Source organism: Chryseobacterium taichungense (assembly GCF_900109935.1).
In the GTDB taxonomy this organism is placed as follows: Bacteria; Bacteroidota; Bacteroidia; order Flavobacteriales; family Weeksellaceae; genus Chryseobacterium; species Chryseobacterium taichungense.
In genome coordinates, this window is the sequence record NZ_FOBV01000001.1 from 115,344 (window position 1) to 173,014 (window position 57,671).

At 38.2% G+C, this 57,671-nt stretch carries 54 protein-coding genes (2 of these 54 cut by a window edge); 29 read left to right on the top strand and 25 right to left on the bottom strand.

What is annotated here, in order from left to right:
- From BMW64_RS00565 to gldB, 3 genes are all read right to left on the bottom strand, one after another.
- Positions 1-190, bottom strand: the beginning of a protein-coding gene (locus tag BMW64_RS00565; RefSeq protein WP_089997916.1) for a thioredoxin-like domain-containing protein. It extends 2,012 nt beyond the left edge of the window; the window shows 190 of its 2,202 coding nt (coding positions 1-190); its start codon is at positions 188-190; its stop codon lies beyond the left edge, outside the window.
- An 11-nt stretch (positions 191-201) separates the two neighbouring features.
- Positions 202-1,104: an ABC transporter ATP-binding protein gene (locus BMW64_RS00570; protein ID WP_089997917.1), complete on the bottom strand. Its 903-nt coding sequence runs from the start codon at positions 1,102-1,104 to the stop codon at positions 202-204.
- A 139-nt stretch (positions 1,105-1,243) separates the two neighbouring features.
- Positions 1,244-2,224 (bottom strand): gliding motility lipoprotein GldB, encoded by a 981-nt coding sequence (gene gldB / locus BMW64_RS00575; RefSeq protein ID WP_089997918.1) that lies wholly within the window; start codon positions 2,222-2,224, stop codon positions 1,244-1,246.
- A 53-nt stretch (positions 2,225-2,277) separates the two neighbouring features.
- Here gldB and BMW64_RS00580 point away from each other — a divergent pair, with 53 nt between their 5' ends.
- The 5 genes from BMW64_RS00580 to BMW64_RS00600 all read left to right on the top strand — a co-directional run bounded on the left by BMW64_RS00580 (position 2,278) and on the right by BMW64_RS00600 (position 5,227).
- Positions 2,278-2,913 (top strand): leucine-rich repeat domain-containing protein, encoded by a 636-nt coding sequence (locus tag BMW64_RS00580; protein WP_228400811.1) that lies wholly within the window; start codon positions 2,278-2,280, stop codon positions 2,911-2,913.
- Positions 2,914-2,917: 4 nt separating this feature from the next.
- Complete coding sequence (locus BMW64_RS00585; protein ID WP_089997920.1) at positions 2,918-3,442, top strand: GNAT family N-acetyltransferase; 525 nt, start codon at positions 2,918-2,920, stop codon at positions 3,440-3,442.
- Positions 3,443-3,506: 64 nt separating this feature from the next.
- Positions 3,507-4,301, top strand: coding sequence for an NAD(+) synthase (nadE, locus tag BMW64_RS00590; protein WP_089997921.1), 795 nt, complete (start codon positions 3,507-3,509; stop codon positions 4,299-4,301).
- 136 nt (positions 4,302-4,437) lie between these two features.
- A complete protein-coding gene (locus tag BMW64_RS00595; protein WP_089997922.1) occupies positions 4,438-4,938 on the top strand; it encodes a ribonuclease domain-containing protein in 501 nt (166 codons plus the stop codon).
- 7 nt (positions 4,939-4,945) lie between these two features.
- Positions 4,946-5,227, top strand: coding sequence for a barstar family protein (locus BMW64_RS00600; RefSeq protein ID WP_089997923.1), 282 nt, complete (start codon positions 4,946-4,948; stop codon positions 5,225-5,227).
- A gap of 726 nt (positions 5,228-5,953) precedes the next feature.
- Here BMW64_RS00600 and BMW64_RS00605 read toward each other — a convergent pair.
- Entirely contained in the window at positions 5,954-6,907 is a 954-nt protein-coding gene (locus BMW64_RS00605; RefSeq protein ID WP_089997924.1) for a C-type lectin-like domain-containing protein, read from the bottom strand.
- Positions 6,908-7,109: 202 nt separating this feature from the next.
- A complete protein-coding gene (locus tag BMW64_RS00610; protein ID WP_143052617.1) occupies positions 7,110-7,592 on the bottom strand; it encodes a hypothetical protein in 483 nt (160 codons plus the stop codon).
- Between the two features lie 431 nt (positions 7,593-8,023).
- Between BMW64_RS00610 and BMW64_RS00615 the strand changes: the two genes are divergently transcribed.
- Positions 8,024-8,620, top strand: coding sequence for a Crp/Fnr family transcriptional regulator (locus BMW64_RS00615; protein WP_089997926.1), 597 nt, complete (start codon positions 8,024-8,026; stop codon positions 8,618-8,620).
- A gap of 37 nt (positions 8,621-8,657) precedes the next feature.
- On the opposite strand, the gene pafA is transcribed toward BMW64_RS00615, so the two are convergent.
- Entirely contained in the window at positions 8,658-10,304 is a 1,647-nt protein-coding gene (pafA, locus tag BMW64_RS00620; RefSeq protein ID WP_089997927.1) for an alkaline phosphatase PafA, read from the bottom strand.
- 242 nt (positions 10,305-10,546) lie between these two features.
- Between pafA and BMW64_RS00625 the strand changes: the two genes are divergently transcribed.
- The 5 genes from BMW64_RS00625 to BMW64_RS00645 all read left to right on the top strand — a co-directional run bounded on the left by BMW64_RS00625 (position 10,547) and on the right by BMW64_RS00645 (position 15,282).
- Positions 10,547-10,879, top strand: a complete 333-nt coding sequence (locus tag BMW64_RS00625; RefSeq protein ID WP_089997928.1) for a hypothetical protein — start codon at positions 10,547-10,549, stop codon at positions 10,877-10,879.
- 25 nt (positions 10,880-10,904) lie between these two features.
- Positions 10,905-11,450 carry a GNAT family N-acetyltransferase gene (locus BMW64_RS00630; RefSeq protein WP_089997929.1) on the top strand — a complete coding sequence of 182 codons (546 nt, stop codon included), beginning with the start codon at positions 10,905-10,907 and terminating at the stop codon, positions 11,448-11,450.
- Between the two features lie 76 nt (positions 11,451-11,526).
- The gene (locus tag BMW64_RS00635) at positions 11,527-13,245 is read left to right on the top strand and encodes a S41 family peptidase (protein WP_089997930.1); all 1,719 of its coding nucleotides are present in this window, start codon (positions 11,527-11,529) and stop codon (positions 13,243-13,245) included.
- Between the two features lie 170 nt (positions 13,246-13,415).
- Positions 13,416-14,399, top strand: a complete 984-nt coding sequence (locus BMW64_RS00640) for an SDR family oxidoreductase (protein ID WP_089997931.1) — start codon at positions 13,416-13,418, stop codon at positions 14,397-14,399.
- A gap of 94 nt (positions 14,400-14,493) precedes the next feature.
- Positions 14,494-15,282: a helix-turn-helix domain-containing protein gene (locus BMW64_RS00645; protein WP_089997932.1), complete on the top strand. Its 789-nt coding sequence runs from the start codon at positions 14,494-14,496 to the stop codon at positions 15,280-15,282.
- 89 nt (positions 15,283-15,371) lie between these two features.
- Here BMW64_RS00645 and BMW64_RS00650 read toward each other — a convergent pair whose 3' ends face one another.
- From BMW64_RS00650 to BMW64_RS00665, 4 genes are all read right to left on the bottom strand, one after another.
- A complete protein-coding gene (locus BMW64_RS00650) occupies positions 15,372-16,298 on the bottom strand; it encodes a malate dehydrogenase (protein ID WP_089997933.1) in 927 nt (308 codons plus the stop codon).
- A gap of 194 nt (positions 16,299-16,492) precedes the next feature.
- Positions 16,493-17,047 (bottom strand): biliverdin-producing heme oxygenase, encoded by a 555-nt coding sequence (locus BMW64_RS00655; protein ID WP_089997934.1) that lies wholly within the window; start codon positions 17,045-17,047, stop codon positions 16,493-16,495.
- A gap of 27 nt (positions 17,048-17,074) precedes the next feature.
- Positions 17,075-19,267, bottom strand: a complete 2,193-nt coding sequence (locus BMW64_RS00660; RefSeq protein WP_089997935.1) for an ATP-binding protein — start codon at positions 19,265-19,267, stop codon at positions 17,075-17,077.
- Positions 19,268-19,581: 314 nt separating this feature from the next.
- Entirely contained in the window at positions 19,582-20,595 is a 1,014-nt protein-coding gene (locus BMW64_RS00665; RefSeq protein ID WP_089997936.1) for a nucleoid-associated protein, read from the bottom strand.
- Positions 20,596-20,808: 213 nt separating this feature from the next.
- Here BMW64_RS00665 and BMW64_RS20535 point away from each other — a divergent pair, with 213 nt between their 5' ends.
- The 4 genes from BMW64_RS20535 to BMW64_RS00675 all read left to right on the top strand — a co-directional run bounded on the left by BMW64_RS20535 (position 20,809) and on the right by BMW64_RS00675 (position 21,994).
- Complete coding sequence (locus tag BMW64_RS20535; protein ID WP_177175204.1) at positions 20,809-20,970, top strand: hypothetical protein; 162 nt, start codon at positions 20,809-20,811, stop codon at positions 20,968-20,970.
- Positions 20,971-20,982: 12 nt separating this feature from the next.
- A complete protein-coding gene (locus tag BMW64_RS00670; RefSeq protein ID WP_089997937.1) occupies positions 20,983-21,339 on the top strand; it encodes a DUF7674 family protein in 357 nt (118 codons plus the stop codon).
- Between the two features lie 80 nt (positions 21,340-21,419).
- Positions 21,420-21,551, top strand: a complete 132-nt coding sequence (locus BMW64_RS21010) for a hypothetical protein (RefSeq protein WP_262484187.1) — start codon at positions 21,420-21,422, stop codon at positions 21,549-21,551.
- Positions 21,552-21,580: 29 nt separating this feature from the next.
- Positions 21,581-21,994 (top strand): DUF7674 family protein, encoded by a 414-nt coding sequence (locus BMW64_RS00675; protein ID WP_228400812.1) that lies wholly within the window; start codon positions 21,581-21,583, stop codon positions 21,992-21,994.
- Between the two features lie 46 nt (positions 21,995-22,040).
- Here the strand turns inward: BMW64_RS00675 and BMW64_RS00680 are convergent, their stop codons facing one another.
- A complete protein-coding gene (locus tag BMW64_RS00680) occupies positions 22,041-22,556 on the bottom strand; it encodes a DUF255 domain-containing protein (RefSeq protein WP_089997938.1) in 516 nt (171 codons plus the stop codon).
- 206 nt (positions 22,557-22,762) lie between these two features.
- Between BMW64_RS00680 and BMW64_RS00685 the strand changes: the two genes are divergently transcribed.
- From BMW64_RS00685 to BMW64_RS00700, 4 genes are all read left to right on the top strand, one after another.
- Positions 22,763-23,782, top strand: coding sequence for a sensor histidine kinase (locus tag BMW64_RS00685; protein WP_089997939.1), 1,020 nt, complete (start codon positions 22,763-22,765; stop codon positions 23,780-23,782).
- A complete protein-coding gene (locus BMW64_RS00690) occupies positions 23,779-24,558 on the top strand; it encodes a LytR/AlgR family response regulator transcription factor (RefSeq protein ID WP_089997940.1) in 780 nt (259 codons plus the stop codon). Before BMW64_RS00685 ends, BMW64_RS00690 begins: the two co-directional genes overlap by 4 nt.
- A gap of 100 nt (positions 24,559-24,658) precedes the next feature.
- On the top strand, positions 24,659-25,045 hold the full coding sequence (locus BMW64_RS00695) for a hypothetical protein (RefSeq protein ID WP_089997941.1): 387 nt from the start codon (positions 24,659-24,661) through the stop codon (positions 25,043-25,045).
- Positions 25,042-26,127 carry an alpha/beta hydrolase gene (locus tag BMW64_RS00700; protein WP_089997942.1) on the top strand — a complete coding sequence of 362 codons (1,086 nt, stop codon included), beginning with the start codon at positions 25,042-25,044 and terminating at the stop codon, positions 26,125-26,127. The genes BMW64_RS00695 and BMW64_RS00700 overlap by 4 nt, the downstream gene beginning before the upstream one ends.
- Positions 26,128-26,275: 148 nt before the next feature.
- Here the strand turns inward: BMW64_RS00700 and BMW64_RS00705 are convergent, their stop codons facing one another.
- The 10 genes from BMW64_RS00705 to BMW64_RS00755 form a co-directional block, all read right to left on the bottom strand.
- Complete coding sequence (locus BMW64_RS00705) at positions 26,276-26,461, bottom strand: YgaP family membrane protein (RefSeq protein ID WP_089997943.1); 186 nt, start codon at positions 26,459-26,461, stop codon at positions 26,276-26,278.
- Positions 26,462-26,478: 17 nt separating this feature from the next.
- A complete protein-coding gene (locus BMW64_RS00710; RefSeq protein ID WP_089997944.1) occupies positions 26,479-29,706 on the bottom strand; it encodes an efflux RND transporter permease subunit in 3,228 nt (1,075 codons plus the stop codon).
- Positions 29,707-29,797: 91 nt separating this feature from the next.
- Entirely contained in the window at positions 29,798-30,886 is a 1,089-nt protein-coding gene (locus tag BMW64_RS00715; protein WP_089998484.1) for an efflux RND transporter periplasmic adaptor subunit, read from the bottom strand.
- Positions 30,887-30,952: 66 nt separating this feature from the next.
- Positions 30,953-32,260, bottom strand: a complete 1,308-nt coding sequence (locus BMW64_RS00720; RefSeq protein ID WP_089997945.1) for a TolC family protein — start codon at positions 32,258-32,260, stop codon at positions 30,953-30,955.
- Between the two features lie 137 nt (positions 32,261-32,397).
- Entirely contained in the window at positions 32,398-32,832 is a 435-nt protein-coding gene (locus BMW64_RS00725) for an OsmC family protein (RefSeq protein ID WP_089997946.1), read from the bottom strand.
- A 4-nt stretch (positions 32,833-32,836) separates the two neighbouring features.
- The gene (locus BMW64_RS00730; protein WP_089997947.1) at positions 32,837-33,148 is read right to left on the bottom strand and encodes a rhodanese-like domain-containing protein; all 312 of its coding nucleotides are present in this window, start codon (positions 33,146-33,148) and stop codon (positions 32,837-32,839) included.
- A gap of 65 nt (positions 33,149-33,213) precedes the next feature.
- Positions 33,214-33,822: a Crp/Fnr family transcriptional regulator gene (locus tag BMW64_RS00735; protein WP_089997948.1), complete on the bottom strand. Its 609-nt coding sequence runs from the start codon at positions 33,820-33,822 to the stop codon at positions 33,214-33,216.
- 314 nt (positions 33,823-34,136) lie between these two features.
- On the bottom strand, positions 34,137-35,423 hold the full coding sequence (locus tag BMW64_RS00745; RefSeq protein ID WP_089997950.1) for a TolC family protein: 1,287 nt from the start codon (positions 35,421-35,423) through the stop codon (positions 34,137-34,139).
- 93 nt (positions 35,424-35,516) lie between these two features.
- Positions 35,517-38,657, bottom strand: a complete 3,141-nt coding sequence (locus BMW64_RS00750; protein ID WP_177175205.1) for an efflux RND transporter permease subunit — start codon at positions 38,655-38,657, stop codon at positions 35,517-35,519.
- A gap of 20 nt (positions 38,658-38,677) precedes the next feature.
- Positions 38,678-39,718: an efflux RND transporter periplasmic adaptor subunit gene (locus tag BMW64_RS00755; protein WP_089997951.1), complete on the bottom strand. Its 1,041-nt coding sequence runs from the start codon at positions 39,716-39,718 to the stop codon at positions 38,678-38,680.
- A gap of 1,056 nt (positions 39,719-40,774) precedes the next feature.
- On the opposite strand from BMW64_RS00755, the gene BMW64_RS20540 reads away from it, so the two are divergent.
- From BMW64_RS20540 to BMW64_RS00775, 4 genes are all read left to right on the top strand, one after another.
- Positions 40,775-40,948 (top strand): hypothetical protein, encoded by a 174-nt coding sequence (locus BMW64_RS20540; protein ID WP_177175206.1) that lies wholly within the window; start codon positions 40,775-40,777, stop codon positions 40,946-40,948.
- Positions 40,926-41,177 (top strand): hypothetical protein, encoded by a 252-nt coding sequence (locus BMW64_RS00765; RefSeq protein ID WP_089997953.1) that lies wholly within the window; start codon positions 40,926-40,928, stop codon positions 41,175-41,177. The genes BMW64_RS20540 and BMW64_RS00765 overlap by 23 nt, the downstream gene beginning before the upstream one ends.
- A gap of 26 nt (positions 41,178-41,203) precedes the next feature.
- On the top strand, positions 41,204-41,758 hold the full coding sequence (locus BMW64_RS00770) for a TetR/AcrR family transcriptional regulator (protein WP_228400813.1): 555 nt from the start codon (positions 41,204-41,206) through the stop codon (positions 41,756-41,758).
- A 98-nt stretch (positions 41,759-41,856) separates the two neighbouring features.
- Positions 41,857-42,762 (top strand): helix-turn-helix transcriptional regulator, encoded by a 906-nt coding sequence (locus tag BMW64_RS00775; protein ID WP_089997955.1) that lies wholly within the window; start codon positions 41,857-41,859, stop codon positions 42,760-42,762.
- A gap of 77 nt (positions 42,763-42,839) precedes the next feature.
- On the opposite strand, the gene dnaK is transcribed toward BMW64_RS00775, so the two are convergent.
- Entirely contained in the window at positions 42,840-44,735 is a 1,896-nt protein-coding gene (gene dnaK, locus BMW64_RS00780; RefSeq protein WP_089997956.1) for a molecular chaperone DnaK, read from the bottom strand.
- 363 nt (positions 44,736-45,098) lie between these two features.
- Here dnaK and ppk1 point away from each other — a divergent pair, with 363 nt between their 5' ends.
- From ppk1 to BMW64_RS00800, 5 genes are all read left to right on the top strand, one after another.
- The gene (gene ppk1 / locus BMW64_RS00785; protein ID WP_089997957.1) at positions 45,099-47,171 is read left to right on the top strand and encodes a polyphosphate kinase 1; all 2,073 of its coding nucleotides are present in this window, start codon (positions 45,099-45,101) and stop codon (positions 47,169-47,171) included.
- The gene (locus BMW64_RS00790) at positions 47,168-48,052 is read left to right on the top strand and encodes a Ppx/GppA phosphatase family protein (RefSeq protein WP_089997958.1); all 885 of its coding nucleotides are present in this window, start codon (positions 47,168-47,170) and stop codon (positions 48,050-48,052) included. The genes ppk1 and BMW64_RS00790 overlap by 4 nt, the downstream gene beginning before the upstream one ends.
- 344 nt (positions 48,053-48,396) lie before the next feature.
- Complete coding sequence (locus tag BMW64_RS00795) at positions 48,397-49,050, top strand: NAD-dependent epimerase/dehydratase family protein (RefSeq protein WP_089997959.1); 654 nt, start codon at positions 48,397-48,399, stop codon at positions 49,048-49,050.
- The gene (locus BMW64_RS20545; RefSeq protein WP_175443587.1) at positions 49,047-49,199 is read left to right on the top strand and encodes a hypothetical protein; all 153 of its coding nucleotides are present in this window, start codon (positions 49,047-49,049) and stop codon (positions 49,197-49,199) included. Before BMW64_RS00795 ends, BMW64_RS20545 begins: the two co-directional genes overlap by 4 nt.
- Positions 49,200-49,389: 190 nt before the next feature.
- Positions 49,390-52,431 carry a choice-of-anchor I family protein gene (locus tag BMW64_RS00800; RefSeq protein WP_089997960.1) on the top strand — a complete coding sequence of 1,014 codons (3,042 nt, stop codon included), beginning with the start codon at positions 49,390-49,392 and terminating at the stop codon, positions 52,429-52,431.
- A gap of 134 nt (positions 52,432-52,565) precedes the next feature.
- On the opposite strand, the gene BMW64_RS00805 is transcribed toward BMW64_RS00800, so the two are convergent.
- The 3 genes from BMW64_RS00805 to BMW64_RS00815 all read right to left on the bottom strand — a co-directional run bounded on the left by BMW64_RS00805 (position 52,566) and on the right by BMW64_RS00815 (position 55,163).
- A complete protein-coding gene (locus BMW64_RS00805) occupies positions 52,566-53,180 on the bottom strand; it encodes a response regulator transcription factor (protein ID WP_089997961.1) in 615 nt (204 codons plus the stop codon).
- Positions 53,181-53,769: 589 nt separating this feature from the next.
- Entirely contained in the window at positions 53,770-54,018 is a 249-nt protein-coding gene (locus BMW64_RS00810) for a NifU family protein (RefSeq protein WP_066439129.1), read from the bottom strand.
- A 38-nt stretch (positions 54,019-54,056) separates the two neighbouring features.
- The gene (locus tag BMW64_RS00815; protein ID WP_089997962.1) at positions 54,057-55,163 is read right to left on the bottom strand and encodes an Mrp/NBP35 family ATP-binding protein; all 1,107 of its coding nucleotides are present in this window, start codon (positions 55,161-55,163) and stop codon (positions 54,057-54,059) included.
- Between the two features lie 127 nt (positions 55,164-55,290).
- Between BMW64_RS00815 and BMW64_RS00820 the strand changes: the two genes are divergently transcribed.
- Positions 55,291-57,671, top strand: partial view of a GH92 family glycosyl hydrolase gene (locus tag BMW64_RS00820; protein WP_089997963.1) — the 5' portion only. Its footprint extends 421 nt past the window's final position; 2,381 of the gene's 2,802 nt are visible here — the first part of the coding sequence; it begins with the start codon at positions 55,291-55,293; its stop codon lies off the right edge, out of view.

Below are 57,671 nucleotides of genomic sequence, written 5' to 3' on the forward strand. Positions count from 1 at the left end.
GATCACCACCGATCGCATCTTCAAAAACAGAAAATTTCAGTGTTCCTTCCGGAACCGTTTCCGGCATAAAAAACGAAGGAACATATACCAGAATCGGAAGTAAGCCACCTAAAACAATGGCAATATAAATGATTCCTAATCCTTTAAGCTTCAGCCATTCCGTACCGGCTGTTGTGAGTAATTTTTTCATTGATCTGGGTTTTAATTTTTAGTAATTTCCATGAACCATTCTTCCAGTCCTGCACTGTTTTTGACTTCAAAGATGGCGGCATCCTTCAAAATCAGTTTCTTTACAAGATCGGTAATATCTTCCCGGGATGCAGCCGTAACTTCTATACTGGTTTCGTTCAGCATTTTCGGAGAATAGCTTTCAGGAATTTCGTTGATGAAAACTGCAGCATCATTCAATCCGATCTTTATGCGGTTGTATCGATACATTTCATTGAGGTCTTTAATGCTGCCTGCAAATCGGATCTCACCATGAGAGATAATGGCGAGATGCGTAATCATTTTTTCAATTTCCTGGAGCAGATGGCTGGAGATGAAAATAGTAACGCCTTCTTCTTTATTCAGTTTAATGAGCAGCTCGCGGATTTCCAGCATTCCGTTGGGGTCGAGCCCGTTTACCGGCTCATCTAAAATCAAAAGATCGGGTTTTCCCAGTAAAGTTATGGCGATTGCCAGCCTCTGCTTCATTCCAAGCGAATATCTTTTCATCTTCATATTTCTACTTTCCCACAACCCGACCAGATGCAAAACTCTTTCACATTCGGAAAGCGGAAGGTTTCTGAGCCTTGAAATTACAAGAAGATTATCCCAGCCTGAAAGGTGGTCATAAAAGGCTGCCGTATCTATAAGACTTCCGATCTTATGAAAACCGTCGGGGTAAAGGTCAGACAGTTTTTCTTCAAATATTCTGATTGTGTTATCCTCATCAGGAATACTCCCGATAAGCATTTTCATCGTCGTAGATTTTCCGGCACCGTTGGCTCCCAGGAAACCGAAAATACTGCCTTTGGGAACCGAAAGACTGATATCTTTTAAAACGGGCTTGCTCTTGGAAAATCCGAAACTGAGGTTCTGAATCCTGATAATATTTTCCATATGCTATTATTTTTTATTACAACAAATATAATAACATAAATAGTAATATGCAATACAAAGTACTTAAATTAACAAACAATGCCACAAAAAAACCTCCAGCAACTGCTGAAGGCCTACTATCATTGAAATTATGTGATTACTATAATTTCGGCTTATATCCCGACTGGTTAAAAATAACCGTGGCATCCATATTCAGGAAATCCTGAAGTTTCGTTTCCGGTTTCTCTTTTAAATATGCTTTACAGATCTGCCATCCCGTAAAAATTCCGATTTGCGGTGAAGATTCATTGTCAATTTCAGTATAAAACTTGGAAAACGGACCCGGAACGATGAAGCGGTCTTCCAGCCTGTGATCATCCCCAAAGATCAGGTTGTTCTCCACGAAATAATTCCAGATATTGGCCTCATTGGATATGGCCCATTCATATTGCTTTTGGGTGTAATTCATCTTCAGATAATCCGGATAGGTCGGCAGGAAGGCATCTTTCAGAATCATGATTTTCCCGTTGAGAATTATCATATCGATAAATTTCTGATGGTCGGGAGATTCTTTTACAAAACCTTCTGCATAAATCTGTGCTACTTTCGGGACAATATTGTTTGGGTTCATGGATTTTTGAAAATACATTTCAAGACCTTTATAATTGGGATTTCCTTCTCCCATAAAGCCTGTAACGTCGATGAACAGCAGATTTCCTTTTGGATCATAAAAAATAGGATCCTGAACCATCTGGAGTGCAGAAGAAAAAAGATATACTTTCGGACTCTTAAATGAAGGAAAATAATATTTGATATGGGAAAAAAGATCCTGAAGATCTGCCTGAAGCTTTTTCTCATCGATCTTACCGATGGCTTCTTTATAGATCTTGATTTCCTCCTGATCAGCTCTGCGTTTTGAAAAGTCAGCATCAGTTACCGTACCCTGAAACCAGGGAAATTCTGATTTAAACTGCTCCAGAGGAACATTTTGATCGTAAAACTTTTTGGAAATGTCGGTGATAGTTACTTTTTCCGCAGGGTTTTTCACTTCAACCTTCCATTTGTTCTCAGCTTCTTTTTTACAGGAAACCAATCCTAAAACCAATACCAATGAAAGTGCAGTAATTCTGAAAATCTTCATATTTTTACTTGAAATTAAGTGTACAAAAATAATGATTTAAACACAATTCAGTGATGAAATTTAAAATAATATCCCCATTGCTCCTTATTTCAATGTCTGCTTTTCTTCAGGCTCAAAAACTTATTTTTAAAGATAAAAATTTTGAAAAAGCTGCCATTGAAAATTTTGACACCAATAAAGACGGTAATATTACCCAACCGGAAGCCGACCATGTTGAGAACCTTTTTCTTGTGGGGAAAGGGATCACTTCTGCAGAAGATATCAGTCATTTTAAGAATGCCAGAATGATTGTAATGGATGAAAACACGATTCCCAAGATTTTAATTAAAAATATGAATCGTCTCCAGTTGTTTTCCTGTACGGGATGTAAGATCAGTACATTCAGCATTGAGAATGTCAAAAGTCTTACGTCATTGTACCTTGACAATAACAGTATTGAACATATTTCACTGAAATCAGCTCCCTCAATTAATCAATTAACCTTATCTTTAAATAAAATTAAGATCATTGATGTAAGTGCTCTTAAAAGCCTTAAAAATCTTAACCTGGAACATAATCAGATCCAAAAACTGGATATCTCAGGAAACCCGAATCTGCAGACTTTAAATGTAAAACAAAATCCTTTAAAGGAGACAGATATCATAAAAGGGAATCAGAACGTAACCATTTTTGGATTTCATCAACAATAAAACTATGCATCTGGAAACCGAAAGACTGATTCTAAGAAAATTTGAAGAAACCGACGCGGAACGCATGTTCCTCCTCGACTCCGATCCTGAAGTGATGAAATATATCGGAATGCCTACCCTTTCCGACATCAGCGAATCTCAAAACGTTATCACAATGATCAGACAGCAATATGCCGACAATGGTGTTGGCAGGCTTGCCGTAATTGAAAAGGAAAGCAATCTGCTGATCGGGTGGAGCGGATTAAAATTACTGACCAAGGAAATAAACGGCTATAAAAATGTGTATGATCTCGGATATCGTTTCATACCTGAGTATTGGGGAAAGGGCTATGCTTTAGAATCCGGAAGGGCCTCTCTTGATTTTGGCTTCAATGGTTTGAAAATTGATGTCATTTATGCTCACGCTCATTCCGAAAACCTGGCTTCCAACCATATTCTGAGGAAATTGGGATTCAGAAAAACAGGAGAATTTACCGAACCCGACGGAATCTGCTTCTGGTATGAGCTGAATCGTGAAAATTATCTTTAATAATCTTTTCAAAACATTTAATTTTGAAGGTTCTTATTTAAAACATATTTAAAAATATAAACAAATGCAGACACAGAAAGTAATAGATCATATTGTCAGCTGGCTGAAAGACTATGCCGTAAAGGCCAATGTAAAAGGATATGTCATCGGAATATCAGGGGGTGTGGATTCGGGAGTGGTTTCTACGCTTTGTGCCATGACGGGACTTGAAGTTCTTCTTCTCGAGATGCCGATCCGCCAAAAGGAAGACCAGGTAAACCGCGCGCAGGCTCATATAGAAGATCTGAAAAAAAGATTTCCGAACGTGCAGGGAAAAACCATTAACCTGACTCCCGTTTTTGAAAGCTTTGAGGAAACTGTACACGATCACATAGAAGGAAGATGGAGCAACAACCTTGCTTTAGCGAATACGAGATCCCGCTTCAGAATGGTTACTCTATATTATTTCGGACAACTTCATGGGCTTCTGGTGTGCGGTACCGGAAATAAAGTAGAAGATTTCGGAATCGGATTCTATACAAAATATGGCGATGGCGGTGTCGACGTTTCTCCAATCGCAGATCTTTATAAAACAGAAGTTTATGAACTGGCCAAAGGATTGAATCTGATCGAAAGCATCCAAAATGCAATTCCGACAGACGGACTTTGGGATGCCGACAGAACCGATGAAGACCAGATCGGAGCCACCTATCCCGAACTGGAAAAAATCCAGAAAGAGTATGGCACAAAAGCCGTCGAAGATTATGAAGGCCGCGATAAGGAAGTATTTATGATCTTTGACAGAATGCATAAAGCCGCCAAACATAAAATGGTTCCTATTCCGATCTGCGATATCCCGGAAGAATGGAGGATAAATTGATATAATCAATTTATCAGTGTAGCAATGGATTAATGTAACAGTCTAGCAATGAATTAAACGATCAATCATTTAAAGTTATTACATTATTACATTGGTAAATTGTTACATTTCTACATTGGTACATTAAACAAAATTTATGAATAATAAAACAAGACCGCTGTTTTTCATCTGCCTGGGGCTTCTTTTCGGGATGTCCGTGATGTATGTGTACAATAATTTTATTGCGGATAAAAAGGTGAATGACTCAAAACCTGTCATTGAATATGGCAGTGTAGAACCTTTATCAGGAGAATCTTTCATTCAACAACAATCTATCGATAAACTAACGGAAGAGAAGACTGTGATCAGTTTTGTAAAGCAGAATCATAAGCTTCCTGATTTTTACGTTACTAAAAATGAAGCCAGAAAACTGGGCTGGGATCCTTCAAAAGGCAACCTTTGTGAAGTCCTTCCGGGAAAAGCCATCGGTGGTGACCGGTTTGGTAACAGGGAAAAATCATTGCCTGAAGATCAGTCTTATTTCGAGGCTGATGTCAATTATCATTGCGGAAACAGAAACGGAGACCGCATAGTATTCACAGAAAACGGTGACGTTTACCTCACGAAGGATCATTATAAAAGCTTTAAGAAGCAATAAGAAGAATATGAAAACAATATATATCGACTTTACGGACATAGGAGATTATGAAGACTTCTATGCGCAATTAAAAGAGAAACTCCCACTGCCGGAGCATTTCGGCGATAATCTTGACGCCCTTTCGGATGTGATCACCGGCGGACTTGAAATGCCGCTTCACCTGGAATTTGTAAACATGACAGTAGATCAACTCGAAATTTTTGAAGACCTGCTCACTACTCTTGAGGATGCAGAAGATGAGATGGATGAATTTACATTTACGTATTTTCTTGAGCAGTATGAAGAGTAAATCTGTATAAAATATAAGGTGGCTTTGGAGACTCAGCCACCTTTTGTTATTTTGTAACGCTGGCCTTCGACTCCGCTCAGGCGCCGCCAGCCGATTACTTTTTTGTCGCTCCGTAGAACTCTATATACTCTAACCGAAGGGAACGCTCATACTCTAAAACTCTCCCCAACCCTCACACACTACCACACACTTTTGTCATTCCGTAGGAATTTTGGCACAGTTGGTAGTATTGGATGGAAAGATTCATCCTTAGATCCTTTCAGGATGACAAGGGAACGCGATAGCAGCCGTTGAATGTTGGCTGAGGCGACTCGAAGCCACCAGTCCCGGAATCTTTCTTAAACCACCCCGTCAAAAATTCCTTGAATTTTCGCCACCCCTCCAAGGGAGGGGAATTTTGTGCCGACTAAACCTTCAGCACTCTCACTCTCAAACCCTTCAACCCAATGGTGGCTGAGCGGAGCCGAAGCCAAAACTCCGGCCGGGAAAATTTCCAAGCTGGAGTAACGTACTGATGAATGAACTATATAAGATGGTAGGTTTTCGAGAGTTGTTCTCATTGGTCGATGAGAAGAACTTATCACGCTCGAGATAACCCTCTTATCACGCCCGATGAGGGAGCCTTTCGTCGCCCGATGAGATTGTCTCTCGGAAATGCTTAAGCTACTGTCAGTAGCTTATACCGATTGCAATCTGTGACATCGTGGGCTCACGGTATCGCCTCTGTTACTGCTGAAATTCTATTATAAATCCAGGGTTGGCCCCAATCCAGTTGGTATCATTAGCAGGAACATCATTCCAGGGATGAGTGGATGTATAAGAATTACGAATGATCGTGAAATTTCGATTCTTGTAATGAAAATGAACAAATCCTTCGACACCACCGACATTGTTAGGCTCTCCTGATGCAAACCAATTAATCTTTCTAACAGCAGAAGTACCCCCTGCTGAATAATCATGATTGGGCTGCTCACCTGTTATCCATTTAAACTCAGGATCAGGCGTTAATGAATTTCCGGCAAACCAGCTAAATTTACACATTCCGATCCATCCACCATTAGTATTGAAATCAGAAAAAGGTGTTAAAAGATTTGTTTCAACATATTGCCACTCAGCATCGGAAGTAAAGACTGCCAGATAGCCTCCCATATTTTTAGCTGCAGTATAGGCCTGGTACCATGTGACGGCTCCATTGGTAGAATAAGAAGCGTATGTATGTCCCCCGAAATTTCCGGTTCCGCGCCGGGTGGCAGTCACAGAACCTATCGTTAAAGTTGCCGGTGCACTGGCAGACGCTGTTGCCGTATTGCTGGGTACGTAGCCTAAAATATTGGGATCTGCGATCGTGGTATAACTTATGGTGCTTCCTGAGCTGTTTATCTTTTTCCATTTGGTTCCATTGAAATAATAAAATCCCGGTTCTGTAATTTCTATGGTAACCGCGTTAGGAGCTGCGGGAGCTGCAGTAACATATACCAGAGTTCCCGTTTGGTTACTTCCATAAGGGCCATTCTGTATATCGGTTCCGCTTAATTTGGGAATAAGAAGGCCTTCAGGATTAGTACCCGGTACTTTTGCCTTTATATCAAGGGTGGCATAAGGAACTGTGGTATTGATGCCCACCTGAGCAAATGCAGTAAGGCTGATGAGGTGCACAGCCAATGTAATAATATTTTTCATTTTTATTGTATTATGAGTTTTTAATGTTTTGAGGACGTCAGTTGTTTGAACACGAAGTGCAGTAAGATCTTTATGATGTATTTGCTCTAAGCTTCACAAAGCCGTTGCACTTGTAAGAGCTCAATGAGCGAGAAACGGATTGTATAATTTCTATTACTAAAACTTTTTCTATTACTAAAACTTTCGTGTTATTAGCGCCTGATTACTGTTGCCATCTATATTCACGGATGCTAAGGATGTCTGGAAATACAGGCGGAGGACGGCTGAAATGGCTTACGGTAATCATCAGAAGCTTGAAAGATTCATGATTCAGACCTTTAAGTTTTTGTTTCGAAACATAACCTTTAAGGAAAACCTTTAAGGTATGGTTGGTTATTTGATAATGCTCTTTAAAATGAGAAGAACCTCCTAATATTGCTGTTGAAAAGAAATGATCTGTATTTCCGATACAATGATAATATGCCTGCCTTTTCAAAGCACTTTGTTTCTCCGGCAAATTGACCTTTGTATAAATACCAACTTGCGACTCTTTAGACAAGTAAGATTTTTCGGATATTAAAATAACAGAATATTTATAATAAAAAGGAGTTTCTGTGTTGGATAAAAGAGAAATAAATAACATGGCAGAGCATAACACCTTTGCGCAGAAATGACGGAATAAAGGGAGATGGGGAAGATTCATCATTGTTTTTTTTGTGTAAAAGTGTCCTTAGCTGTATTACTTTTCTGTAGCAAATGTAAAGGTTTTTATCATTACCAAATAATAATTAGCTATTTTTATTATGTTAAATGATAAATCTGTATAAAAACTCCCGTTTTTGAGTTACCGTATTCACCTTTAAAGCAATCCTTAAATACATATAGCATATTAATTTTTAGATGTTTAGAAATAAAGCCAACCCATGTGAGACTACTTTTTTGCATTACATAAGACAGTTGTTTTTGATGAAATCTTTCCCGATGATTTCATGTCTTTAAGCAAAACCTCAAAAATCATATCACAATAGTAGAGTTATTTTCCGTATCTCGCTGTATAAGGCATGTATGTGGTATTAATAAATTTTTAATCGATATGTTTATTTGTTATTTTTATCTCAAATAAATAACAGTTAGATTATGATCATATGCGAAAACCTCTTGTTTTCCCATGGTGCTGAGCAACAAAATTATAGTTCCGGTGAGTATATCTTTGAAGAAGAGAGTACTCCGAAGTATTATTTGCAGATAAAAACCGGGATGGTAAAAATAAGCAGCTTCCTGGAAGACGGCAAAGAGTTTATCCATTCTATGCCTTTCGATGGTCATTGCCTAGCCGAAAGCTATCTTTTTAGCAATAAGAAATATGCAGTAAATGCAATTGCCGTCAGCGATTGTGAAATTATAAAACTTGAAAAAAATAAGCTGATCGATCTTCTTCTGAAAAAGCCACAGTTGATCTTTAATCTGTATTCTTATACCGCAGATCGTATACGCTATAAGCACATCACCTCTGCCCCATTCTCTTTTCAGGATCCGGTAACGAAACTAAATCTTATCCTGAATCATGTGAAGAGCCATTTCGGTTTTAACGATAAATTTTCCTTCCATGTTCCATACACCCGGCAGCAGCTCGCTTCGATCACCGGTATGCGGATAGAAACCGTAATCCGGACCATCAAAAAAATGGAAAAGCAAAATATGCTCAAAATAGACGGTACCAAGATATTCGTATAAATTAAAAAACCTTAACATCGCTGTTAAGGTTTTTATGTTATTTGCCGATTGCTTCCGTAATAGGATTTCCTACGTTTCCGCTCGGAAACTGTATTCTCAATAATGAGGCAACTGTTGGAGCAATATCAGTCATATAATAAGCTTTACTGCTTTCTCCGTGCTGTATTCCCCAGCCCATGAAGATTAACGGGATATGTGAATCATATGAATTCCATACGCTGTGTGTGGTTCCGGTTTTGGAGTATGGTGGCAACATGGAATCGTGAGAGATCAACTGAATATCGCCGCTTCTCTGTCTGTTGATGCCATTAATAATTCTTTGTTTGATCGGTTCCGGAATAGTAGACTCCTGTACCTTGGTTACTGAAACAGCATACAGATCATCCGGATCATTTTCTATTTCTTTAATAGTAAAATCTCTTACCACATCCAGATCAAGCTTATTGTCTTTCAGAAGCTTTCTGTCAAAATAAATCTGGTAATTGTCAATGGCATTGATCAGTTTATCTACCCCGAATTTTTCTTTCAGCTTCTCATTCATGTTTTTATCCATGCCATCACCGAAAAATCCTGTGGTAATTTTATGTTCCTGTAAAAAGCCTACCGAATGCGCTCCTCCGTGATCTGCAGAAAGAAAAACGGTATACTGCCCTTTTCCTACTTTAGCATCTAAATAATTAAAAAACTGGGCAAGATCCTGATCCAGCCTTAAGTATACATCTTCTACTTCAATAGAATTGGGACCGAATTTGTGCCCGGCATAATCAGTAGAGGCCAAATTGATCGCCAGCATATCTACTACATTGTCGCCTCCCAACTGCTCTCCTTCAACGGCTGCTTCAGCAAGTTTCAGGGTCAGCGTATTTCCAAAAGGTGTATAGCGGATGTTGTCTTTTTTAGCTTTATAATCCGCGGCTAAATTACTGTAAGGGAATACAGGGGTTTTTGCACTTCCCAGCAGACCTTCCCAAGCAGAATTATCCGGTGAGCTTTCCGTATACTGACTGATCGGAAGCAAGGTATTCCAGCCGTTTGCCACTAACTTTTCAGGCATTTTCTGAGCATTGAACGCTTTTACCCACTGAGGCAGATCATTCATATACCAGCTGCTCGTGATGAAGTCTCCGGTAGAATCATCAAACCAGAATGCTCCATTCGGAGTATGTCCTGCAGGCAAAATGGAAGCCCTGTCTTTAAGGGAAACTCCGATTACCTTACCCTGGAAATTGGTTGCCATTCTGAGCTCATCCGTAATGGTGGTTGACCACAGGTTTTTCGGTGAGTGGCTTCCTGCTTTTGCATTGGTGGTTCCCACGGGTTGTACAGACTCGTCTGTGGTACAGTATACGTTTTTGCCTGTTTCTTTATCGGTCCAGTCGTTTCCTGCGATCCCGTGAATTGCCGGAACCGATCCTGTATAGATACAGGTATGTCCTAATGCCGTAACAGTAGGTACATAAGGAATGTGAACATTATTCAGTGAATATCCTGTATTTAATAATCTCTTAAAACCGTCGTTGCCATATTTATTGTAAAAACGGTACAAATAATCCCACCTCATCTGGTCTACCACAAGCCCTACAACAAGTTTCGGCCGTTCCAGTTGGGAATTTTTAATCTTCTGCGCGTTGATCGTCATCACGGACAGCATAACTGCCGCTGCAATCGAAATTTTCCTAAGCATCCAGTAACATTTTATTGAGAGCAAATTTACGGGTTTTTGAATTTTTGGTATGTGAAATTTTATTTAAATTTCCTTAGTGCCCTATTAATTTTCGTATCGTTTCTAAAAATAAATTGGTAAAAATTAAGAAAATATTGAATGATTTTCTATTAAAAGGCTTTAAGGTATATTATTTGTATGGAATTTGTTTCAAAATAAGTTAAATTTGAAATAAATTCAGATCCCTATAAATACACAAACAAATGAAGCTTCTCCGACCTTTTCTTTTATTCGTTTCTATTCTTTTATTCGCATGGCTTTTTATAAGCAACATCAACCTGATCAACATAGCAACTACCCTCAACGAAGCTGAGATCAATTCTGAAATCGAAAAAGTAAATAATTTTACGGATATTACCAGTCTTAAACAATTCAGCATTGAAAAAATTAATTATATGGAGGCCATCAGAAACCGGTTTACTGAAAATGCGATGATTCGCGTAGCAGTAATCTCAGTACTGATTATTTTACAGGTAGTTCTATATGCAACCAGTAGCAATATGTTCAGTTCCAGGCAGCCCCGAAAATCACACTGATTGCAAAGGCCTTAATACTTTAATAATGTCATTGGAAATCAGAAAACTCGAAAAGCTGACCGGCAACCCTACGCTCGCATGGGGACGAAATGGCTATACTACCGATAAAATATTCGTGGTTTCCGCTATTGAAGCCGGAAGTACTTTTGAATTCAGCTTACGGGAGAAAAAACAGTCATACACCAAAACGTGGAATCTGAGTGAAGATGATATCCATGAACTGAATACGATCATCAGCCAGGGGCATTCTTTCGGAGCCTACCATGAAAATGAACTTATTGGCTGGATTATCTGCGATTTCAGATCCTGGAACAACAGTCTTTTCATTGAAAGTATATTAATAAGTGAAGATTTCAGAGGGCAGAGCATCGGCAGATTACTTATTAAAGCGGTTAATCGTAAGGCGCGTAATCTACAATGCAGGATCGTAGAGCTGGAAACCCAAAATACCAATTACAAAGCTATTAAATTTTATCAGGAAGCAGGATTTACAATAACCGGCATTAATACAAAACTATACAATGATTCTGCGGAAACTGCTTTGTTTATGAGCTTTGATCTGTTAATATAAGGGCAATTTGCCCATTAATGATAATAAATATTTTTAATTAAAATATATACGTTATATTTATAATCTACTTATTATCATGAAAAAAATCACATTTTTTATCGTATTTTTAGCAATCCAACAATTTATTTTCGCCCAGACAAATCAATATGCAGATTTTATTAAGACCTGGAATTTCATTAAATATTACCATCCCGACCTGGCCAGCAGAAAAATGGATGCCGACAGTTTATTCCTGATGAATGTTGAGAAAGTAAACGCCAAAGAAAACTTCAACGACGTAATCAAACTGGTAACGCAGAATCTGAATACACGTTTTTCCACACCACCGATTGTTGAAGCCCAAAAAGATGTACTCTCTGTCAATCAAAACTTTGACTGGTTTCGAAAAAACAAAAAGATCAGTCCTGAAAATAAGAGTTTACTGGATAACATCTACAGAAACCGTTTTGATTACACGCTTCTACCCAAAGGAAAATCAGTAGAGGATGAAAAAAAGTATGAATTTCCAAAAGAAGAGAATCTACCGCTGAAATACAGATTACTGACAATGGCAAAAATACGGGGCACTGTCGATTATCTTTTTCCGCACAAATATTTAATGGATAAAAATTTTGATTCTTATTTTAATACTTTATTGGACGAAGCTGTAAAATCAACTACCCGGAAGGATTTTGAGATTGTCCTTGCTAAAACGGTTTCACAATTTCAGGACAGTCACGCTTTTGCATTTTACCGTCAACTGAATTACAAAAACGAAATATTGTTTAATGTTTCTTATTATTCACCATTTGATTTTCAAATTGTAGGAGATCATTTGTTGGTTACTCATCTTATTTCTCCTGAGATATGCAGTAAAGCCCATCTGAAAAAGGGTGATAAGATAACGGAAATTAATGGAAAAAAAGTCTCCGAAATGATTAAGGAAAAAGGTAAATTACTTTCGGTTTCCAACCATCAAAAACTACAATACGTTCTTTCAACCTACGAGTATAATTTGATCTGGCCGGATAATTTACCAAAGAAAACGTTGACTGTACATTCCGGCTCTAAAAGATTTTCCACAGAAATTGACTTAGTAAATCCCACTGATAAATCACAAGTTTCTGTTATTTCTAATTATATCAACAATAAAAACAGCAAAATAAAAAACAGGAATTTAATTAATAAGGATATTGCCTATTTTAAAACCGATGCAACAATGCATTTCATGGAGAATGTTGATGATGATAAATTGGATGCCAAAATGGATAGTATCCTGGAAGATGCCTCACACAAAAAGGCCATTGTTTTTGACATGAGGGGCTATCCGGATTGGGGTGGCTTCATTTTTTATTATGTATATAAATACTTCTCGCCTGTCGAAAATTATTTTTATAAATATTATGAACCTAATTTGAAAAATTTAGGAACCTTTAGTCTCAGGGATCCAAAATATAATTATCCGGAAATTAAAGATAAAACGACACATCCCTATCCCGGAAAAGTTTTTATACTTGTAAATCCAGATACGCGCAGTGCCAGTGAATGGTATTCGATGAGCCTTCAGAAAATTTTTCCGAAATCTGTTACGATTGGCCAGCAGACTTCAGGTGCAGACGGAGATGTGGTTAAAATTAATCTTCCGGGAGATTATCTTCTGGAATTTACAGGAAACGGAATCTTTTATCCCGATAATACACAGACTCAGCAAAAAGGGATCAGAATCAACGAATTGGTCAAATATACGGATCAGGATATTCTTGATGGTCGTGATCTTGAATTCGAAAGGGTCTTGAAGTCCTTGATTTCTCTGTAGTATGTAACTTTTGACTACGTCGAACCTTTGGTTTGTGGTTAATTCTGAAATTAGTTTAAACAATTTAAATAAAAAAATCATCTGACCTCCACAACAAACAAAATTTGAACTTTATAACACAATGTAAACTTCAAATAAGCCTCAACTTTGTCATGTAAAATTTAAATACAATGGAAAACGTACAGACAAAAACAACAGTTTTGGTAACAGGAGGAACAGGATTTTTGGGAGTTCACACCATTCTGCAATTATTACAGCAAGGATATGAAGTGAAAACAACACTCCGTTCATTAGCAAAAAAAGACAGCATCATCAAAGCACTGGAAGAAGGAGGAATTTCAGATTTTTCTCATCTTTCTTTTTTTGAAGCAGATCTTACGAATGACAACAATTGGGATGAAGCCGTAAACGGCTGCAAATATGTTCTTCATGTGGCCTCTCCTTTTCCGGCACAAGACCCAAAAGATGAAAATGAGCTGGTCATTCCGGCAAGAGACGGCGCTTTGCGCGTACTGAAAGCATCTCGTGATGCCGGCGTAAAAAGAGTTGTTTTAACGTCATCTTTTGCAGCGGTAGGTTATAGCATCAATACAGAAAATCATATTTTCACAGAAGAGGACTGGACAGATGTAAATGCAGAACTTCCTCCTTACATCAAATCAAAAACCGTTGCCGAAAAAGCCGCATGGGAATTCATCGAAAGAGAAGGAAACGGGCTGGAATTATCGGTCATTAATCCCGTAGGAATTTTCGGACCTGCACTCGGCGGTATTACTTCTGCTTCTCTCGATATTGCTGTTTCCGGTATTCTGAAGGGCAATCTTGAATACACCCCTACTTTCACAATGGGTGTTGTAGATGTAAGAGATGTTGCAGCCATTCATATCAAAGCAATGCTTAGTCCTGATGCTGCCGGACAACGTTTTATTGCAACTGCTGATGGCGTGATGAGCTTTTATGATGTTGGGGAATTATTTAAAAAAGAAAGACCGCAATATACTGCCAACATTAAAAAACTGGAACCCATCGGTAAAGAATTTTACAAACAAATCTCGAATGAAAAAGCAAGAACCATTTTGCACTGGAATCCGAGAAGCCGTGAAGAAGCTTTGCTGGCAAGTGCGGATAGCCTGATGGCTGATTCACAGATTTAGTTTACATTTATATATAATTTAAGCCAACTGAAATATTTTAGAGAATAAAATAATCCTATTAATTTCTTTAACATCAAAAGAGAAAAGTATAAATATGAAATTCAACAATCTGCAGTCATGTCATCTGGGTCCTGAAATATCTCCGGAACAGTTTATTCCTGAACATTTCTTTCTGTTTTTGCTGAAAGGTTCAATGATATCCTATGACGGCTACAAGCATTACAGAATGAATCCCGGCGATTACTGTATTGCCAGGAAAAATCATCTGGTGCGGTATACAAAATATAAAGATGACGGAAAGTTTGAAAAGGTAATCATCACTTTCGATGAACCTTTTTTGAGAAAATTTCTCGAAAGGCATTCGTATACTGCCGGGCCAACTGATAACGATAATTCATTTCTATTCATTAAAGAAGATCTTCTAATTGAAAATTTTGTACGTTCGCTGGAACCGTATTATAACGGAACAGAAACACTGGATGATGATTTTGTAGATATCAAGCGTGAGGAACTTTTGATGATATTGTTGAAAAACAATCCGGATCTGAAAGATATTTTCTTCAACTTCAATATTCCGCATAAGATTGATCTGGAACATTTTATGAATCAGAATTATAAATTCAATATCAGCCTGGAACGTTTTGCTTTCATGACCGGAAGAAGTCTTTCTTCGTTTAAAAGAGATTTTAAAATGATTTTTAATATGGCTCCGGGAAAATGGCTCATTAAGAAACGTCTTCAGGAAGCTTATTTTCTTTTGGAAAAGGAAGATAAAAAACCCAGCGACATTTATATTGATCTGGGATTTGAGGATCTTTCGCACTTTTCTTTTGCTTTTAAAAAGGAATTTGGGGTTTCGCCTTCGGAGATTGCAAGGGCTTAAAGCTTATTGTTTTGATTTAAAATAATCAGGATACTAAAACTCCGCGCCCTTCGGGCGCGGAGTTCATATATAAGGCAAAAGTTTATATATTAAAACTTCAAATCTCCATTTACTTCTCTCACGGCATTGGCAGCTTCAGCGAATTTCAATTGCTCTTCAGCAGTAAGGGTTACGTTCACGATTTTTTCTACACCGTTTGCTCCGATAATCGCCGGAACACCAAGGCAGATATCATTTTGACCATATTCTCCTTCAAGCATTAAAGAACAAGGAATCATTTTCTTCTGATCGCAAGCGATAGCCTGAACCATTACAGAAACTGCAGCTCCCGGAGCGTACCATGCAGAAGTTCCTAATAATTTAGTAAGGGTTGCTCCTCCTACTTTTGTTTCTTCGATTACATATTTTTGTTGCTCAGCGTCAAGGAATTCAGTTACAGGAACTCCGTTTCTTGTAGCTTTGCTCAATAAAGGAAGCATTCCTGTATCACTGTGTGCAGCGATTACCATTCCGTCTACATCTGAAATTGGAGCTTCCAACGCTTCAGCCAATCTGTATTTGAATCTTGCAGAATCCAGAGCACCACCCATTCCGATGATCTTGTGCTTAGCAAGTCCTGAAGTTTTGTGTACGAGGTAAGCCATTGTATCCATTGGATTGGAAACCACGATGATAATAACATCAGGGGAATGTTTTACCAGGTTTTCAGTAACGTCTTTCACGATTCCTGCATTGATACCGATCAGTTCTTCTCTTGTCATTCCAGGTTTTCTTGGAATACCTGAAGTAATAACGGCTACGTGAGAACCTGCAGTTTTGCTGTAATCACCTGTTGTTCCGGTAATTTTCGTATCGAATCCGTTAAGAGATGCGGTCTGCATCAAATCCATTGCCTTACCTTCAGCAAATCCTTCTTTAATATCCACCAAAACTACTTCTGAACAGAAGTTCTTCATTGCGATGTATTCTGCACAGCTTGCTCCTACAGCGCCTGCACCTACTACAGTTACTTTCATAATATACTTATTTATTGTTTTTTTAATGGCATTATGGAACTTTACAGTTTCATAATATAGCTTTAAAATTTATTTATCTGAATTGTTTGTTTAGCTTAAAATTGAAAACTCCCAAATTTAACAATTCCTGAAAAATTGAGCAATCTTTCAGGAATTTATTATCTTTAAAATATTATTTAGAATAAAATAGCTGATTAATTAACATTCAGCAGGAAAGTGTATAATTTTTTTGCGCCCGACAATACATCATCGTAATGCGGCTCCGTAATTTCAGTATCCAGCACTTCTTTAAAATCTTTCCACATGGCACCCGTATTTTCATGGTAACAACCAAAGAAATTGAATGTCACCTCATCAAAACCATCAGTTTTGGAAAGCTGTTTTGCGATAACGTTTCCGCCAAGCGTAGAGCCTTCTATCACATACATTGCGCCCAGTGCTTCGCTTTCATTGGCAAGTATCAGTTCGTGTGAAGCAATACTTCTTTTCAGTTCAAGGCTTTTAAGATCTTCTTCAATTAAAGAAAGTTTTTTTCTGTCATCAAGCTGAAGTTTTTCCGAGAACCTCTCTGATAATTTACTGAAAATCTCCTCTTCCGAATTCAGAAGCATCAGGTAGTTGGTACGGATGATTTTTTTATAATCTTCAAGTGTAAATGTTCTGTTGAAAATTTTTTCTGAGCTGAAAAGCTTTTCGGCAGCATCGTGATATTCTGCCGTATTTTGTTTAAGATATTCTGATACCGTCATAAAGATTTAAAAGGTATTCCTTTGATTTTAAGGTTTTTTGAAAGTTAAAATGAATGTAGTTCCTTCTTTACTGCTTTCATAGTCTACATTTCCGCCTATTCTTTTCATAATCCTGTGGACAATTGACAATCCTACTCCATTTCCTTTGAATTTCTTGGCATTATCCATTCTGTTGAAAATCTTAAACATTTTATGCTTATTTTCCTGTGGAATACCGATCCCATTGTCTGAAATCCTGTAGATGACATGATCACCTTCTTCAGTTCCTTCAATTTCAACTCTTGGTTTTTCCTGTTGGGAAGAATATTTAATGGCATTATTGATAATATTTAAAAAAGCTTGATGAAGCATGGTTTTATCAGCAAGAACTTCAGGACAATCTTTGATAACAACCTCACTGTCAGGAGTTCCGAAAGTGATTTTTGCGTTCTCGATAATTTTTTCGATAGTTTGATAAGTCTCAAGGCTTTCCAGCTGTATTTCACTGTGTTTTGCACGGCTCAACTGTAATACATCATGCATCATTTCTGCCATATTATCAATTTCTTCTATGATAGAATTGATCTTATTTTTGCTTTTCTCCGATTCATCATTAAGCGTTTTCAGCAGCATCTGCGCATTAAGCTTCATCACTGTAAGCGGAGTTCCAAGGTCGTGCGAAATGGTGTAAGAAAAGCTGTCAAGCTCTTCATTTACCTTTTTAAGCTCATCGTTGAGCCTTTTGATCGTATTATAATTTTTATGAGATGTTTCTAATATAAGATCCCGCACAGACTGCAACGCAACAACATTTCTGGAATTCCATCTTTTCGAATTTCCTTTGATGTCTTCCGTAAATATTTTAAAAGAAGTTCTCGGAGAAAACATTTGTTTTTGCTCTCCATTCTGGTATATAGTTTCAATTTTCTTTTCAGGATTTCCGGCCCAATCGATATGTTCATCAAACTCTTTACGGAACCAGATCAGAAGATTGTTTTTACTTCTTTCCACGAAATAAATAACGACACCTGCCGATTTATTATCAAGATCTAATTCTTTCCCAAAATCTCTTAAGAAACTTCTGCTGAGATAAATGCTGTCTTCCGTATTTTCGTGTGCCCATTTCGTTATTCTTTCAATCGCAGACACATCGGGAGTAGTTCCATCGGTAACGATTTTCTCTTCTGCAATAACGGCCATACCGTCAGCATCAAGAAAGTTTCTGATTTCAGCTTTGTTCTCAATTAAAGAATCGAATAAGCTGTTGTATTTTAAAAATTCAGCTTTTAAACGTGAAGCTCTGTCATTTAACTCTAAACGATAGTTCAGCTCATTTTTTGATTTAAAAGATGAATAAGCATTGGATGCTAAAGCCGTGAAAATGCCCGCCTGTACCCTGTCTTCAAGATCGATATGTTTCGGTTCAGAATTCTGACACGTTACAAGTCCCCAAAGATAATCGTCAATAATGATGGAGACACTGAAGCTCGAAGAGGCACCCGAATTTTTGATATACTGCCCATGAACAGGCGACATCCCGCGGGAAGTCGAGTAAGTAAGATCAATATTTTCGTGGGTTTTGCTCAGCAACGGAACTGTCTCCGCATGTACATTGCTGAAAATTCTTTTTCTTTTTTTAAGATAAAGCTCTCTGGCCTGAATCGGAATGTCTGATTCCGGATAGTGCAACCCCAGATAGCTTTCCAGGTTGTCGTTGGTTTTCTCTGCCACGACTTTCCCGGAACCGTCCATCATGAATTTGTAGACCATCATTCGGTCATAATTCACGATTTTTGACAATATATTCAAAAGCTGATCCCAGATTTCCTGATCATTTTCTACAATATAAAAGTTATCATATTTATTGGAGATCTGCTTATTGGGATTTACAATTACTTTTTCAAGTTCAAGAAAAATATTGCCTTTACTTCTGAAAGCAGACAAATGATATTGTTTATCTTCAAGGAAAATTTTATCAAAAAATGTTTCGTTATCTCTCCTTGTAAATTCAGGTAAGGATTTATAAATATCGGAATTGATAACACTGCCAAAAACTTCAGGAAAGTCTGTAAGTTTCTTATCGAAAAGCAGTTCAATGTTTTCGATTTTAAATATATCCTCAATATTCTTGCTGAAGAAAGTGATGGAATGAGATTCTGCATCGATGCCAATCAGATAGCCAAAACTTTGTATGTAGCCCGGAATATGGATAGGCTCTTCATGACACTCTACAAAATTCATATTATACTTTGATCAATCAAATATAAAGAAAATTTTAAAGGTGTGGTACTTTTTTCGACGAAATACATACCACAGAAATTAAATTAATAAGCCCTTTAAAAAAATGCTGTAATTTAACATTAAAAAAAGGGAGTTATTTTCTTTATATTATCTTTAACCTTCTTGTTTACAGCCCAAAAGGCTTTTTTATTTAGACTTATTTAAAAATAGTTGTCTCTCATTCAGAGAGCAGTAAATCAGCCACAATTTTTACATCGAATTATCTGAAAAGATATAAGATTTCTCTTTCCGTGATCAGCTGAATATTAATGAAATTAAACTTCTTTTTCGAAGTACAGCATATAGTATTTTCCATTTTCATCTTCTCCCTGGGCGATTTTTTGGCGGTCACCATGGATATAAATATGGAAATTTTTATCTAATTTAATGATGCTCTTAAAATGCCTCTGGGTTTTCTTTACCGCTGTTTCATTAATCGGGAATTCTTCTGCGATATTGATCTGCATATCCTGTTCATAATCCGTTTTGAAATTAACAAAACTTTCGATCACATGCTCATCCTGAAGAACTTCCTTGTTAAAATCATCAAGATTAAATTCTTCTTTTTCCTTAAAGAAATTAATGGATTTATTTAGGAAATCGGCCTGATCTGCTCTGGAAACTTCAAATTCCTGAGGCAACTGTTTGGTGATATAATCTTTATACACCATCAAAGCTTCCTGAGTATGGAAATATTCGTCGTCGCGCTGTTTTACTTTCAGGAAATCCTCAAACCAGTAATACATATCTCCGTTTTTATTATTATCAACGACAGAAAGTACATAGCCGGTTTCTTTATCATTGTTGTAGATCAGAGCGGCTTTATCAATCTTGGAAAGGCCGATTCCCTGGTCTTTTTCGATTTCAAAATTGTCTTCCTGCGGAGAAATTTTAAGGAAAGATTCTCTTTTTTCAGTTTTGAAAATTCCGATTTTATCAACCTTTTCAGTGCCTTCCCTTTCGTCTTCAAAATAAACAATAAATAATTCTCCCCCCTGAACTCTTGGGTTTTCAGCGGCTTCGAAAAGATGTTTTGCAATATTTTCAGCTTCCCAAAGAAATTTGGCTTTATCATCAAAAATTTCGGATACCGAACTGTACACCGGATTATTAACCAAATATGAATCGCTGTAAAAATGAAAAGTTTCTTCTGATTTAAAAGATCCTAAAAAGTAATTTTCCAGAAGCTCTGCCATTCCTTCATCCAGCTGCAATTCTTCCTGAGAAAGGATTAATGACTCTCCATTGATTTTATTTCCGACTCTGTGTACTACGATTTTTGAAAACATCTCCTGAATATTTTTGGACTGCAAAGATATTAATTAAATCATACAATCTGCAGAATTTCATTCTGATAAAAACCTTATCAATATGAGATGATTTTTCTTTATATATTATCTCTAACCACTAATTAACGACATGATTATCAACAACATAAAAAGCCACATACATCACGGGTACGGATTTTGGCATTATGATTGTGAATATTAACAACAAATACAATGGACTTAAAGACTTTAAACAGAATTGATACGCTGAGAAGACTTAAAAGCAGAGGACCGAAAACTCCGAAATGGCTGAAACCTTATCACGCGCTGCTTTTTATATTCACAGCGATCGCTATTTTAAGTGTATTGATCAGAACGTTACAACCCAATCACTAAATTATAAATTATATGAACTATTTACAAGCCACTCAGGAAATTACCGTTGCAATACCTGAAATCCGTGACGAACTTCAGCAGACAAGGATACAGAATTCTTATCACATCATTGAGTTTTTAAATGATAAAATCAAATCGATGATCCGTCAAAACAATACAGACTGTGTATTCAAATGCCTTCAGAAAATGAATGAGCTTTATAGCGATGGCGATCAGACTGTAAAAAGTGCCATTGAGAATTCTTTTGTGTATTCATTAGACAACTGTACGGCCTTCTGCAGCGAAGAGTACCGCGATACTATTTTCAACCGTCTTTCGACTGATTTGCAAAAAGTTTATATCAGACAGATTTACAGTCATAACATCTGATTTTATTACATTTTTAAACTGTTTCATTACAAAAACACAATAATTAACTCAACAAAAAGGTAATTAATAATCAATCATTTATGAAATCTAAAATACGAAAAATATCAGACTGGAAAAGCTTTGAAACAACTACCAACAGACATAATATAGAGATTTTAGCCACACACATCGCTGTGATTATAGGGGTATTTATTTTTGCTGCTTACCTTTAAACTTTGGTACAGTTTTAGCGTAAACAAAAATGCTCGAAATATTAATTATGATGAATGCACACATGCAAACTATTAATCAAAAAATAGCTGTTGAATATTTAAAGTTTTTTTATCCGCCACTTCGTGCTGAAATAACACAACTATCTGTACAGGAGAACTTCGCAGGAATTATTCAGTCTACGATTAATTATCTGAAAAATCTGCTACTGGAATCAAAAATAAATATCATCTCCCACCATATCAAATTGATGGACTGGATTTACAGAAACGGAAATTCTTATGTAAGGGATATTATAGAAAACCTCTTTGTAAGATCTTTTGAGAGTTTTAAGAAGCACGCTAAAATACAGCACTGGAAATTGCTTTATCAATATATGCCTGTGAGTTTTCAGCAAATATATGATCATCAGCGAAGTCAGGACAAAATATTTTTCGGTAAATAATATGCTAAAACAATTCGGGCGAAACCTTTGGTTTCGCCCGAACTTATTAATTCTTCTTCGTAAAAACTTTTTGTATCGTCTGAAGATCCTTATCATTCATCTTTGAAGATTTCTTAAGTTTTGCAACGAAAGCATCGACTTCTTCAGGAGTTGACGGGCATCCCAGATTTTCATTTTTATCATTAAAAGAATCTGCAAGAACTTCCCCTTTAGGATTCAGAACCAACCAGAAAGGGAGGCCGGCATCTTTTCCTTTATATTTGTCCATTAGTTCTTCTCCTCCGGGATTTTCAAGTTTCTTTTTATCTCCCATTTCCTGAACATCTACATAAGCCGTAATAAATTTTTTCTCAAAAATAGATTGGGTTTCAGGAAGATTCATATTCTTTTCCATTACGTGACACCACTTGCACCAGGAAGCATGAAACATCAGAAGTACATTTTTATTTTTTGCTTTTGCTTCAGTGAGTGCTTTATTGAGCACAACATCCGCTTTTTCCTGAGCAAAATTTAACTGGAATAAAAACATTCCCAACAGGAAAAGTATCTTAGAAATTCTCATTTTTAATCGGTTTTAAAATTATACGAATGTATACATTTTCTTGTGTTTTTTAAATAAATTTATCATTAGACTTTGGAAAATAATTTAAAAACTTATTCGGCCCTAATTTTAAAAATCTCCAGTCAATAAACATTTCACCCTTTAGTTTTTCAGTTTGAACATTTTATTTATATCATTGGAATTAATATTTTACTTTCTTTGTACAAATGATCAGAAACGAGAGAAAAATTTATATTTACAGCGCCCTGCTGATTACTTTGGTCGCCAATTCCGCAAAGCTGATGGCCCTTAATTCCGATGGAATTATTGCCCGCTACTGGCAGTTCAACATTTGGGAATACGGGTTCCAGTTTCTGTATAATATGGTATTTTGTGTGGTTTTGCTGCATCTTAACCTTTCAAAGGGAAAACTTTTCAGCATTTACAGGGAAAACAAGCAGTGGCCGAAATTATATGTTTTCAATATATTGCTGATTGTGGCGTTTATTATTTTAGGGAGTTTCATTCATAATGCATTATTTGGATCGCTGCCTCTTCCGAGGATCCGAATCAGAGGATATTTTGCCAGATTTTTACTCAGCAGCGTAATGATTGCAGTGGTTATTCGCCTTATTCTTCTGATGCGCGAAAGCAGAAATAAAGATCTTATTAATGAACAGCTGCATACAGCTTATCTCCAGGCTCAATTGAAGTTGCTTCAGGAACAGCTTAATCCACATTTTCTGTTTAATACGCTAAGCAGTCTTTCTGCCATGGTAAGGGAAAATCCCAACCTTGCCCAATCCTATATCCTTCATCTGTCTAAGGTTTTCAGATACACGCTTGTGCATTCAGGTAACGATATGGTAACGATAAATACAGAGCTTCAGCATTTGGAGTCTTATATTCAGCTCGTAAAAATGCGGCTTGAAAATGCCTTTCAGATTCAGATCAATATCAATAAGCATGTTACAGACAAAAAATTGCTTCATTTGTCACTACAGCCACTGGTGGAGAATGCTGTTAAGCACAACAAGGCTACAATTTCAAATCCTTTGATTATCAACATTTATGACGAAAATGACAGGATCATTGTAAAGAACAATCTTCAACCGATGAGCAGCGAAGCAGAAAGCACCGGACTTGGCCTAACCAACTTGAATGAAAGATACAGATTACAAACAAACCATGAGATAGAAATTTATCAGAACGGTGAATATTTTATAGTTAAATTGCCATTATTATGATCCCAAACCTCCGTATTATACTGATAGAAGACGAGGCGGCCACAGCAAGAAATCTGGAATTTATACTGAAAGAAATAAATCCTGATATTGAGGTTATTACAACCTTACAAAGCATCGCGGAATCTGTAGATTACTTGTCTGCATGTAATCATGATTATGATCTTATATTTTCGGATATCAGACTTTCAGATGGACTGTCATTTGAAATTTTCAGACAAACAAGCATCAAAAAACCGGTCATTTTTGTTACAGCTTACAGTGATTATGCACTAGAAGCTTTCCGGAACAATGGAATTGATTATGTTTTAAAGCCTTTTGATAAAGAGGAAATCCAACGTACTCTACTGAAATACAATACCATCATTGCTGCTGATATCAAACTGGAACAGACCAAGACATCAGCCTTACTGCAACAGCTTCAGTCTGCAACAAAGAATTATAAAAAGTCTTTCCTGATCCATTATTGTGGCCGACTTATTCCTGTAGATTCCGCTAAAATCAGTTGGTTTTATACGGCCAATGAAATTGTATATGCCTGCACAGCAGACGGACAGAAATATACCATAGAATTCACACTCGAACAGCTGGAACGAGAGCTGAATCCCGAACTTTTTTTCCGGGCTAACCGTCAGTTTATTGTTAACCGGAACGCCATAGATACCATAGAATATTTTTTTAACGGAAGACTTTTAATCAAAATTCATCCTTCACCACAGGAACAGGTAATCGTCAGTAAGGCAAAAGCCATGATGTTTAGAAAATGGCTGGACCAATGATCTGTTTTACCACCTGATTTGGTCGGTTCACCCTTTTTTATTTTAAGATAAGCTATTGCTATTGCTACATTTGTTTTATTAAAAACTTAAAATTTCCAAGATGATTCTAAACACAAAAAAACAGACGACTTTTCTGGTAGCGGTTTTTATATGCATTGCATGTACAGGCTTATCAGCACAGAAAAGTAAATTAAAAGACAGCACTCCGGAACAACGTGCAAAAATGCAGACGGAGTGGATGACGACTAAATTAACCTTAAATGCTTCACAAGTTCAGCAGATCTCAGCACTTAACCTTCAGTACGCCCAGAAGAATGAGCCTATCATTCAAAGTAATGACAGCAAAGTCTCCAAATTTAAAAAACTGAAAGCTTTACAGAAAGAAAAATCTAATGCGCTCAGCCAAATTTTAAGCGAGGAACAGTATAAAAAATATGAGGAGATTAAAGATCAAATGATTCAAAACTTTAAAAATAAAAGAAAATGAAAAAACTACTTTATTCTTGGGTAATCATGATATTCATTACCGCTTCAGCATGCTCTCAAAGCAGCAGTGATAATGACGAAACTGCAGAAACTATGACGCAGAAAAACTCTTTGCTTAGTCTCCAGGGACCTATACAGAAACCAACTTCGGGATATGGATCAGATGGAAATTACCAAGTGGCAGAAATTGATTTTGATAATCCACAATACGCAGGCACTAAGGTTTCTATTTTCTATCCGCAGGGAATTACTACTCCCAGACCAACTATATTTTTTTCGCATCCCTATGGTGGCGAGGATAAAGAATACAATATAGAGCTGTATAACTTTATTGCGAAGAAAGGTTATGTGGTGGTATTTGTACCTTACCGTACTTTTGATGTAAGTGTAGACCACCGTTACCAGACGCTTTGGGAAGGCTTCACAAAGGCCGCGGAAGATTATTCCGACATTATTGATACTCAGAAAGTAGGTTTTATGGGGCACTCTTTTGGTGGTGGTACCAGTATCGATCTGGCATACAAAGCATTTACAGAAAAAGGATGGGGAGAGAATGGACGTTTTCTTTTCACGATGGCGCCGTGGTATGCTTTTAACTGGGACAGCCCGCTAACAACTCAACAGCAATTACAAAATTTCCCTCCCAATACCAAAATGATTACCCAGGTCTACGATGAAGATGATGTCAACGATCACAGGATGGCAATCGATATCTTTAAAAACATCAATATTCCTAATGCTCAAAAAGACTTCATTTATATTAAATCATCTACTATTAACGGGTACAATTATGTAACAGACCATGCAATGCCAAGTTCAAGAGTGACTTTTGACGCATTGGACTATTATGGAGTGTACCGTCTTTTGGATGCTATGATGGATTATAGTTTCAATGGAAATACCAGTGCGAAAAATACTGCTCTAGGTAATGGTTCTGCCGCGCAGGTTACCATGCCTTCCTATAACGGACAAGCGATGACTCCGCTTGAAGTTACAGATAATCCTACACCGAAATACCTGCAATTTAAATATCAGTTTAAATGCGGAAACAGCACCAATCCGCGAACCGCTTATTGTAATTAATGTATAAGTCCCTTTCTTTAAAAAGAATTTTTATGGCAAAGAAAAAAGGCTTTCCCATTCTGTGGTGAAAGCCTTTAAATTTTAGTTAAAGCCCTTCGCTATGTGTCGAAAGGGCTACTTTAAACATTATCCGGAACACTTCATATCATCATTTTTCACCCCCAAATTTATTTAGGATCATATACATCAAACACCAGCCTGTAAGGGCGTGGATCCACATATTAACTCCGACAAAACCGGTCAGCCAAAACCAGTTTTCATTGATATAAATCCCCAATAAAAGGCTGATTAAAATAATGGTTCCCGCTACAGCGTGTACAATTCTTGTCTGCATAATTTTAAATTAAACTGTTAGAGTTCGATATTTGTTTTTTGATTTGTAGCGACATTTTGCCATTTTTTCTTTTCGGTGATGTAATAAACCAACGGAACGACAATCAGCGTAAGCAATGTAGAAACGATCGCTCCAAATACCAGTGAAATAGCCAATCCCTGGAAAATCGGGTCGAAAAGAATAATTACAGCACCTATTACTACGGCTCCTGTCGTTAATAAAATCGGTGTTGTTCTTACCGCTCCGGCTTCAATGATAGCCTGCTTCATAGGAATTCCCTCTTTCAGACGAATTTCTATAAAGTCAATTAAAAGAACGGAATTTCTTACCATAACACCCGCTAGGGCAATCATTCCGATAAAGGAAGTTGCCGTAAAGAATGCGCCTAATAACCAGTGACCTAACACGATTCCAATAAGTGAAAGCGGAATGGCAACCATCATTACAATAGGTGTTTTGAAATTCTGGAACCAGCCGACAATCAGCATATAAATAATAATGATCACGACCGCAAAAGCAGTTCCCAAATCACAGAAAACTTCCAATGTAATTTGCCATTCTCCGTCCCATTTCACCGTATAATTGCCCTCGTCTTCAGGTTGGTTCATATACAATTCATTCATTGAATATCCATTCGGAAGCTGGATTTTTTTTAGCTTTTCTTCCATTCCGAGAATCGCATAGGCCGGACTTTCCAATTTTCCTGCCATATCAGCAAGAACATAGACTACTCTCTTCTGGTCTTTTCTGTAAATAGTTTTATCCAGTTCTTTTTCTTCTACTTTTACAAGGTCACTAGCCGGAACCATCCCCATCTGTCCTTTGATTTTCAAACCTGTGATATCCTGAATTGTAGATTTATCAGCATTTTTTAGCTTCATTACAATATCTACAGGGTCGTTGGATTTTTCGTCATAAAGATTTCCAATAGGATATTCACCTATCAGATAAGTCATATTTCCAACGATTTGCTGAGGAACAATACCGTTAAGCATTGCTTTTTCTTTATCGGGAACGAGCTTGAATTCTTTTTGAGGCGCTTCTACCATCCAGTCAACATCTACGACATCATCGGTTTTCTTCAGAATATCTTCCACTTGTTTTGCCACTTTTATCTGGCCTTCGTAGTCAGGTCCGTAGATTTCTGCTACAATTGTTGAAAGAACCGGTGGCCCCGGCGGAACTTCCACCACTTTTACATTAGCTCCATATTTGGCAGCTATTTTCTGAATTTCAGGACGGATGTTTTTAGCAACATCGTGGCTCTGTGCATCTCTATCTTCCTTATGCAGAAGGTTCACCTGAATATCCGCCGTATTACTGCTTCCACGCATATCATAATGACGAACCAATCCGTTGAATGTAATCGGAGCAGAAGACCCGATATAATTCTGATAATTCAACACTTCCGGAACAGTCTTCAGGTATTGCGCAATATCCTGTGTTACCGCAGATGTTCTTTCCAGTGTTGTTCCTTCTGGCATATCAATCACTACCTGAATTTCATTTTTATTGTCAAACGGAAGCATTTTTACCGCCACCCATTTGGTAAAAAATGCAGCTATGGAAATCAGCAACAAAACAACCGTAATCCCCATCATGGTCCATCTTTTTGATTTTGAATTTAGGAGTGGCTGCTCTATCTTTTTATAAATTCTATAAATCCTGCCGGTTTCCAGACCTTGCTCTTCTGTATGTTCCTGTTTGTCTTTTACTTTCAGCAAATGATAGCCGAGATATGGTGTAACCGTTAATGCCACAAAAAGAGAAAGCATCATTGCGATAGAAGCTCCAATTGGCATCGGCGACATGTAAGGCCCCATCATTCCTGATACGAAAGCCATTGGTAAAATCGCAGCAATAACCGTAAACGTTGCTAAAATGGTAGGATTTCCTACTTCATTAATGGCATAAATTGCAGCCTGTTTAAACGGCAGTTTTCTCATATGAAAATGCCTGTGCATGTTTTCAGCAATAATGATACTGTCGTCTACTACAATTCCGACTACAAAAACCAGCGCAAATAGTGTAATCCTGTTCAGAGTATATCCTAAAATATAATAGCTGAATAAAGTTAAAGCAAACGTCAACGGAACCGAAAAGAATACTACCAAACCTCCTCGCCAACCCATTGCCAGCATTACCAGAACAGTTACTGCCAAAATCGCGACACCAAGGTGCATCAACAACTCAGAAACTTTGTGTGAGGCGGTTTCTCCATAATTTCTGGTGACTTCTACATGCACATCATTCGGAATGAGATTTTTCTTTAATCCTTCTACTTTTTTTAGAATCTGTTCAGAAATTTTCATTGCATCAGCGCCTTTTACTTTCGAAACTGAAACGGTAACCGCCGGATATTCCGATTTAAACTTTTTACCGTTTTCTACAGCATTTCCATATCCGAAGCTTACATAATTCGCAGGATCGGATGCTCCGTCTTTTATAGTTGCCACCTGCTTCAGATACACCGGCATATTCTGCGATGTTCCGACAACCAGATTTTCCACATCTTCAGCTGAGTTGAGAAACTGACCTGTTGTTAGAAGATATTCTGAATCGCCTGAATCAAATTTTCCTGATTGTGAACTTCCGTTATTGGCCTGAATCATCTGCATCACCGATAGAGCGTCCACATTCAGTTCAGCCATTTTATCCTTGTCTAAAATGACCTGCAGCTGGCGGTTTCTTCCACCAATTGTTTTGGTAAGAGACACATCTTTTATTTTTTTAATTTCAGAAGATAATTCCTCTCCTATCTGGCCAAGCTGAAAATCATTATAATGAGGATTATCACTCCACAAAGTCAGTCCGAGCATCGGAACATCATCGATGGAACGTGTCTTCACCAATGGTTCCATTACATTTTTTGGAAAAATATTTTTATTCTTCATCAGCTCATCATAAAGCTTTACATAGGAACGTTCCGTATCTTCCCCTACATAAAACTGAACGATAATCATAGCCTGTCCGTTCATTGCCATCGAATGAATATGCTCTACTCCCTTGATGTTCGAAATAATCTTTTCCAGAGGCTTTACGATGCGGCTTTCCACCTCTTTCGGACTGGCGCCTGGGTAACCGACCATTACATCCGCCATCGGAATGATAATCTGAGGTTCTTCTTCTCTTGGTATTAATGTGGAACTGTATACCCCTATAATCATCAAAGCAATCATCAACAGAATGGTTAGCTTTGAATTGATGAAAAATTCGGCAATACGTCCTGCGAATCCTTTTTCCATAAAAAATATTTTTTTTAATGTAACAATGAATCAATCTAACAGTGTGACAATGATTTTCATTGGTAAATTGCTACATTGATATATTGTTACGCTATTTTACTTGCACTTTTGCTCCGTTATACAATTTTCCGTTCGAGGTCAGGATATACGTTTCCTTAGGATCCAAACCTGATAAAACCTCAACCTGGTCACCAAATGTTTTTCCTGTCTTCAGCCATCTCAACACTGCCGTATTTTGTGAACTGACCACATAAACGCCTGTGAGCTGACCATTTTCTACCAAAACAGATTTTGGAACCATCACACTTTCCTGAAAACTCTGATTGATTTTCTCTGAAGATTTGATAGGAAACTGTACATTCACAAACATGCCCGGAAGCAGATCTGCAGCATTGTGAATATTGATTTTTACTACATATTGTCCACCTGAATTTGCAGCAGACTTACTGATTTCTGAAACTGTTCCGGAAACCGTTTTGTTTAAAGATTTCAGCGAAATTTCAACGGACATTCCTTCATTGATTTGCGTAATGTTTTGTTCAGAAACCAAAACCTGAGCCTGCAAAGTAGAAGGGGATTCTATCGTCAACAAAGGCATTCCCGGACTTGCCATATCACCCTGTTCTGCAAATTTTGCCGTAATAGTTCCGGAAATGGGAGCTGTAACGTTGATATAACGATATTGTGCATTGACTTCGTTTTTCATCTGTTGTGCAGCCTGCAATCCTGCCTGCGCCATCTCATAACGGGCTCTCATATCGTCAAGCTCTTTTTGGGAAGCACTTTGTGATTTATATAAATTCTGGAATCTCTCGTAATCTTTTTTGGCAATATTATAATTGGCCTGAGCCTGGGAAATCTGTGCATTGGCTTGTCCGCCTTTTGCCTGAATATCAGTAGCATTGATGCTTACCAGAAGCTGTCCCGCTCTTATGTTTTGTCCAACTTGTGCTTTCATTGCAGTGATATAGCCCATGACTCTTGTGGAAATATTGACGGAATTTTTTGCAACCAGTTTTCCGCTGGCTGTGACAAACGCACCGTTCGAAGCCGTTGCAGACTTATGAACGGTTACAGAAACTGGAGCATCGCTGTTAACCGCTGATTTTTCCTGGTCTGAGGAGCAGCTTTGTAAAGTGATGGCTCCTAAAATTAATGTTGAATAAATGTATCTTTTCATTGTAATTGTTTTCTTTTTTTGAAACCTCATAGGTTTTAAAAAACTATGAGGTTTGTTTACAGTTGATTATTTCTTCAAAAATTGCAGATAAGCAATTGCCGTGTTATGCTCGAAAATAGCTTGCTGATATTCCAGTTCTTTTTGGGACATCAACGTTTCGGCAGAAAGCAAATCCGCTGATTTCTCCAAGCCTTGGTCATACCTGTTTTTCCTGATTCTATAGGCTTCCCGGCTCTGTTCCCAAGCTTGTTTTGTGAACGTAACTTTGGAATCTGCATCCTGAACCGACCTCACTGCCTTGTTGAGTTCCAACTGACTTTGCTTGGTGTATTGCTCGATTTCGGTTTGGGCTTTATGGAGTTCGGATTTGTATTTTTCCTGTTCGGATTTTGATTTCAAGCCATCAAAAATATTCCACGATAACTGAATTCCGACCATATATCCATTGGCATCAAATTGCGCAATTTTGTTGTCGTACATTTCCCAGCTTCCAAAAGCATTCAGTTTCGGAAGAAATTTTGCTTTGGACGATTTTATCATTAAATCATAGGCTTCTAATGATTTATTGTACGCTTTCAAATCCTTTCGGGAGGTATTTAATGAAAAGTCGTTTTCAACCAAATTTCCATTATATTCCAAAGGTTCGGTGGGTTTTAAAATTTTGTCTTTTGAATCTTCATTCAACAGAAAACAGAGATAATCGGAAGCATTTTTGATATTGGAATCTGCCAACTGAATCTGGCTGTCGATTTCACTAATACGAACATCCATATACAAAACTTCCGATTTCTGAATCATTCCGTTTTTGAAATAATTATCGATGACCTTTTTGTTGGCAAGTGTCGTTTCCTTTGCATTTTCCAGCGTTTCTTTCATTTTATACGCCAACTGAAGCATCATATAGGCTTTCTTCAACTCAAACTGCACATATTCTTTGGTGCGTTCGGTTTTGATGTTCATAACATCGGCTTTTATTTGCCCTGCTTTCTTCTGATACACCGCATCCATATTGATAATCGGCTGCTGAACTTCAACTTTTGTCCCAAAATTGGAGATGCTTTTTGGACTGTTCAGATTATCCGGATTGAAATCCATCATTGTAATACGTTCCTGATTCAGCGTCGAGCCAAACGCCATCAGAGGATTATTGGTATTGGTAAAGGTGTAAGATACGGTCACATTCGGAAGATACATTGCACGTGTTCCGAGAAGTTCGGTTTGAGCAAGGCTGGCTTCGCTTTTTGCCATTTTGACCTGAAGGTTTTCGTTGAGCGATTTGGCTTCAATTTCGGCTCTGGAAATCATTACGGTTTGCTGTGAAAACACCGAAGCAAAAAAGCTTGTTGAAATGATGAAGGTGAACACTTTTTTCATTCTTTCTAATTTTAAGACAAAATTAGATTGGCGGAATCTACTGTACAGTGATGAAAGTTACATAAGGGATTTTTTTTGAAGCATTCATAAAAAACCGCCTGCAAGGGCGGTCACATTATAAACTATGGAAATAAACACTACATCAAACTTATCTGCGGAATCATTGTGATTTTAGACTTCACCGAATTGGATATCAAACAGTTCGCTTCAGATTTCTGGAGAACACGTTCTGCCTTTTCTCTGTCCGATTCATTTTTTATAGTAACAACAGGTTCCAGAATAACTTCTGTCATCAGGAATTTTCCTTCAACCTGTTCTAATTTTCCCTTAGAACTGCATTCAAAATTTACAAACTCCAATTTAGAATTTTCTGCAATTGCCAGAAAAGTCGTCATCAGACAACTGCTTACTGCTGCGGTGAAAAGATGTTCGGGCGACCAGATATTTTCTACTCCTTTCGGAAACTGCGGAGGTGTTGCGATTTCTACAGATTGAGAAAGATCCGGTGAAGATATTTCTCCTTTTCTGTCCTGTTTCCAGGAGATGTTTACGTTATAAAAATGAGCTTCCATCAATTTAGATTTTATTGTTAAGACTCATCCATCCACCGCCGTTGTGTACATTTTTATAGCCATTGTTCTGTAAAATACTTTTAGCAGAAGCACTTCTCATTCCCGATGCACAACAGGTAATAACAGGTTTGTTTTTATCCTTCAGTTTCGAAAGATTCTTCTGCAGCTGGTCAACAGGAATATTGATAGAATTTTTGATATGTCCTCCGTCATATTCGCTTATGCTTCTTACATCAAGGATTACAGCACCTTCTTTTAAAAGCGCCGCATAATCGGTTTTGTCCATTCCGAAAAGGTTTTTTATTGCATCTAACATTTTATTGATTTTTAAATTGATGACACAAATGTAAGGTGCGGATAAAAGCCTGTCAGTGATGAAGGTTACAATAGGGTAATTTTATTTCGGGAAAGTTTTATTTTACCGTCCGTTTCAATCTGTTTGAGAACACGGCTAACGGCTTCTCTTGTAATTCCGAGTTCGTCAGCCAATTGCTGATGGGTTACAGCAAGTTCTTTGGATTTGTAAAGCTGTGATTTTTGGTTCAAGAGATGTAATATCCTGGTATCAACTTTCTGGAAAGCGACGGAATTGACTACTTCCAGCAAATCTTCAAATCTTTTTTGGTAAAGACCGAATATAAAATCTGTCCACTCGGGATATTTTTTCAGCCAATCTTTTGCCTGCTGCAGGGAAATCATCAGAATTTCGGCATCTTCCTCCACAATAACTTTTACTTTTGAAGTATCTTGTGTAAGCCCGGAAAGGATGGAAGAGATACAGCTTTCACCCGGGGTAAGGTAATACAGTAAAATTTCACGGCCATCTTCTTCCGTACGGATCACTTTAATGCTCCCTGAAATCACCAGCGGAATATAATTGATGTATGAATTGATATCTAAAATGATTGTTCCGGCCGGAAAAAGTTTGAGATTTCTGTTTGATGCAATCTCTTTCTTGAATTCGGGATCAGATATTCTGTTGATATTCATTCTCAAATATAAATATAATTAATAATAACTTTTTAAGTTTGAATTATGCATTTGCTTAAAATTTATATTGTGTATAAAGATTTTACTTTAAAAAAACCGACTGCAAATACAGCCGGTTGGATAAATTGGATAATGAAAAATATTTTCTGTTTAAAACCAATATTTAATCTATTTGTTTCATACAACAGAAAGATAAATTATTTTAGCAGCCTTATCTATTTTATATTTATCTGCCGACTTTTCTGTTTAAGTTTAAAGAACCGGCTGCATGTACAGCCGGTTCAAGGAAAAGAGGCCTTTCCTTCTAAAAACACTTAATACTCACCATTTACCCCTGATGCTTTTTTATACTTAGCTTCATTGATCTTATATTCTGCTTTGGCATCCAGAATCTCCGATTTCGCTTCCTGCCAAAGAACCTGAGCTTTTAATACTTCTTCTGCCACAACCGTTCCTGCGTCATAACGATCCTGATTCAAACGTAGATTTTCTGTGGCCTGAACAAGAGATTTTTCTGCAAGCTCGATGCGTTTAACCGACTGATTAAGCTGCATCACCGCATTCTGAACTTCCAATACCAGGAGTTCTTTTGTTTCTTCCATTTCAAGCTTCTGAGCATTGGTTTTGTACTGCTGTTCCTTTACCTTCTCCTTTCTTGCTCCCCAGTCATAGATCGGAATATTCACCGACAACATTCCTACAAATCCCTGCATATTGTTTTTCAGATTGACCGGGTTAATATTTTTACCAACACTGGAAAAGCCGATGCCTGAAAGCGCAACGGTAGGTTTACGGTCACCATCCAGCAATTTTTCCTGAAGCTCATTGATTTCTACTGCTTTGGCAAGGATTGATAATTCAGGCCGGTTCTGCGGCTGCAGCTGACTGTCTGCTAAAACACCATCAAAGCCGCCATTTACAACATCCTCTACATCAAAATCGGAATTAGGAAGTCCGGCGATCTGGGCGAGGTTTAATTTGGCAATGCTAAGATCATCTTCTGCACGTTTCAGGTTGAGCTGAGCCTCGTTCTGCTGAACTTCGATTTTCAGCAGATCATTTTTATACGTGAGCCCCGCATCAAAGGAATTCTTCACATTGGTATGCAGCTGATCCAACAATTTGATGTATTCTTTTGCCAGTGCTATTTTCTCCTTGGCATTTACAATTTGCCAGTACATGGTTTCTGCCGAGAGTTTTACCTCTTCTTTGGTAAGGTTTTTCTGCGCCATCTGCATATCTACGGCCGCTGAAGAAATCTTTTTCCCGGTTTCTACTTTACCACCGGCATACAGAACCTGGGTAACATTTACATTAGCGCTTCCCAACACTTCCGGTATCAGGTTGGAAAGCGGTTTGGTGAAATAATATCCTCTCACACTTCCGTCTACGGTAGGTTTTCCTCCTGCTTCGGCAGCTGTTCTGGCAGCCTTGGCAGCTTCGATATTCTGCTGCGCTTTTTTGATCTTTTTATTGTTCTCTAATGCCCGGTTTTTCACTTCATCCACAGAAACCACGCGCTGCTGAGCCTGGTAACTTATGGCCGTGGTGAACATCAGCACCAAAACTATCTTTGATATCGTATCGTATATGATTTTCATTTTTTTTATATAAAGGTTGCCCTGCAGCAATAAACGAAGGAGCTTATGAATAGAGTTTGATACAGGACAACCGGTTAAAAAATTTGATTATAATTATTCGTGATGAGGTTTTGGTTTGTATAAAATAACCTCATCGTCCAATTGATCTTCAGGGGTTTCATCTTTAGGTACAGGATCTTTCAGAAGCTTGTAATACATCACCGGAACAATGAAAAGCGTAAAGATCATAGAGAAGATGAGCCCGAAAGCCAGCACACTTCCCAGCGGTGCCCACATCGGAGATTTTCCCAGGATCATCGGAACTACTCCAACAGCCGCAGCGGCTGAAGTAAGGAATATAGGACGCATTCTTCGTTTGGCTGCCGCCATAGCTGCCGCTTTGTGGGTATATCCATGTTCCCGGATCAGCTCATCGGCATAATCTACCAGGATGATCCCATTTCTTACCACAATACCGATCAAACTGATGATTCCCATAAAGCCTGTCATCCCTAATGGATTTCCGGTAACGAACAGTCCGAAGAAGGCCCCGAAAAGACTCAGTAGGAACGTGCACAGGATAATGAGTGCTTTTCCAAGACTTTTAAACTGGAACAGCAGCGTAAGGAAAATCAGGATAAGGCTCACAGAAAGCGAAAGCATCATTCCCGGGGTGTTTTCCAATGTTGATTCGGCGTCACCACCATACTGGATGGTCGTTCCTGCAGGTAATGCAAGCGCCTCAATTTTCGGCTGGGCTTCTTTTAGGATTTTTGAAGGCTTAGGGCCAAGCTGTGCTTCTGCCAATACACTGGTGTATTTAATTCCGTTCCTCCTTAAAATGACGCCGGTATGCCATTCCGGCTGTAAGGTGGCCACTTCTTTCAGTGGAATCTTTTCCCCGAGATAAGACTGAATATGAAGATTTTCAAGGGCATTCATATCTTTTCTGCTGATGGAATCATACCTCAAAAAGATATCAACCGGCTTATCGCCTTCCCATAAGGTCGATACGGAATATCCTTTCAGTCCGGCTCCGAGCGTTTGGGTAATGGCCTGATTGGTGATGCCCAGACGGTTAGCTTTTACATCATCTACATTCAGCTTAACACCCATATAATCGTATTCGCTGCCAAAACGCACATTATTGGCTCCCGGTGTGTTCTCAAGGATCTTTTTCACCTCCAGGGCTACTTTCCGCTGGTCGGCTTCATTATCACTTACCACACGGATATCAATGGGTGAACCTTCCTGGAAGCTGAGCTGCTTCAACTTAATATAGCCATCAGGTATAAAGTTTTTCAGTTTTTCCAGGTATTCGTTTACCATTTCATTAGATGCGTCGTTACCAGTTGTCGTAATGAAAACCTGCGCAAAATATTTTTTAGGAGATTCCGGCGCATAGGAGGTATGGAATCGCGGAGAGCTCATCCCGACAAAGCTGGTGATATCCACGACCCGATTGTCTTTCTTAAGGATCTTTTCAAGTTCTTTTACCTTAGCTTCCGTTTTCTCCAGCGAGGTCCCATTTGGCATCCATACCTCCATATTAAACTGGTTTCTTTCGCTGAGCGGGAAAAACTCGGGGTCAACTTTCGTGGCGATGAACAAGGCACTGACAATGGATAACACACCTACAAGCATGGTTGTCTTCGGCCATTTAAACGCTAATCCAACCCCATTATCAAAAACGGTCTGAAGATGATCCAGCATGTTTTTCTTCAGCGGCCGGTCACTCATTTTATGCTTTAATCCTTTTTTAATGAATACATAGCAGGTGTATGGCGTAAGGAACAGCGCGACAAGCATCGATGTAATCAGCGCTATAGCGACTGTGATGGGTAGTGAGAACATAAAGTCCTTTGCAATGCCATCCATAAACAAGGCCAACGGGGCAAATGCAAAGATAATGGCCATTGTTGCCGTAAAGATCGGGAGCGACAGCTGCTGGGCGGCCGTCCATGCGGCCGTCCAGGGGGTAATGCCTTCATCCAGCTTTTCGATATAGTTGTCGACGACCACTATGGCGTTATCCACCACCATACCGAGAACGATGATCAAAGCGGCAAGGGTTACCTGGTGAAGCTCCAGCCCCACGATCTGCATCAGTCCAAACGTAATCACGATAGAAATAGGCGCTGCTGCAGAAGCCACACCGGCTACCCGTATAGGAAGCAGCAGCATAACCACAAGCACCACAGAACCAATCGCCATGGCAAACTCAACCATGAAATGGCTGATGCTTTCTCCCACTGCTTCCGGTTGATTCACGATCGTTTTCATATGAATATCAGGAGGGAAATCTTTCTGAATATCCTCGATCTTTTTCTCCACTTCTTTTCCGAAGGCAACGATATTATTTCCGGGCTGCATATCAACGGTCAGTACCATAGCCTTTTCATTACCTACCCTTACAAATGAGGAAGGTTCTTCAAAACGTCTTTCAAGGTCAGCCACATCTTTCAGCCTTACAACATTACCTGCCGGTGTGGTATACACGATCTGCTCGGCAATATCAGCCATATTCTTGTAACGGCTGTTGGTATATACCGGGATAATGGCATTTGAACCTCCTGATATTTCTCCGTTATATCCCGTTACATTCTGCTGCTGGATGGCATTTACCAACGTACTCACTCCAAAACCGTACTGCTGCAGTTTTTGATCATTAATCTTAATGTAAATCTGCTGTCTTTGTCCACCGGAACGGTTGATCTTGGAAACCGTAGGGATCACCTTTAATCCGTCTTCCAGTTTATCGACATAGCTCTCGATCTCAGCGTAGGATCTTTCTTTGGAAGACACTGAAATGATCATGGCCGTTACATCGGCAAAATTGCTGTTGATAAATGGCCCGACAACGCCGGCTGGAAGTTTTGGACGCAAATTGACATCCATGTCCAGCTGAAGGGTGTGCCAGAACTTCTTACGGTCTTTTACATTGGTGTTCATTTCTACGGTAAAGAATACCTGTCCCTCTTTAACTTCAGCTTTTACTTTTTTCTTTTTGATCTCTTCAAAGGAGAAAAGATACTGTTCTATTTTTTTGGCTACTTCCTCTTCTACCTGGTGCTCATCGGCTCCGGGATAAAAAGCGTATACAGCAGCTGTAGGCATATCGATACGCGGGTTTTCGCTTCGGGGCATATTCATCAGGGAATTGATCCCCATCACCATCAACAGTACCACCAGCACAATCACCACCTGCTTGTGCTTCATCGCAGCTTCCAGAAAATGCACTTTTTTATTCGTCATTTCTTTCATTTATTCTTAAATTAAAACTTAACAGGTTTACCGTCTTCCAGACGTGTCTGTCCGGAAACAACAACCTGGTCATCCGGAGTGAGTCCGCTTTTGATGATGACATCGCTGGTACCTGCCATATTTTGCATTTCTAATCTCTTTTTAAAGGCGGTGGCGCCGTTCTTAGCATATTTTACGGTATACACATAACTGGAACCGTCAGGATTTTTAAGTACTGCCTGAGCGGGAAGGATAATGGCATCTTTGTTTTTTCCGGTATTAATGTTGATATCTGTGATCATCCCCGGTAGGATCTGCCCTCCCGGATTGTCGAGACGAATCTTTACGGTGTACGTTCTGGAATTGTCATCCGCCTGGGGATTGATGATGGTGATATTTCCATGGATCGTACGGTTAAGACTTGGAATGGAAACCTCTGCAGGCGTTCCTATTTTAAGTGCGCTGATCTCATTCTCCGTGATGGATGCAGTCGCATATACTTTATCCGTTTTCACAATAGTAAATGCCGGAATACCGGGTGCTGCCGTGGCGCCGGCTTCGGTTTGTTTTTGAGAAACGATTCCTGAAAAAGAGGCATACAGCTTCGTATCTCTCAAATTTTTCATAGCCATCTCTCTATTGGCTTTAGACTGTGCCAGCGCTACTTTTGCGGCGATATAATCCCTTTCCGGTAAACTTTTTTTAAGATAAAGCTGGTTGAGACGGTTGAAATTATCCTGAGCCTGCTCCATCCCTGCACCGGCAACGGCCAGGGCATTCTGATAGGTATTGGTTTCAATGGCCGCCAAAAGCTGACCTTTCGATACGCGCTGTCCCTCCTGAACATAGACTGCGGTTACACGTCCGGAAACTCCAAATCCAATACTCACACTATTGTCGGCCAGAATATTTCCACTGTAAGAAAATGTTTCAGGCCGGGAAACGACCTCTATTTTCTGCACACCCACCTTTACGGGTTCGGCTTTGGCTGTAGGCTGCTCTTCTTTACCACATGCTGAAAGCAGCAGCAGGCTTCCTAATAAAAAAAGACTATTCGTTCTTCTCACTATCATAAAATAAATTTTACCATTAAAGTGAATTCAATCGTAAATTGGTTCACGATGCAAATTTGAGGTAAGGAAAAACATAATAAAAGGTCTGTTTTTGTCTGATATTGGTCTAAAACGAAACGCTGTTGTAGGATGTATTCTGCTTTGACATTCCCTGCGAATCTCTGCATAGCTTTTAAAGTTAACATGGAAGGGTTTGGGTTTAGATCCCTACGGGATGACAATCGGGATGGTAACATGGTGATTAATGCTAATATGTTTTGTCAACACCGCTTACATCGGATGGTCAACGACCCTTAGATCGGGCGGTCAACATACCCTTGACCGTACGGTCAACACATCAACACTGGTACGATCAACGATGAGCTGACAATAGAGGTTAATTTCTGCCTGTTGATTTCTTCGGTCGTCAATGAATATCGCTTAGCCACGTAAGGGGATGTCACTTAGCATGCTAAGGGTACCCCACTTAGCTGCCTAAGTGGAGATCACTTAGGTATGGAGTAATATGCTTACTATCTTTAATATCATTTTTTACATCACTCTGTACATTGAAAAAGCACGGACCTGGAAATTCGCGCTAATGGGTAAAGTCGATGTTATATTTCCACTACAAGAACCCACGTACTGAGGACACCCTATCCTTCGTACTAAGCAAGCCTCATCCTCCGAGCGAAGGAACTCTCTTCCTTCGCACGAGGGACAACGGTGGGGGCGTACGGGATCTCTGCCTTGTTAAACAGCTTATTTTTGAGAGCTTCCTACACTGCAAATAATAATGGGATCGGACCATAGGCTCCAAGTATTATCGGTTACTCTATCGCTGTTAATGTGTTTACAAGCTTCATCCTGTTCAGATTCTGACCAGTTTACACCGAATTCAGACCTTTTTTATTAACCTTTCACTACAGAAATTTGCATTATTAACCAATATGAAAGGTAATACATGAAGAGCCGGGCCGTATCTGTAACCAGTAAGCTGATTGATAAAAAAGAGGTTTGGAAACTGATTACAGATATTGACCACTGGAGTGATTGGGATTTCAACATCGATATGTAATGGAAGATACAGAGAAGGGATTGAAAATAACCATTAGTACTTCTGTTTCAGGTTTTCTGGCCAGACTATGGAATTTATTGATAGTAAAAAGAATTGTGAAAGATACTCCGGAAGATCTTAGCGTAATCGTTGAACAGATAAAAAACAGATATGAAAAACAATGTGCTTTTTAAAACAAGATTCAAAAAAATTATAGATGCGTTCTGGCTAAGGGAAGATATCCTGGAAATCATTCCCAACTGCCAGTGTGAATATCTCGACAACAATTTCAGATTGTTGTGTGTATCTTCTGAAACTTTATTTTCGGAAAATGAGCTTAAACCTGTTTTTGAATTGTATAAAACGGAGTTCTTTATTGTAGAACAAAATATCTCAAGAGCGAGGTTGCATACGATATCCTGATAATCGACAATCTACCAGCGAAGATCTTGAATACTGAAGAAAAAATAAAGGAAACTGCCAAATATCTGCTTTTCGTGGAAGGCAGGTTTGATGCCACAACACAGCAGATCGCACAAAGCGCAGGTATGGACAGAACAGCAATTCATTATTATTTCCGTACGAAATCAAATCTTGTTGATATCATCATTAATGAAATGATCAATGAATTTCCTGCTCCGGCCTGGATTGACATTAAAGATCTCTCACTGAAGGATAAGTTGGAAAGATATATTGATTTTAATACTGAAAAATGCAAAAAATATCCTTATCTGGATATTTATATGCTTACACAGAATGAATTTTCAGAACTCGGTCAGAAATTATTTTTTCCGTTGGCAGAAATGATTCCTGAAATCTCAGTTTGTATCCGTGAAGGAAAAACATCCTACAACAATGCTTTACTTTTTCTGACCGATTTTGCTTCTATGGTTTCAGGGTTTTATATCTCTGCTGATTTTCTTAAGAAAAGAGCAGATGTTGTTTTATCACCATCTTTCGATTATCAGCGAGCTGAAAGGATTATTAATTTATTTTTAACGTAAATATCGAATTGAAAAATCAGCTGGATGATGAATTTTCGCATTGGTAACATGATCCTGCGGCTTATTTATTAACTTTACTAACGTTCATATTAAAAGCTATGACTCATAAAGATATTGTTTTTCATAATCTCCACGATCTTTTTAAAATGATCGATAAGACTGGTGATCATCAAAAAAGCAACAATGACTTTTTCATGATCCGGGAATCTCATGATCTTGATGAACATTCTTACAAATATCCTTTCAGAACAGACAATTGCGCTATCATGCTGATTACAGAAGGGGAAGGAAATATGCAAATTAATCTTGAAGAAATACATATCAAAAAAGATGATATTGTTATTTTCACCCCAAATTCAATTGTTCATCCAGCCAGCGAAGGCTCCCATGTCAAGGCAAAAGGTATTGTATTCAATGATTCTTTTGTTCAGAAGAATATCCGCCACATGCATTACATCAATGAGGTCATCTTCTTTTCCGAAAGAAATACTCCGATCTTACATCCTGACTTGAATGAAAGGGAAACGATAAGGTTTCTGCTTGATAAGATCAGCCTGGCGGATGAGCAGGAAAATTACTATTCGAAAGATATTATCAACCATTATTTTAATGCACTGCTCCTTGAGCTGATGGTAATATACCGTTATAATGACAGAAGGATGATTGATCCTAAAACATCAAGAAAAAAGGATCTTATCAACCAGTTTCTTGTCCTGCTTTCAGAGCATTCCAAAAAAGAGAGAGCGGTTGAGTTTTATGCCGAGAAGCTTTTTGTGACCCCGAGCTATCTGACACGTATTATAAAAGAAGCTTCCGGTGAATCTACCCGTACGATTATTACCAATTCGGTTATTATTGAGGCGCGTGATCTGCTTTTAAATTCTAATCTTTCCATCACCCAGATCGCAGAAGAGCTTCATTTCAGTGATCAGTCTTTTTTTGGTAAATTCTTTAAAAAGAAAATGAAGATGTTCCCTAAAATGTTCAGGGTGAAACATAAGTAAAACTGCATAAACAAAAACCGCCTTAAACTCAATGTTTAAGGCAGTTTTTAATTATTTTATTATTGATTAATCAATACTTATTTTACTTCTTCGAAGTCGGCATCCTGTACATCATCAGCACCTGCATTGTTACCTCCAGGGTTTTGTGCACCTGCATCAGCGCCAGGCTGTTGTCCTGCGGCGTATAGTTCTTCTGAAGCTGCCATCCATGCTGCGTCTAAAGCTTCTGTTTTAGCTTTTACATCATCTGCATTTTTAGCTTCGAAAGCGGTTTTCAATTCACCGTGAGCAGCTTCGATGGCTGCTTTTTTGTCAGCAGAAAGTTTTTCACCGAATTCTTTTAATTGCTTTTCAGTCTGGAAGATCAACCCGTCAGCTTTGTTGAAGATTTCAACTTCTTCTTTTTTCTTAGCATCCGCTGCAGAATTTTCCTGAGCTTCTTTTTTCATTCTTTCGATTTCTTCGTCAGAAAGACCTGAAGAAGCCTGAATTTTAATTGTCTGCTCTTTACCGGTACCTTTATCTTTAGCAGAAACACTTAAGATACCGTTGGCATCGATATCGAAAGTAACTTCGATTTGAGGAACTCCTCTTGGTGCCGGTGGAATATCTGTAAGGTCGAATCTACCAATTTCTTTGTTATCGTTGAACATTGGTCTTTCCCCCTGTCCTACTCTGATGCTTACAGCTGGCTGGTTATCAGAAGCTGTAGAGAACACTTCAGATTTTTTAGTTGGGATCGTCGTATTCGCTTCAATTAATTTAGTGAAAACAGAACCCATTGTTTCAATACCTAAAGAAAGTGGCGTAACATCTAATAAAAGAACGTCTTTTACATCACCTGTCAATACACCTCCCTGGATTGCTGCACCGATTGCTACAACCTCATCCGGGTTAACTCCTTTCGAAGGCTTTTTACCGAAGAATTTTTCCACTTCTTCCTGGATGATCGGGATTCTTGTAGAACCACCCACTAGGATTACTTCGTCGATATCAGAAGTTGATAACCCTGCATCTTTCAATGCTTTAGCAACCGGCTCCATAGATCTTCTTACAAGATCAGCAGACAATTGCTCGAATTTAGCTTTTGTTAAAGTCTTTACTAAGTGTTTAGGACCTGTAGCCGTTGCGGTGATATAGGGAAGGTTGATTTCAGTTTGTGGAGAAGAAGACAACTCGATTTTTGCTTTTTCAGCAGCTTCTTTCAATCTTTGTAATGCGATAGCATCAGATTTTAAGTCAACACCTTCTTCAGCTTTGAACTCGTCAGCCATCCAGTTGATGATCACATCATCAAAGTCATCACCTCCTAAGTGTGTATCACCGTTTGTAGACAATACCTCGAATACACCGTCTCCCAAATCAAGGATAGAGATATCGAAAGTACCACCACCAAGGTCATACACAGCGATTTTCTGATCTTTGTGGTTTTTATCAAGACCATAAGCTAACGCAGCAGCAGTAGGCTCATTGATAATTCTTTCTACTTTAAGACCCGCAATTTCACCAGCTTCTTTAGTTGCTTGTCTTTGCGCATCGTTGAAGTATGCGGGAACCGTAATTACCGCTCTTGTTACTTCCTGTCCAAGATAATCTTCTGCAGTTTTCTTCATTTTCTGAAGGATCATTGCAGAAATTTCCTGTGGCGTATATTCTCTGTCGTCGATTTTTACTTTTACTGTATCGTTTGGTCCGGATACAACTTCGTAAGGTACTCTTGAGATTTCAGCAGCATCTTCTTTAAAGTGTGTTCCGATAAATCTTTTGATAGAATATACCGTTTTCTTTGGGTTGGTTACCGCCTGTCTTTTTGCAGGATCACCAACTTTTCTCTCACCATCTTCTGTGAATGCTACGATAGAAGGCGTTGTTCTTTTACCTTCTGCATTAGGAATAACAACTGGGTCTTTTCCCTCCATTACAGCAACACAAGAGTTGGTTGTACCTAAGTCAATTCCGATTATTTTACTCATAATATTTTTATTTTTTCTATTTTAAATTTTATTTACATTCAGTATTTCTCAATATTTATACCATTCAAATTTTTGTGACAAATTGACACACATCATTCAAACAAGCGTCAATAAAGAGCTTCAGAATATATCCATGGGTTATTTAAATTGAATTTTCACTTTTATAAATTTGACCATACTGTCACTTATGCTGTAAAAATTTTCAATGAACAGTCTTACATTCACGTCTATTTTTAATAACTTTAATCACTTGCAAAAATCAATCTGCGTGAGGGCTCTATATTAAATTTAATTAAAGCTTAACGTTGAAAATCGCTGCAAGAAAAGGTGAATCATTATTTTTGGTAAAATATAAACTAGCGAATGTCATTACATTTTAATCCGAGAGATATTACCTGGCTTGCCTTTAACGAAAGGGTGCTTCAGGAGGCCATGGACGAGAACGTCCCTTTACATTTAAGAATCCGATTTTTGGGAATTTTTTCAAATAATTTAGATGAATTTTTCAGGGTGCGTGTTGCCGGATTAAAACGCGCGATGGATTTTAAAGAGAAGGTAATTGCAGAATCATTTTATCAGCCTCCGTCCAAAATTCTTCAGAAGATCAATGATATAGTAATCAGGCATCAGCAAAATTTTGATAAAACCTGGAGGAAGATTCAGGGCGAAATGGCCGATCATCATGTTTTTATTAAAACCTCAAAAAATTTAACGCCGACGCAAAAAGAATTTGTCAGAAAGTATTTTGACGAAGTGGTAGAATCCAATGTAATTCCTATTCTTCTTCATGAAAATACTCCTATGCCATACATGAGGGATAAAAGTCTCTATCTGGGTGTTGCCATGAGAAAAAAAGACTGGCAGTATTCCAGCAACTATGCTATTATTGAAATTCCGTCACGTTTTGTGGGAAGATTTGTCCTGCTTCCAACGGATGACCCTCAGGAAAAGGATGTGATGCTTCTGGAAGATGTGATCACCTTTAATTTACCACACATCTTCTCCTATTTTGGATATGATGAATTTTCGGCGCATGCATTCAAAGTAACAAAAGATGCTGAGCTGGATCTCGATAATGATATCAGGACCAACTTTGCAGAAAAAATAGAAAAAGGTTTAAAAAACAGAAGAAAAGGAAAACCGACCCGTTTTGTTTTTGATAAGGATATGGATAAAGCGTTACTGGAAATGCTTATCCGAAAATTAAATTTAACCAAAAAAGACAGCATTATTCCGGGTGGAAAAATTCATAATTTCAAACACTTTATGGATTTTCCGGATGTGTTTGAGAAGTATGAAAGACCTGTAGAGAGAACATCTTTTACGCATCCTGATTTTGAACACGGTGAAAGAGTAACGGATGTTATCTTAAAACATGACGTTCTTCTTACTTTCCCCTACCACAAATACAATCCCGTTATCGACCTACTTCGGGAAGCCGCCATGGATCCTGATGTAAAATCTATTCAGATCACGGCTTATCGTCTGGCGAGCAGCTCTAAAATTATTAATGCCCTTATTTACGCAGCCAGAAATGGCAAAGAAGTAACGGTAATGCTTGAACTTCAGGCCAGGTTTGATGAAGAATCCAACCTTGAATGGAAAGAAATGCTGGAACCTGAAGGCATCACGGTTTTAGTAGGTCTTCCGAATAAGAAAGTTCACGCCAAGCTGTGTATCATCAAAAAAAGATCTCATAATAAGACAATTCAGTACGGATTTATCAGTACAGGAAACTTTAATGAAAAAACAGCAAGAATATATGGAGATCATTTGCTTATGACTGCAGATCGGGGAATAATGGCAGACATCAACAAAGTATTTAATGTGCTTAAAAAGCCGAAAGATGATTATTTATCAGTTCTCAAAACATGTAAAAATCTGCTGGTTTGCCCTCAGTTTATGCGTGAAAAAATCGTTCATCATATCGACAAAGAAATTGAAGAAGCCAAAGCAGGAAGACATGCAGAGATGATCATAAAAGCCAATTCCGTAAGCGACAGATCTCTGATTGAAAAATTGTATGAGGCCGCTAATGCGGGAGTTCAAATCAGAATGATCGTAAGAGGTATTTATTGTGCGGTAAACCAAAAGGAATTTAAAGAAAAAATAAAAGCAATAAGCATCGTTGATGAATATCTGGAGCACGCCCGAGTCATGTATTTTTATAATAAAGGTGCAGAAGACATCTATATTTCATCAGCCGACTGGATGACCAGAAACCTTGATTACAGAATTGAGGCCGCCGCAAAGGTCACCGATAAAAACCTGAAGAAAGAATTGAAGGATATTCTCGATATACAGTTGAAAGATAATGTAAAAGCTCGTATTTTAGATAAAAAATTGAGCAACGAGTATATTCACAACAATAAAGAAGAATGCCGTTCTCAGGTAGAAACCTACCGATATTTACATGCTAAAACGAATAAAGAATGAAGATTGCAGCCATAGATATAGGAAGTAACGCAGCCCGACTGTTGATCAATGAAGTAAAAATCAATAACAAAAAGCCAGAATTCATTAAGCTGAACCTTTTGAGAATTCCTCTGAGGCTGGGAATGGACGTTTTCAGTTTGGGAAAAATCGGTGAAGAGCGGGAAAAAATGGTGATCGATTCCATGAAGATATTCAGTGACCTGATGAAAATTTACAACGTTGAACATTACAGAGCGTGCGCTACCAGTGCGATGCGTGATGCTTCTAACGGAATGGATATCATTAATGAAGTTAAAAAAACATCCGGAATCAATATTGAGATCATTTCAGGAGATGAAGAAGCCACCCTGGTTTTTGAAAATCATGTGGCAGAAGCCCTCGACAAAGAATTTGCCTACCTTTATATTGATGTGGGCGGAGGTTCGACCGAGCTTACTTTTTACGAAAACGGCAAGATGCTTTATGAGAAATCTTTCAATATCGGTACGATCCGTCTGTTGAATAATCTGGTAACGCCCGACAACTGGAAAGATATGAAAGAGGAAATCCGGAAAAATATCAACAGTAAAAAGCCGATCGTGGCAATAGGTTCCGGAGGGAATATCAATAAAGTGTTCTCCATGAGCAAAACAAAAGATGGCAAACCAATGTCACTGACGCACCTGAAGAAAGTCTACAAGGAATTTGATGATCTCACCGTGGATGAAAGAATGACCAAATACAATCTCCGGGAAGACAGGGCCGATGTTTTGGTTCATGCCTTAAAAATTTTCAACAATGTGATGTCATGGTCGGAAATCAACAGGATTTTTGTTCCGAAAATATCTGTCGCGGACGGGCTGATTCATAATATTTACAGCAAGCTGCAGAACAAGAAGTAGTTTTTACAGCATATATTATAAACCGGCTGGCTTTTACCGGCCGGTTTTATTTTGATTAAACCTGAAGCCAAGAGTATGTTAATTAAAGAGAGATGCTCAATAGACCGATCGTGTAATTCATTGATTTTCAATCATTATTTCTCTTGTTAAAAAACGTCTCGACGTTTTATTAAAAACCTTTCGACGTTTCAGGGAAAACCCTTCGACGTTTTACTCAAAAGGTATCGACGTTTTAGGTTAAAGATATTTACACCTTTATTCCTAAGAAAAAAATTATCATTTTTATGCTGCATGTTAAAGTAAAACATGATCAGATACGTCAGCAATAGTAATAATATTATGAAATGAACTCAATTAAAATAATACTGACCGGAGCTACAGGAATGGTAGGTGAAGGTGTTCTGATGGAATGCCTTGAAAATCCCAACGTTTCAGAAATCCTGAGCGTAAGCCGAAAGCCTTCCGGAAAAAAACATGCGAAACTGAAAGAGTATATCGTTCCTGACTTTCTCGCAATTGATCTTAATGATGAAAACTTTAAAGGGTACGACGCTACTTTCTTCTGTGCCGGTATCAGCAGTGTAGGAATGAGCGAAGAAGAATACACTGAAATCACTTATGACACCACGATGCATTTTGCCAAAGCTGTTCTGGGGCAGAACCCTGATATGGTTTTCAACTACGTTTCGGGAGCGCATACCGACAAGACGGAAAGCGGCAAGTTTATGTGGGCAAGAGTAAAAGGAAAAACGGAAAATGATTTAAGAAAGCTTGGATTCCGCGGTGAGTATAATTTTCGTCCGGGTTTCATGAAACCTGTTGAAGGTCAGAAAAATGTAAAATGGTTTTTTAAGCCAATTATTTGGATATTTCCTATTATATTACCGTCAAAATCATTAACTTTACAAGAAGTGGGTAAAGCGATGATCAACGCGGTACAGAAAGGGTACCCTACCTCAACATTAGAAATTAAGGACATTAAAAATCTGGCAATATGAAAGAAATGATAAAAAGAATTTTTCTGGTTGCTTTTATTTTATTGGTTCTGACTGCTATTTCGGGATTTTTTTATATGCAGAAGCATCCTCTTGAAGGACGAAAGACAACAGGAAAAAACCTGAATTTTTCAGGACATGTATCAAAGTAGCAAAACTAATATTCAATGAAGTTCAACAATCGTTTTTAGAGCATTCTGATAGCGATCCATAGCTTACGGTTTCATTTTTCTTTCATCAGATACAGTAATAATTACCTATTTATTAATCATTTATTAAAATTATCTTAAAATCTTTAAAAAGGAGAAGTCTCATTTTTGTATAAATTTAATATCAGCAAAAATGATTAATCATTACTTTTTTAAAGGTTCTGTGGTAGCCGCATTTTTTCTTCAGGGAGCGGTTTTCGGACAGACTTCACTTATCCACTACTGGAATTTTAACAACAATACATCAGCTGCAGCCATTTCCACTCCGACGTTAAGCTTAACCGGAGGATCAATGACTGCTGTCATCAACGGCACAACGGAAATAGATTTCGCAGGTGGTACAGGACAAAACTTCAGCAATGAAAACCTCAATGCCAGAAACGGAGATGCTGCCGGAGCTCATTTAAGATACAACTTCCCTATCAATGGAAATCTGCAGTTTAATCTTCCCACTACAGGTTATCAAAATGTTGTTGTAAAGTTTACGACAAGAAGATCGGGTTCAGGAGCTGGAACACAGACATGGTCTTATTCCACGGACGGAACCAATTTTCAGACCTATCAGACCGTATCGCCACAGGATGCTAACCCGCAACTGATTACATTTGATTTTTCAGGAGTTGCAGGTGTAGCGAACAATCCTAATTTCAAGCTTAAAGTTGAATTTTCTGTTACCGGAGGAGGAACAGGAGGAAATAACCGCTTCGACAATTTTACCGTTGATGCAACGGCAATAAATGGGACGGACACTACACCGCCAACGGTCACTTATCTTCCGTCAAATAATACGGATAACGCTTCAACTACTGTAAATCCTACCATTTCATTTAATGAAAATGTAAGGTTAATTGACAATACTGTGATCAGTGATTCGAATGCACAAGATCTTGTTGATTTCCGTTTGGGTAATGCTTCAGGAACCCAGATCCCTTTCACCACTACTTTTTTAAACAATAAGATTACCATAATCCCAACTTCAGTTTTAGTTCCTAATCAGACGTATTATCTGGCGCTAAAACCCAATACTGTCGAGGACACAAATGATAATGCGGTGACTGCGGCAACAGCCACAACCTTTACAACAGCAGGAGCATCCATTTCTTTAGATAAAAATTTCATTAAAGTCGATGAAAACTCAGGAGCTTTAGCATTTAAATTAAATATTGCCAATCCTTCAAATGCTACCGTGAATCTTGTGGTAAAACCGGCACCTTTCAGTACGGCAGACAGTAATGATTTTACGTTAACCAATCAAACCATTACACTTACTCCTTCGACAACAAGCTATACCGTAAATATTCCCATCACCGATGACACTTTAGAAGAACAACAGGCAGAATATTTCGTGGTAAGCCTTGAAAACCCTGTAGGAGCAACCATTTCCGGGGATTCTAATGCTACCGTTTATATTATTGATAATGACAAGCCTGCACCGAATCCTTCTCATCAGATAGCATTAAATTATATCGGAAGCTTTGATCCGTCAGGAAGCAACAACAGTTCTACTGAAATTGTTGTTCATGATCCTGCAACACAAAGGTTGTTTACCATAAGTTCAATCACTGATGTTTTTGATATTATCAGCTTCAGTAATCCAAACACGCCATCGGTAATTAACACTATTAATATGGCTCCTTACGGTGGTATTACCAGCATTGCAGTGAAGAATGGCATCATTGCTGCTGCGTCACCCAATACAGATCCACAGCAGAATGGTTCTGTGGTTTTCTTTGATATTAACGGTAATTTCCTTAAGCAGGTAACAGTCGGTGCATTACCGGATATGATCACTTTTTCTCCAGATGGCACAAAAGTAATGACCGCCAATGAAGGAGAGCCTAACGATGCCTATACAGTAGACCCGGAAGGAACGGTAAGTATTATTGATATTTCCGGAGGAATTGCCAATCTTACCCAAAGCAATGTTACAACACTTAATTTTAATGCCTTCGATTCACAGGTAGCGGCTTTAGCAGCAACAGGCTTAAGAAAAATAAGAACCAACAACACACTTTCTCAGGATTTAGAACCTGAATATATTACGATAAGCTCTGACAGCCAAAAAGCCTGGGTAACCCTTCAGGAAAATAATGCTGTGGCAGAAGTGAATTTAACCACAAAAACCATTACAGGAATCTGGGGTTTAGGTAAAAAAGACATGAGTATTCCGGGAAACGGCTTTGATGCCTCTGATAATAATAATGAAATTTTAATCGCCAATTGGCCGGTAAAAGCATATTACACTCCGGATGCCATTCAAAATTATACGGTAGGAAATACGCATTATATCGTAACAGCCAACGAGGGAGATGAAAAAGATCTTTCAGGATTCAGCGAAAGAACGACAGTAGGAGCCAATAATTACACATTAGACGCTTCATTATTTCCTCAGTCAACTGTTTTAAAAGCTTCCTATAATCTTGGGAGATTCAGGGTTTCCAATGCTACCGGAAATACGGACGGTGATGCAGACTTTGAAGAAATAGCGGCTTTGGGTGCCCGTTCTTTTTCAATTTTCAATGCAGATACCCAACAAATTGTTTACGACAGTGGCGATCAGTTTGAGAGATATATTGCAGCCAATCATCCGTTGATCTTTAATGCCGATAATGAATCGAATACCGTAAAGAATAGAAGCCGTGCTAAAGGACCCGAGCCTGAAGGTGTTGCTCTGGGAAATATTAATGGACAGACGTATGCCTTTATTACTCTGGAACGTACGGGAGGAGTAATGGTGTACAATATTTCAGATCCTAATAATCCTACTTTTACGGATTATAAAAATTCCCGTATGACTTCTGCTTATGGTGGTGACAATGGTCCGGAAGGAATCATTTATATTGCTCCGGAAAACACAACCTCCGGAAAAGGCTATGTGGTTGTTGCCAATGAAATCAGCGGAACATTATCAATGTACGAAGTTGGTGGCGCAGGTAATCTGGCAACAGGTGAGGTAAAACCTGAGAAAGCAACATTCAATGTATTCCCAAATCCGGTTGCAAAAGGCAATCCATTATATTTTAACAGAGCACAGGGCTACGAACTGTACGATATGTCTGGAAAGCTGATCGGGAAAGAGAAGAATGCTCTAACGATTGACACTTCAAAACTTTCTACTGGGGTTTATCTCATAAAGACGTCTGAAGGCCATATAAAAAGAGTGATTATAAAATAGAATATATTATTAGTTGATTAAAATGAGTCCCGCTTGCCGGGGCTTTTTTGTATACCCCGTTAAAATAAATTTTATCAGGTCCAGCGGTATGAGTCATTTATAAAAAATCCGGTAGATTGTACCGGATTTATATTCTAATGCATGTCGTCATAAATTCTTACAAGATCGACCACATTTTTCACCTGTAGTTTTTCAAATATTTTTTTCTTGTAAGTGCTTATGGTAGACATCTTAAGATTAAGGATGTTTGAAATTTCTATATTTCCGTTACCTTGCGCCAGCAACTTGAAGATCTGGAATTCCCTCTTTGAAAGCCTTTCTACGGAATGACTGTCGGTAGAGTGTGTAACCAGTTTTTTCATCATATTAATGGTATAATAATACCCTTCTTCAAACATGGCAGTAACAGCAGTTATAATCTCAGATTCTGAAGCGCCTTTACTTAAATATCCTGCTGCTCCTTCTTCGATGTATTGAATCCCTACGTTCTCATCATATGTTGAAAAAAATAAAATCTTAAGCGATTTTTGCTTTTTCTTAAGCTCTTTTACCATTGCCTTGAAAATACTACCCGGTATATCGATATCAATAATCAACAGATCATATATTTTTTCAGAAATCATATCCTTTGTTTCGGAATAAGTTTCTGCAAAATCTATATCACAATTATACTGAAGTTTTGATTTTAGAACCAGAGCTGTACCTGTCCTTACTACATAGTGACCATCAGCAATGAGTATATTTTTCATAGAGTTAGTTTTTTTAATAAATTTTCCTTTGAGCGGGGAAAATAAGCTTCTCTTTATTTTACAATTTTAATACAATTTACAGACCAAATACCACATACAATCATATTCTTAACCCTTCTATGAGGAAGTTTTTTCAAATTTAATAACACCAGTTTTCTGATTCCGGAAAATTCAGGAATCTGCAATTGGAATAATTTTTAAAAAGTCCTTTAAAAATTACTAAACATTTAAATTATATGAATAAAAAAGTATGTTACAAGCATAATCCCCCATATCAGCACTGTAAATATTTTCTACAAAAATAATACATATAATATTCTCAAGCACGTAGAAATATTACTATAAATTTTTCACAAAATATCTAATAATTTCTTAAAATCAATAAGATGCGATATGATAAAATTCTGTATCACATGATTATACTTAAATTATCAAATATTTGTCCAAATCCCATCTTTGGAACTCAATACAGTTCATCAACCACCATAAATCATGCCACATTTTAATGACAAGTAAAAGACATCATACATAAAAAAACAGACCTTAATGCTTAAAAGGTCTGTTTAAAAAATATTTTTTTAAAATACTTTTACTCTACGCTTATCACTTTTTCAATTTCCGGAGCATGTTGTTTTATTGTATTTTCAACACCAAGTTTTAAGGTTGAAAAATTTAATGAACATCCGGAACAGTTGCCTAAAAGTTTTACATAAACCAAGTTATCCTTCACATCAATCAGTTCAATATCACCACCGTCCTTATTGAGAAACGGCCGGATGCTTTCCAGAGCTTCCAATACCCTTGTTACTGTATCTTCGTGTGTTATATTTGTTTCCATATTTTTTCTGTTCAATTGGGTTTTCAATTATTGAAATATTACTTTGCTTTTGGTGAGCATCCCGCCATCGTCGTGATCTTAACAGCTTCTGTCGGAGGAAGATTTTTATTTCTTTCTACAAGACTTTCTACCATATTTCTGGCTGTTTCTGTATAAATCTCTGCGATTTTAGAATTTTCCTGCAATGCAGCTGGTCTTCCAACATCTCCTGCTTCCCTGATGCTCTGGATAAGAGGAATTTCTCCCAATACAGGTATTCCCAGATCCTCAGCCATATATTGTGCTCCCTGTTTACCAAAGATATAATATTTATTGTCCGGTAATTCTTCCGGTGTAAAATACGCCATATTTTCGATTAATCCCAATACAGGTATATTGATGCTCTCCATCTGGAACATAGCGATTCCTTTTCTTACATCCGCCAATGCGACATGTTGAGGTGTACTTACGATTACCGCTCCCGTTACAGGAACTTCCTGAATGATGGAAAGGTGAATATCACCCGTTCCCGGAGGAAGATCAATCAGTAAAAAGTCCAATTCTCCCCAGGCTGCATCTCTGATCATTTGATTCAAAGCTTTAGAAGCCATCGGCCCTCTCCATACAACGGCCTGATTAGCACCTGAAAAATATCCGATGGAAAGCATTTTCACACCATAATTTTCGATAGGCTTCATCAGGTTTCTTCCCTCGATTTCTACAGAAATTGGTTTTTGCCCTTCTGTATCAAACATTGTAGGAACCGAAGGTCCGTAGATATCGGCATCCAGTAAACCTACTTTAAAACCCATTTTTGCTAATGTAACTGCCATATTTGCAGAAACCGTAGACTTACCTACACCTCCCTTTCCGGAAGCGATGGCAATAATATTTTGAATTCCAGGAATTTGTTTCCCTTTGATCTGACTTTGCTGAATCTCACTAGGTTCCGGAGAAACGATCTTCAATTTCAAATGAACTTCTTCTCCAAATTCGCTGGCGAAAGCCTGTTTCATGGCTGCCTCAAGCTTTTTCTTTTCGTGCATGGCAGGCGAATGAGCTGTCATATCAATGTAAACGTCATTACCCATGATCTGAAGATTGTTTACCAAATCATCAACTTCTATCTCTTTAAGGAAATTCTGAACCTTTTCTTTCGTCAACATAAACTAATAAATTGTTTACAAATTTACGAAAAATTAACCTATTTAGAATAAGTAAAGAGACTGATAGATATTTTCTTTTGCAGAAGCTAATTTTATAGTATTTTAGGGAAATTTTAATTTATAACTAATGAAAAGAATATTGATCATTCTTTTAGGAATTTTTTTTCATAATCTGTTTTCACAAAATTATTCGCAATATGTGAATCCGTTTATCGGTACGGGCGGTCATGGCCACACCTTTCCCGGAGCCATTGTTCCTTTCGGAATGGTACAGCTTTCACCGGATACAAGAATCGACGGAAGTTGGGACGGTTGCAGCGGTTATCACTATTCGGATTCTGTGATCTATGGATTTTCGCATACGCACCTGAACGGAACGGGAGTTTCTGATTACGGAGATATTATGCTCATGCCTACGATGGGAAAACCCGGATTGACTCCAAATGAATATTCTTCAAAATTTTCTCACAGAAACGAAAGAGCTTCCGCAGGATTTTATTCGGTTAAATTAGATAAGCACAATATTGACGTACGACTAACAACGACAAAAAGAGTTGGTTATCATGAATACACCTTCAACAATGCAGGAACGGCCAATATTATTTTAGACTTAAATCACAGGGATAAATTATTGGAAGGAGAAGTTAAAATCATCGATAACAAAACCATCGAAGTTTTCCGCAGAAGTGAGGCCTGGGCGACCAACCAATACATTTATGCAAGAATTGAATTTTCAAAACCGATGAAAATATCAAAGAAACTGGTAAATGGAAAAGAGGAAACTAACCTTTTTGCAGGAACAAAACTTGCCTTAGCTTTTTCAGCTAACGTGGAAAAAAGAGAAAAAATCAGTGTAAAAGTGGCGATTTCTCCCACAAGCTATGAAGGTGCAGGAAAAAATATGCTGGCAGAAGGTAAGTCAAATGACTTTGAATCAATCAGAAAGCAAGCTGTGGCCGACTGGGATAAAGAATTATCAAAAATAGAAGTTAAATCTTCCGATAAAGACAAACTGACGGTTTTCTATACGGCAATGTATCACGTTTTCACCCAACCCAACATCAATATGGATGTAGACGGGAAATACAGAGGGCGGGACAACAAGTTCTATATGGCCAATGGTTTCGATTATTATAGTGTTTTCTCTCTTTGGGATACATTTAGAGGCGCACATCCTCTGATGACGTTGATCGACAGAAAAAGAACGGCTGATTTCATCAATACATTTATCAAGCAATACGAACAGGGCGGAAAGCTTCCGGTTTGGGAGCTGGCTTCCAACGAAACGGAGTGTATGATCGGTTATCATGCTGTTTCAGTGATTGCAGATGCAATGGCGAAAGGAATTACAGGCTTTGATTACGAAAAGGCATTCGAAGCTTCTAAACATTCTGCCATGCTGGATATTTTTGGTTTAAATGCATACAAACAGAATAATTTCATTAGCATTGATGATGAACATGAAAGCGTTTCCAAAACGGTGGAATATGCTTATGACGACTGGTGCATTGCCCAAATGGCCAAAATTTTAGGTAAAAAAGAAGATTACCAATATTTCATGAAACGTTCCCAGAACTGGAAAAATCTTTATAATCCTAAAAACGGATTTATGCAGCCCAGAAAGAACGGAAACTGGTATGAGCCGTTTGAACCCAGAGAAGTTAATAATAATTATACCGAAGGAAATTCGTGGCACTACTCCTATTCCGTTCAACAGGATATTCCCGGCCTGATTGCAGCCCATGGCGGAAAAGAAAAATTCGAGCAATTTATCGATGCTATCTTTTCTGCTCCTGATAAAACCACAGGCAGAGAGCAGGTGGATATCACTGGTCTGATCGGCCAATACGCACAGGGAAACGAGCCGAGCCACCATATTGCATATCTCTATAATTATGTAGATAAACCTGAGAAAACAGATGCCAAAATAAAATTCATCCTTGATAATTATTATAAAAATTCCCCGGACGGACTTATCGGAAATGAAGATTGTGGACAGATGAGTGCCTGGTACATTCTGAGTGCCATGGGAATCTATTCTGTAACCCCGGGATTACCTGAATGGCAAACCACAAAACCATATTTTGATGAGGTTAAAATCCATCTTGAAGACGGGACCATGCGTACAATCACTAGAAATACAAGCAGAGATGAACTCAAAAAACTTGGTTTTGAAAATGTAAAATACTTCAAAGATTTTAAATATGATGAATTAACACCTTCTCCCGTTATTTCGGCAGCAAGGATTTTTGATCTGAATACCAAGGTGGAAATCGCAGCACTACGTCCAGATGACAAAATTTATTACATGACCCTGGATGAAGGAGATGCCAACGTAAGGAAAATGTTTATAGCTTATAAAGGACCTTTCACGATCACAAAAACAACACAGGTTTCAGCATATGCTGAGAGAAATGGTGAGAAAAGTTCGATTGTACATGCAAATTTTAACAGAAGACCCAATAACTGGAACATTACGGTCAATTCTACAGCTACTCCACAATATAC

Coding starts and splice junctions, on each gene's coding strand:
- BMW64_RS00570 (WP_089997917.1), bottom strand. CDS start 1,104: ATGGAAAATATTATCAGGATTCAGAACCTCAGTTTCGGATTTTCCAAG.
- gldB (WP_089997918.1), bottom strand. CDS start 2,224: ATGAAGATTTTCAGAATTACTGCACTTTCATTGGTATTGGTTTTAGGA.
- BMW64_RS00580 (WP_228400811.1), top strand. CDS start 2,278: ATGAAATTTAAAATAATATCCCCATTGCTCCTTATTTCAATGTCTGCT.
- BMW64_RS00585 (WP_089997920.1), top strand. CDS start 2,918: ATGCATCTGGAAACCGAAAGACTGATTCTAAGAAAATTTGAAGAAACC.
- nadE (WP_089997921.1), top strand. CDS start 3,507: ATGCAGACACAGAAAGTAATAGATCATATTGTCAGCTGGCTGAAAGAC.
- BMW64_RS00595 (WP_089997922.1), top strand. CDS start 4,438: ATGAATAATAAAACAAGACCGCTGTTTTTCATCTGCCTGGGGCTTCTT.
- BMW64_RS00600 (WP_089997923.1), top strand. CDS start 4,946: ATGAAAACAATATATATCGACTTTACGGACATAGGAGATTATGAAGAC.
- BMW64_RS00605 (WP_089997924.1), bottom strand. CDS start 6,907: ATGAAAAATATTATTACATTGGCTGTGCACCTCATCAGCCTTACTGCA.
- BMW64_RS00610 (WP_143052617.1), bottom strand. CDS start 7,592: ATGATGAATCTTCCCCATCTCCCTTTATTCCGTCATTTCTGCGCAAAG.
- BMW64_RS00615 (WP_089997926.1), top strand. CDS start 8,024: ATGATCATATGCGAAAACCTCTTGTTTTCCCATGGTGCTGAGCAACAA.
- pafA (WP_089997927.1), bottom strand. CDS start 10,304: ATGCTTAGGAAAATTTCGATTGCAGCGGCAGTTATGCTGTCCGTGATG.
- BMW64_RS00625 (WP_089997928.1), top strand. CDS start 10,547: ATGAAGCTTCTCCGACCTTTTCTTTTATTCGTTTCTATTCTTTTATTC.
- BMW64_RS00630 (WP_089997929.1), top strand. CDS start 10,905: ATGTCATTGGAAATCAGAAAACTCGAAAAGCTGACCGGCAACCCTACG.
- BMW64_RS00635 (WP_089997930.1), top strand. CDS start 11,527: ATGAAAAAAATCACATTTTTTATCGTATTTTTAGCAATCCAACAATTT.
- BMW64_RS00640 (WP_089997931.1), top strand. CDS start 13,416: ATGGAAAACGTACAGACAAAAACAACAGTTTTGGTAACAGGAGGAACA.
- BMW64_RS00645 (WP_089997932.1), top strand. CDS start 14,494: ATGAAATTCAACAATCTGCAGTCATGTCATCTGGGTCCTGAAATATCT.
- BMW64_RS00650 (WP_089997933.1), bottom strand. CDS start 16,298: ATGAAAGTAACTGTAGTAGGTGCAGGCGCTGTAGGAGCAAGCTGTGCA.
- BMW64_RS00655 (WP_089997934.1), bottom strand. CDS start 17,047: ATGACGGTATCAGAATATCTTAAACAAAATACGGCAGAATATCACGAT.
- BMW64_RS00660 (WP_089997935.1), bottom strand. CDS start 19,267: ATGAATTTTGTAGAGTGTCATGAAGAGCCTATCCATATTCCGGGCTAC.
- BMW64_RS00665 (WP_089997936.1), bottom strand. CDS start 20,595: ATGTTTTCAAAAATCGTAGTACACAGAGTCGGAAATAAAATCAATGGA.
- BMW64_RS20535 (WP_177175204.1), top strand. CDS start 20,809: ATGGACTTAAAGACTTTAAACAGAATTGATACGCTGAGAAGACTTAAA.
- BMW64_RS00670 (WP_089997937.1), top strand. CDS start 20,983: ATGAACTATTTACAAGCCACTCAGGAAATTACCGTTGCAATACCTGAA.
- BMW64_RS21010 (WP_262484187.1), top strand. CDS start 21,420: ATGAAATCTAAAATACGAAAAATATCAGACTGGAAAAGCTTTGAAACA.
- BMW64_RS00675 (WP_228400812.1), top strand. CDS start 21,581: ATGCTCGAAATATTAATTATGATGAATGCACACATGCAAACTATTAAT.
- BMW64_RS00680 (WP_089997938.1), bottom strand. CDS start 22,556: ATGAGAATTTCTAAGATACTTTTCCTGTTGGGAATGTTTTTATTCCAG.
- BMW64_RS00685 (WP_089997939.1), top strand. CDS start 22,763: ATGATCAGAAACGAGAGAAAAATTTATATTTACAGCGCCCTGCTGATT.
- BMW64_RS00690 (WP_089997940.1), top strand. CDS start 23,779: ATGATCCCAAACCTCCGTATTATACTGATAGAAGACGAGGCGGCCACA.
- BMW64_RS00695 (WP_089997941.1), top strand. CDS start 24,659: ATGATTCTAAACACAAAAAAACAGACGACTTTTCTGGTAGCGGTTTTT.
- BMW64_RS00700 (WP_089997942.1), top strand. CDS start 25,042: ATGAAAAAACTACTTTATTCTTGGGTAATCATGATATTCATTACCGCT.
- BMW64_RS00705 (WP_089997943.1), bottom strand. CDS start 26,461: ATGCAGACAAGAATTGTACACGCTGTAGCGGGAACCATTATTTTAATC.
- BMW64_RS00710 (WP_089997944.1), bottom strand. CDS start 29,706: ATGGAAAAAGGATTCGCAGGACGTATTGCCGAATTTTTCATCAATTCA.
- BMW64_RS00715 (WP_089998484.1), bottom strand. CDS start 30,886: ATGAAAAGATACATTTATTCAACATTAATTTTAGGAGCCATCACTTTA.
- BMW64_RS00720 (WP_089997945.1), bottom strand. CDS start 32,260: ATGAAAAAAGTGTTCACCTTCATCATTTCAACAAGCTTTTTTGCTTCG.
- BMW64_RS00725 (WP_089997946.1), bottom strand. CDS start 32,832: ATGGAAGCTCATTTTTATAACGTAAACATCTCCTGGAAACAGGACAGA.
- BMW64_RS00730 (WP_089997947.1), bottom strand. CDS start 33,148: ATGTTAGATGCAATAAAAAACCTTTTCGGAATGGACAAAACCGATTAT.
- BMW64_RS00735 (WP_089997948.1), bottom strand. CDS start 33,822: ATGAATATCAACAGAATATCTGATCCCGAATTCAAGAAAGAGATTGCA.
- BMW64_RS00745 (WP_089997950.1), bottom strand. CDS start 35,423: ATGAAAATCATATACGATACGATATCAAAGATAGTTTTGGTGCTGATG.
- BMW64_RS00750 (WP_177175205.1), bottom strand. CDS start 38,657: ATGACGAATAAAAAAGTGCATTTTCTGGAAGCTGCGATGAAGCACAAG.
- BMW64_RS00755 (WP_089997951.1), bottom strand. CDS start 39,718: ATGATAGTGAGAAGAACGAATAGTCTTTTTTTATTAGGAAGCCTGCTG.
- BMW64_RS20540 (WP_177175206.1), top strand. CDS start 40,775: ATGGAAGATACAGAGAAGGGATTGAAAATAACCATTAGTACTTCTGTT.
- BMW64_RS00765 (WP_089997953.1), top strand. CDS start 40,926: ATGAAAAACAATGTGCTTTTTAAAACAAGATTCAAAAAAATTATAGAT.
- BMW64_RS00775 (WP_089997955.1), top strand. CDS start 41,857: ATGACTCATAAAGATATTGTTTTTCATAATCTCCACGATCTTTTTAAA.
- dnaK (WP_089997956.1), bottom strand. CDS start 44,735: ATGAGTAAAATAATCGGAATTGACTTAGGTACAACCAACTCTTGTGTT.
- ppk1 (WP_089997957.1), top strand. CDS start 45,099: ATGTCATTACATTTTAATCCGAGAGATATTACCTGGCTTGCCTTTAAC.
- BMW64_RS00790 (WP_089997958.1), top strand. CDS start 47,168: ATGAAGATTGCAGCCATAGATATAGGAAGTAACGCAGCCCGACTGTTG.
- BMW64_RS00795 (WP_089997959.1), top strand. CDS start 48,397: ATGAACTCAATTAAAATAATACTGACCGGAGCTACAGGAATGGTAGGT.
- BMW64_RS20545 (WP_175443587.1), top strand. CDS start 49,047: ATGAAAGAAATGATAAAAAGAATTTTTCTGGTTGCTTTTATTTTATTG.
- BMW64_RS00800 (WP_089997960.1), top strand. CDS start 49,390: ATGATTAATCATTACTTTTTTAAAGGTTCTGTGGTAGCCGCATTTTTT.
- BMW64_RS00805 (WP_089997961.1), bottom strand. CDS start 53,180: ATGAAAAATATACTCATTGCTGATGGTCACTATGTAGTAAGGACAGGT.
- BMW64_RS00810 (WP_066439129.1), bottom strand. CDS start 54,018: ATGGAAACAAATATAACACACGAAGATACAGTAACAAGGGTATTGGAA.
- BMW64_RS00815 (WP_089997962.1), bottom strand. CDS start 55,163: ATGTTGACGAAAGAAAAGGTTCAGAATTTCCTTAAAGAGATAGAAGTT.